The organism is Nocardia sp. NPDC051981 (assembly GCF_040680715.1).
Lineage (GTDB): Bacteria > Actinomycetota > Actinomycetes > Mycobacteriales > Mycobacteriaceae > Nocardia.
Window position 1 is genome coordinate 1 of sequence record NZ_JBFAXK010000003.1, and the last position, 57,671, is coordinate 57,671.

Consider the following 57,671-nt stretch of genomic DNA (forward strand, 5'->3'; position numbering starts at 1 on the left):
GTGCTCGGCGGGATCCTCGGCGCGGGTGCCGCCTCGGCCACGATCGTCGGCCTGTTCGGTCCGTTCATCCCCGCCGCCGCCATCGGCTGCATCGGCGGTATGGCCGCGGTTGGCTTCCTGGGCACCCTGGCCGGTCAGCTGTTCGTGACCGCCCCGGTCGCCATCGCCGCCGCGATCCAGTACTTCTCCACCATCAACCAGCCGCACATCGCTCCCGCTCCGGCCAAGTAATACAGCCCGCAGCACGACGAAACCCCCGCCCGGATCATGATCCGGGCGGGGGTTTCGCTGTACCGGAACCGATGTGGGGCCCGAGACCGGTGCCCCGAGCCCCACATCATCCAATCAGGCTGTGCGCCCGCCGGTCACGCCGTGCGGGCGACCTGCCCGGCCTCGACGCGGTCGCGGACGAAGCGGGCCACGCTTGCCAGGGCGGCCCGGCTCTCCGGCATGGCGGGGAAGATGGCCATGAAGGCGTGCACCTGGCCGCGCCAGATCTCGAGCGTGGCGGGCACGCCGGACTGGGCCAGGCGCTGGGCCATGATCTCGCTGTCGCGGCGCAGCACCTCGTCCTCGGCGACGATGAGCAGCGCGGGCGGCAGGCCGGCCAGCACATTGTTGACCGGCGACAGCCGCGGATCCAGGCGGCCGTTCACCTCGGCGCCCAGCTTGATCACGGACTCCAGCGCGGACAGCGGGATCAGCGCGTCGCGGCGGTAGTTGGGGTGGGCGCGCTTCTCGGTGCAGTCCAGGTCCAGTGCGGGGCACAGCCCGACCAGTCCGGCGGGGACGGGCAGTCCGGCGTCGCGGGCGCGCAGAGCGGTGGCGAAGGTCATGTAGCCGCCTGCGGAGTCACCGGCGAACACCACCTTCGAGGCCGGGACGCCGTGCGCCAGCAACCATTTGTAGGCGGTCAGGCAGTCGGTGACGGATCCGGCGATATCGGTCTCGGGCAGCTGCCGGTACTCCACGCTCACCACCGGCAGCCCGGTGCGCCGGGCGATGGCCGCGACCACGGGGCGGTGGGTATCGAGCCCGCACAGGAAGAAGCCACCGCCGTGCATGTAGAGGACCGCGCCGTCGCGCAACGCCTTTCGGGCCCCGGCGGGCCGCACGATCTCCATGCGGAAGCCATTGAGCCGTACCTGTTCCCGCTCCACTCCCCGCGGAGCCGGGCGCAGCTTGGCCAGGCTGTTGATCATGGTGCTGGCCACCGGCATGGAGGCGATGGTGACGGGCACCAGCTCGCCGGCCGGGCGGATCATGGTGCGAGCCACCACCGTCAGCGCACGGGCGGCGGCACTGGTCCGGTTCGGGTTCTGGACGGGGACGTCCTCGTGGGCCGTTTCGTGGCCAGGCCGGTCGTGAGCCATCGCGCACCTACCTCGTTGTTGGCGCGCCGAGCCGTTCGTCCGGAGCGACCGAAACGTTGGCTCGGCACCCGGCGCGGGAGAGTCGGCGCTGACATCTCACATAGCGTTATTTCAGAACACCATGAGAACGTGACCTACGCAACAGATATCGCCGTATCCGCGCGTACGTAAACTGCCGTGATCGATTCGAAGTCCAGTCGGAACCTGACCGCCGCGCTCCGCCATCGAGCTGGCAGACTGTCGTGACATGCGCGGAATCATCCTGGCCGGGGGCACCGGATCGCGGTTGCACCCGATCACGCGCGGGGTGAGCAAACAGCTGGTCCCGGTGTACGACAAACCGATGGTGTACTACCCCCTGTCCACCCTCATGCTGGCGGGGATCCGGGACATCCTGGTGATCACCACTCCCGAGGACGCCGACGCCTTCGCCCGGCTGCTCGGCGACGGCAGCCGGTTCGGCGTGTCCATCTCCTATGTAGTGCAGCCGAAACCGGACGGGCTGGCCCGCGCCTTCGTGCTGGGCGCCGACCACATCGGCACCGAGAACGCCGCGCTGGTGCTGGGCGACAACATCTTCCACGGCCCGGGCCTGGGCACCCAGCTGCAGACCTTCCACCACCTGGACGGCGGCGCGGTCTTCGCCTACCGCGTCTCCGACCCCACCGCCTACGGCGTGGTCGAATTCGCCGAGGGCCGGGCCATTTCCATCGAGGAGAAGCCCAAGGCGCCGCGCTCCAACTACGCGATTCCGGGGCTGTACTTCTACGACAACGACGTGCTCGCCATCGCGCGCGATCTGAAGCCGTCGGAGCGCGGCGAATACGAGATCACCGATATCAACCGCACCTATCTGGAGCAGGGCCGGCTGCACGTGCAGGTGCTGGCCCGCGGCACCGCCTGGCTCGACACCGGTACCTTCGACTCCCTGCTGGACGCCGCCAATTACGTGCGCACCATCGAGGAGCGGCAGGGCCTCAAGATCGGCGTGCCGGAGGAGGTCGCCTGGCGGCTCGGCTTCATCGGCGACGACGAACTCACCCGGCTGGCCGAACCCCTGGTGCGCTCGGGCTATGGAAAGTACCTGCTGGGCCTGCTGGACCACGGGCGAAGCTGGGAGTAGGCATGCGGATTCGGGAACTGTCGGTGCCCGGCGCGTGGGAGTTCACGCCCCGGCTGCACGGAGACGAGCGCGGCGTCTTCTACGAGTCGTTCAAGGCCTCGGAGTTCGAGAAGGCGGTCGGACGGCCCTTCGACCTGCTGCAGGTCAATATCTCCACCTCCGCGGCGGGTGTGCTGCGCGGCATCCACTACACCGAGAATCCGCCCGGGCAGGCCAAGTACGTGACCTGCGTGCGCGGGGCGTTCCTGGACGTGGTGGTGGACCTGCGCCGCGACTCCCCGACCTTCGGCCGCTGGGACGCGGTCGTCATCGACGATGTGGAGCGCAAGTCGGTGTTCCTGGCCGAGGGCCTGGGGCACGCGCTGCTGTCGCTGGAGGACGACTCCACCGTCAACTACCTGTGCTCGCTGGAGTACTCCCCCGAATTCGACCGGGACCTGGACGCTTTCGACCCGGACCTGGCCATCGAGTGGCCGGCCGTCGGCCGCAACGGCGAACCGCTCACCTTCGTCCGCTCGGACAAGGACGCCGCGGCCCCGCGACTCGCGGAGCTCCGTCGCCTCCCCGCCACTTCAGCGGACGGCTGAGAGCCGTTACCCGTCTGTCCCGCCTCCCCGGAACTTCAGCGGACGGCTGAGAGCCGTCGCCCATCCCACATCCGTGCCGGCGGTCGGGTGCCGACCCGACTCTGGACGTCCCCGGCGAGTTACCCGGATCCTGACGAAATCACTTGTTACGCCACCGGGGCGCACCGCGTAATGCGGTGCGCCCCGGTCATTTTCGGAGGCGACGCCCGTGTGAGCTGCGAGCGGAGCCATCGGGTGTCAGCCGACCAGTTCGACCTCCAGGTCACGGGCCTCCTGGCGGCGGGCGCGCAGCCTCGGGAGGAAGACCGTGAGGGCGACCAGGGCGCCGACGATGGAGACGCCGGCGGCGAATTCCAGGCCGGGACGGTAGGTGTCGAGCATGGCCGCGGGGGTCGGGCTGCTCGGCACGCTCGAGGTGACGATGGCGGTGGTCACCGCGAGCACGATGGCCGCGCCGACCTGCATGGCGGTCTGCAGCACACCGGCCGCCAGGCCCTGCTCGTCATCGTCGATGCCGCTGGTGGCCTGGATATTGATGGCCGGGAACCCGACCCAGCCGATGCCGACCAGCAGCACCGCGGGCAGCAGCACGGTCAGGTAGGACGGTGCGGTGTCGATGCGCAGGTACAGCAGGTAGCCGATGGCCATGATCACCATGGTGATCGCGATGATCGGGCCGGTGCCGAAGCGGTCGACCAGCTTGTCGGAGACGAAGGCCGAGGCGACCACCAGCAGGCCGACCGGCAGCAGTGCCATCGAGAGCTTCAGCGGCGACCAGCCCAGGGTGTCCTGCAGGTACAGCGTGGTGATGAACTGCCAGCTGAAGTACGAACCGGCGACCGCGATGATGGCCAGGCTGGCCCGGACCAGGGTGGGCTTGCGCAGGATGCCGAGGCGCACCAGGGGGTAACGCACCTTGCTCTCGGCGTAGACGAACGCCGCACCCAGCACGGCCACCGCGACGAACGATCCGATGGTGCGGGCCGAGCCCCAGCCCGCCTGCGGCGCCGAGACCACGGTGTAGACGAGCAGCAGCATGGTGGTGGTGGACAGCAGCGCGCCGATCAGGTCGTGTCCGCCCTCCTCGGCGGGCTTGTCCTTGGGAACCAGGAAATACGCGGAGGCCAGCGCGGCGAGGGCCACCGGAACCGGGAGCAGGAAGGTCCAGCGCCAGCCGAGACCGGTCATCAGGCCGCCGAACAGCAGGCCCATGGAGTAGCCGCCGGCGCCGAAGACGGTGTAGATGGACAGCGCCTTGTTACGGGCCGGTCCCTCTTGGAAATTCGTGGTGATGATGGACAGACCGGTCGGCGCGGTGAACGCGGCGGCCAGGCCCTTCACGAAGCGGGTCAGGATGAGCAGCGCCGGCGAGCTCACCAGCGCGCCCGCGAGCGAGGCCAGCGCGAAGACGGCCAGGGCGATCAGGAAGACCTTGCGGCGGCCCACCAGGTCGGCGGTGCGCCCGCCCAGCAGCAGCAGACCGCCATAGCCCAGCACGTAACCGCTGACCAGCCACTGCAGGGTGGAGGTCTGAATGTCGAGTTCGGTGCCGATCGACGGCAGCGCGACGCCGATCATCGACACGTCGAGGCCGTCCAGGAACAGCACGATGCACAGGGTGATGAGCATGCCCCAGAGCCGGGCGGTCCACTGCGTGGTATCGGCCGCGGTGCTCACTGCGGGGCGGGTCTCGGTGGAAGTCACGAGAAGCGACAGTACATGCGCGCGCATCAAATGCAAAAGCATTTAATGCAGTTGCATGCTTTCGGTGGACAGACTAAGATGACCGCATGCCGAAGCCGACAGCAAGCGCCGAGAGGGGGAGCGCTGTCGACCGGCCCGTCATCACGCCGGTGGAGGCGTCAGGGCTGGTGGGCGAGTGGCGCGATCTGCTGGCCCGGCACGCGACGACCTCGTGCGCTCTGGAAAAGGAACTGCAAGGCCGCCACCACATCGGGCTCAGCGAATTCGAAACCCTGGACCGCCTCGTCGAATCCGGCAGCGACAGCTGCAAGATGAGCGATCTGGCCAACGACATCTATCTCAGTCAGAGCGCGCTCTCCCGCACGGTGGCGAGACTCGAGCGCGACGGACTGGTCGACCGCACGCTGTGTACCGAGGATCGCCGCGCGATCTTCGTCTGCGTCACGGAAAAAGGGCGCGAACTGCATCGGCAGGCCGCGCCCACGCACCGTGAGGTGCTGGCCCAGAATCTGGGCTAGACCGCCGCGCGCAGCGTCTCGATGATCGGAAGCGCGTCCACCGCAATAGAACTCACCGCCGCGAAGGCCTCGCGGTAGCGCTCGACCTCATGCTCCTTGTCCAGATACGAGGAGCCGGTGAGGGCTTCCACGTACACCACCGGCGGCTCGGTGGGTTCGCCTGCGGCGGTGGGGAATTCGAGCAGCACGAAGCGGCCGGCGTCCATGCCGTGGTGATAACCGCACTCGGCGGGCAGCAGCCGCAGCCGGACATTGGGCAGTTCGGCGAGTTTGCGCAGCCGGTCCAGCTGGCCGCGGGTCACGTCGTCGCCACCGATACGATGCCAGAGCACCGCCTCGGCGATCACCACATCCAGTTGCAGCGGCGATTCCGCGCGGGTGAGCAGCGACTGGCGCGCGGTGCGCACCCGGACCCGGCGGTCCAGCTGTTCGGCGGAGATGCCCGGGAAGGCTCCGGCCAGCACCGCCCGGTAGTACTGCTCGGTCTGCAAAAGCCCTGGCACCAGCTCGTTCTCATAGCTGGTGAGCCGGCTCGTCGCTTCCTCCAGCCCGATGTAGACCTCGTAGCCCTCGTCGATCACGTCACCGAACTCGGTCCACCAGCCGCGAGCCTTGGTCTCCCGGGCCAGCGTGGTGAGCGGTTCGATGGCGTCCTCCGGAGCGCCGTAGATGCGGCACATGGCCTCGACATCCAGACTGCGCAAAGACGTCTGTCCAGTTTCGATTCGCCAGATCTTGGCCTCGGACCATTCCAAGCGCTGTGCGGCCACCCGGGTCGTCATGCGCGCGCGATTGCGCAGGTCGCGCAGGTGCCGGCCGAGCTGGCGGCGCGGCACGGTCGATCCGGTAATCCCCTGCGGTAGAGCCATTCGTCCCCCTAAACCAGTGTTGCGATCGCATTGTTGCACAGGAAAACTCAGCGATCCATGGACGCGGGACGCGGCCTGGGGGCAGATTTCGCACCGCCCCGTGGCCAGGATAGCGGCCGCCGGCCGGCCTACTTCCGGGACGAGCGCCGACGGAAGCGCCAGAACTGGACTGCCTGAACATCTTTGGACAGCTGATTGACCGGTTCGGCCACATCCGAGAGGGCCTGGAACAGATCGTCGGCCATATCGGAGATGTGGGCGACCCGGGCCGCCAGCCGGGAGGCATTGAGCACGAACTCCAGCAGCAGGCGTACCACCGCGGCGATCACCAGGCCCAGCGGGACCGCGAACACCACCGCGAACACGATGCCCAGCCAGGCCGAGATTCGCCACAACCCTATGGTTCCCACGAGCGGGATGGCGACGGCGCTCGCCAGGCCGAGCAGATACGCCAGGGGCAGCAGCGTGCGGGTGGCGGCGCGCTGGAACTGCAGGTCCAGCAGGGCGCGGGCGGCGTCCACGCTCCAGGAGCCGAAAGCGCCTGGGCTGGCGAAGGGTTCGACCGGCTCCTCGGCCTCCTCGTCCGCGGCCAGCCGCCGGGACATGCGCCGGGTGGCGGACTCCTTGAAGGCGGCCCAGCGCCCCTCGGTGATGATCTCGTCGAACTCGTCGTATTCGTCGAGTTCGTCTGTTTTCCCGCCCGATTGATCGGCCATGCCGACGATCTCCTCTCCCGCAGACCTTTTCGGCCGACTCAGTGTCTCCGGTAACGCCGGAGTGCCGCAGGACGAGCCAGTGTGGTGTAGAACACGTCACGCCCTCGGGCAGGCGCTGGGCTCCGGATCCGACGACAGCTCCCTCGACGGTGTTGTCGCAGGCAGGGCCGCTACCTCGAGGTCGTGTCGCAGCTGGGCCGTGGTCACCATCGGGTCGGAACGAACCGGACGAATGCCCCTCTGGGACACAACCGGAACCGAGTTGAAAAAGAATGTGTAACACCACGAACCCCCCGCTCCGATACGAGGCACAGAGCAGGAATCAGAACTACCGGGGAATGGAGAAACCAGTGCGTACGACGTTTTCGTCAGCCGTTGCGGAATCCGCGCAGGACTACATCCGGCGCGGCTGGACGGTCGCCGAAACCGCCAATGGCGTGTGCCTGGTCACCGACGAGAACATCGCGGGCATCGAGGTCACCGGCGACACCGCCGCCTTCGTGCGCCGCTACCTACGGGCCAATGACCTGACCGGCCCGGTCATCGAGATCCCGGGCGCCGAGCGCCGCGAGATCCATCTCGTCACCGGCCTGCGCAAGGCCGAGCGCGCCATCGAGGCCCTGCGCGAGTCCGGCGTGACCGTCTACGCCGACGGCGCGGGCATCCCGTTGCCGCCGACCAAGCTGTCCGCCGGCGCGGCCTGCTGGGGCGTCGCCCCGCACGAGGCCCGCTGGATCCCGCCGGTGGTCGCCATCGCCGCCGGTGTCCGTGCCGCCGCCAAGGGAGCGCCGCAGGCGGCCCGTATCGCCTCCTGACGCCGCCGGCTCTCACAACTACACGAAACCCGCGAGTGCACCCCGGCGCTCGCGGGTTTTGCCGTGTCCATATCCGAACGTTGCAAATTGAGCGACAACGGACATAATCCGAGGCTCCGGCATCGGCGGCCGCCGCGAGCCCGCGTCCGGCATTCCCGGCGGCCAGAGGTGTTCCGCCCGGTACGTTTCCGGGCGATCATGAGGTATGACCTACGTCACGGACAGCCCCCGGACATTGCTGCGCACCTGCCCGCTCTGTGAAGCGGTGTGCGGCCTCGAGCTCACCCTGGACAGCACCGATCACATCGTCTCGGTGCGCGGCGACCACGCCGATCCCTTCAGCCGGGGCTTCATCTGCCCCAAGGGCGCCACCCTCGGACATCTCGACGCCGATCCGGATCGGCTGACCGCGCCCATGATTCGCGACCGCGCCACCGGCACCTGGCGGGAGGCGAGCTGGGACGAGGCATTCGGGGTGATCCGGGAGCGCCTGCCGCAGGTGACGGCCGCGCACGGCAATCAGGCGGTGGGGCTGTACCTGGGCAATCCCAATGCCCACACCGTGGCCGGGGCGCTGTACGCGCCGCTGCTGATCCGGGCGCTGGGCACCCGGAACCTGTTCTCCGCCAGCACCGCCGACCAGATGCCCAAGCAGGTGTCGAGCGGGCTCATGTTCGGTGATCCGCTCACCGTCGCGGTGCCGGACCTGGACCGCACCGGCTATTTGCTGATGCTGGGCGCGAATCCGCTGGAGTCCAATGGATCGCTGTGCACCGCACCGGATTTCCCGGGCCGGCTGAAGGCGCTGCGGCAGCGCGGCGGGCGGCTGGTGGTGGTGGATCCACGGCGCACGCGCACCGCCAAGCTGGCCGACGAGCACGTGTTCGTGCGGCCGGGCAGTGACGCCTACCTGCTGTTCGGGATCGTCCACACGTTGTTCGCGGAGGGTCTGACCGACGTCCGGGTCGAGGTGAACGGATTGGACGAGGTGCGGGCCGCGGCAGCCGAATTCACGCCGGAGCTGGTGTCCGGGCGCACCGGGGTGCCCGCCGAGACCATCGTACGGATCGCGCGCGAGCTGGCCGCCGCGCCGACGGCCGCCGTCTATGCCCGGATCGGCACCTGCACCGCCGAATTCGGCACACTCACGCAGTGGCTGGTGGATGTCGTCAATGTGCTCACCGGCAATCTCGACTCGCCCGGCGGGGCCATGTTCGCGACGGGGGCGGCGCTGGGCATCGTGCGGTCGCGGCCGTTCCGCCTGGCGCGGTGGGCCAGCCGGGTGCGCGAATTGCCCGAGGCCATGGGTGAACTGCCGGTGGCCACGCTGGCGGACGAGATCCGCACGCCCGGCGACGGGCAGATCCGGGCCATGGTGACGGTGGCGGGCAATCCGGTGCTGTCAGCACCCAGCGGCGCGCGCCTCGACACCGCCTTCGCCGGACTGGAATTCATGGTGAGTGTGGACCGCTACCTCAACGAGACCACCCGCCACGCGGATGTCATCCTGCCGCCCCCGCGCATCCTGCAGTCGCCGCACTACGATTTCGCGCTGCTCAATTTCGCGGTCCACAACTACGCCCGCTATTCGCGGCCGCTGGTGCCGCTCGGCGCGAACGAGCTGTCCGAGGCCGAGGTGCTGGCGCGGCTGGCCCTGGCCGTCTCGGGCCAGGAGACCCAGCCCGGGCTGGATCCGCTCGATGCGGTCGACGAGATCGTCATCGCCGGGACCCTGCACAGGGCCGGCCTGGCCGACCGCCGCGGCGAACTGCTCGGCGCCGACACCACCGAACAGCGGCTGGACCTGATGCTGCGCCTGGGCCCCTTCGGCGAATGGTCCACCACGCCGGACGACGAGAACGAATGGCGTGGCAAGCTGAATCTGCAAGTGCTGCTGGACAATCCGCACGGCATCGACCTGGGTCCGCTGGAGCCCCGGCTACCGGGTGTGCTGCGGACGGCCTCTCGCCGGGTCGAGCTGGCGCCGGCCGAACTGCTGGCCGACCTGGACCGGCTGCGGGCCCGGCTGGGGGTCGAGCGGCCGGAGATGGTGCTGGTGGGGCGGCGGCAGCTGCGATCCAACAACAGCTGGCTGCACAATGTGCCGCCACTGGTGGGCGGGTCGAATCGGTGCACGCTGCACATTCATCCGGAGGACGCGGCGCGGCTGGGGTTGAACGGGCAGGCCGTGGTGAAGTCGGCGGCGGGCACGCTGACCGTGGACGTCGAGCCGACCGAGGACATCATGCCCGGTGTGGTCAGCCTGCCACACGGCTGGGGACACGGGGACAGCACGCAGACCGTCGCGCGTGAGCACGCCGGGGTGAATGCCAATGTGCTGACCGATGATTCGCTGGTGGACGCCCCGTCCGGGAACGCCGTGTTCAATGGCGTGCCGGTGACACTGACCCGGGTGTGAGGCGGAGCCGGACCACATAGCGCGTTGCGACCGGAGCCGGTGTGCCCTGAAAGACCTCTCGGTATTTGTCTTTCGGGCACCGAAGATCGGCGCCACCTAGGGGGATGACGGCCGCGCGACACCCCGGAAGCTCTGCGAAATGGACAAATCAGGAATGCGAAATCCCCTCACCCCCTGGGGATCTCGCATCCCTGCGGTCCGGAACGACGAGCAGCATCTCCGCAGCTATGAGCCGAAGTCTCTTGTGGGTCCTTTCATCCGGGAGGATCCTCCCCCGGGAAGGTTTGTCTGGCAACAGTCGAGGAAGCCCCACCACGGCAGTTACGCCGGTTCACGCATTTGCCACACGAAAATAGTTAAACCGTATAGGATTTCGGATGGCCGAAGTTCGTGGCCGAGCCTCTTCCATCCGGTATTCAGCTACCAAAGGGGGCGCACGATGCCCGGTATCAGAAACGGCAGCGACGGCGAACGGGAACTGCAGGAGCGATACGGTACCGAGGAACGGGCGCAACGCTTCTACTCCGATCAGGTGCGAGATCGGCTCAATACCCACATGATCGATTTCATCCGGCGCATGGACATGGCCTTCATCGCCACCTCCGACAAGCACGGTGAATGCGATGCCAGCTTCCGCGCCGGCAAAGCGGGCTTCCTGCACGTGATCGACGAGCGCACCGTCGCCTATCCCGAATACCGCGGCAACGGCGTCATGGCCAGCCTCGGCAATATTCTCGAGAACCCCCACGTCGGCATTCTCATGATCGATTTCGTGCACGACCTGATCGGCCTGCACCTCAATGGCACCGCCCGCATCGTGGACGACGCGCTCATGCGCCGCTGCGTCCCCGACCTGCCGGCCGATACCCGGGGCCGCATTCCGGAGCGCTGGGTGGTGGTGGATGTGGAGGAGGCCTACATCCACTGCCGCAAGCACATTCCGCACCTGGTCCCGGCCCAGCGTGAGCAGCGCCAGTGGGGTACCGACAATGTGCGCGCCAAGGGCGGCGACTACTTCCGGGCGAAGGAGGAGACCAACGCCCTGGTCGAGTCTTGACGCCGGCGCCGCCTAGTCGATCTTGAAGATCACCGCGCGCTGGACAATGAAGTTGATCACGGTGGCGGTGCCCTGCGCGACGCAGAAGGCGAGCCAGATCCGCCACCACGCATCGGGCAGCGCGTAATAGCAGAGCTGGTTGATGCCGACCTGCAGCGCGAAGGTCACCGCGTACAGCAGCACCACCGCGATGAAGCGCTTGCGGCTCGGCTCGGCCTGGAAGGTCCAGCGCCGGTTGATCAGGTAGGCCGTGGTCGTGCCCGCGATGAAGCTGATCGACTTGGCCACCGGCAACGGCAGTCCGACCAGCTTGAACAGCAGCGTGTACAGGCCGAAGTCGACGATGGCGGACAGACCGCCGGTGACCGCGAATCGGATGATCTGCGTCTTGAGATCAACCTCCGTACCACCCGGTTCATCGACGAGGGGCAGCTCGGGCGGCAGGGGCAGATGGGGTTCCGCGGTCACAACGCAGAAGAGTAATGCCCGGGACAAAGGACACAAGCCTCGAGACGGTTATGCCTGTAGCCTCTATGCCGATGTCCACGAAAGCTCAGACCACCACCGCGGCCGCCACCGAGCCCAGCTCGGCAGGCGAGGGCCCCGTCGTAGGCAAAGACACAGCGGGCACGGCGTCATCGGGTTCGTTCGACCTGCCGACGCAGACCCGGCGCCTGACCGGGTGGGGTCGCACCGCAGCCACCACCTCGGAAGTGCTCTCCACCGATGACCCGGAGCTGATCGCCAAGGCGGTCGCCATGGTCGCGGAGGACAACGACTCCAAGCCCGCGCACCTGCGTCGCGGCGTCATCGCCCGCGGCCTCGGCCGTTCGTACGGTGATCACGCCCAGAACGCGGGTGGCCTGGTCGTCGACATGACCGCACTCAACCGCATCCACCGCATCGATCGGGACTCCCGGCTGGTGGACGTGGACGCGGGCGTCAGTCTCGACCAGCTGATGAAGGCGGCGCTGCCGTTCGGCCTGTGGGTTCCGGTGCTGCCGGGCACCCGGCAGGTGACCGTGGGCGGGGCCATCGGCTCGGACATCCACGGCAAGAACCACCACAGCGCGGGCAGCTTCGGCAATCACGTGCGGTCCATCGATCTGCTCACCGCCGACGGCAAGGTGCAGACCATCGGGCCGAAGAAGAACGCCAAGCTGTTCTGGGCCACCGTCGGCGGCAATGGCCTGACCGGCATCGTGCTGCGCGCCACCATCGAGATGACGCCGACCGAGACGGCCTATTTCATCTCCGACGGCATCAAGACCGTCGACTTGGACGAGACGATCGCGGTCCACAAGGACGGGTCCGAGGCCAACTACACCTACTCCTCCACCTGGTTCGATGTGATCTCCGGGCCGCCGAAACTGGGACGCGCCAATGTGTCTCGCGGACGGCTGGCGAAGCTCGACGAGCTGCCGAAGAAGCTGCGCAAGAACCCGCTGAAGTTCGATGCGCCGAATCTGCTGACAGTGCCGGATATCTTCCCGAGTTTCGCGGTGAACAAGTTCACGCTGGGCATGGTCGGCGAGGCGTATTACGCGCTCGGCGGCAACTACACCGGCAAGCTGATGAACTTGACGCAGTTCTACCACATGCTGGATGTGATCTCGGAGTGGAATCGGGCCTACGGCTCGAAGGGATTCCTGCAGTACCAGTTCGTGGTGCCGCCCGAGGCCCTCGACGAATTCACCAAGATCATCATCGATATCCAGGCGTCCGGCCATCATTCCGCGCTCAATGTGCTGAAGTTCTTCGGCCCCGGGAACCAGGCTCCGCTCAGCTTTCCGATGGAGGGCTGGAACACCTGCTTCGACTTCCCGATTCGGCCGGGCCTCAATGAGCTGGTGCGGGAACTCGACCGCCGTGTCCTCGAGTTCGGTGGCCGTATCTACACTGCCAAGGATTCGCGGACCGACGCGGAGACCTTCCACAAGATGTACCCGCGGATCGACGAGTGGATCAAGATCCGCCGAAGCGTGGATCCCACAGGCGTTTTCATGTCCGATATGGCGAGAAGGCTGGAGCTTCAGTGATCAATGCGGTAGGGAACCCGCAATCCATTCTGCTGCTGGGCGGCACCTCGGAGATCGGCTTGGCGATCTGCGCCGAGTACCTGAAGAAGGGTCCCGCGCGCATCGTCCTGGCTGCCCTGCCCGGTGACCCGCTGCGCGAGGACGCCGTATCGCAGATGAAGGCCGCCGGCGCCTCCGAGGTGCAGGTCATCGACTTCGACGCGCTCGACACCGACAGCCACCCGGCCGTGATCGACGCGGCGTGGGCGGACGGTGACGTCGACGTGGCCATCGTCGCGTTCGGCATCGACGGTGATGGCGAGATCTTCTGGCAGGACCAGCGCAAGGCCGTCATGATGGCCGAGATCAACTACACCGCGGCGGTTTCCGTCGGCGTGCTGCTCGGCGAGAAGATGAAGGCGCAGGGCTTCGGCCGCATCCTGGCCATGTCCTCGGTCGCCGGTGAGCGCGTGCGCCGGTTCAACTTCGTCTACGGCTCCACCAAGGCCGGCCTGGACGGCTTCTACCTGGGTCTCGGCGAAGCGGTCGCGAAGTTCGGTCCGCGCGTCACGGTCATCCGCCCCGGCATGGTGCGCACCCGGCTCTCCGCGCACGCCAAGGAGAACGGGCTCACCGTGAACAAGGAGGACGTCGCCCTCCTCGCGGTCGCCGCCTCCGAGAAGGGCAAGGAAATCGTCTGGGCCCCCGGCGTTTTCCGCTACGTCATGATGATCCTGCGCCACGTGCCGCGCCCGATCTTCCGCCGCCTCCCCATCTAGGCGACACGTTCTGGCACCGATACGCATGCCGCGTCCGTCACCCGGGCGCGGCATGCGCCGTTCCGGCCCGAAGACCCCCGGACATCGGTGGTTGGGCCCGGCGGTCGGGTTCGCGTGCACCGCACTGGCTAGGCTGGCGCGCGGTCCATGGACACGAATGCGGAGGCAGGGTGCGGATGAGCGAGCGGGCGAGCGGACGGATGGGGGTGCTGGCGCGCCAGGCCGGTGGGGCTGTCGGGGAGGCGGTGCTCGCCGCGGTGGTGGCGAGCGTGGTGGCGGCGGTCGGGCTCGAGGCGTTCGCGACCGTGCACTGGCCGGCCTTCAACTCCTCCAATGTGACTCGCGCACTCACCACCGTGGGGCAGGTGGCCGCCCTCGCCGTGCTGGTGGTCGCAGTGGTGCTGCTGCGGTTGCACAGGTGGCTCCGGCTGGCGAAAGTGCTGTCCTGGGCGGGGCTTTCGGCCTTCGTGACCGTGACGCTGGGCATGCCGCTGGCTGCGACGAAGCTGTACCTGTTCGGGATGTCCGTGGACCAGGAGTTCCGGACGCAGTATCTGACGCGGCTGACCGACAGTGCGGCGCTGCACGACATGAACTACATCGACCTGCCGCCGTTCTACCCCGCGGGCTGGTTCTGGATCGGGGGCCGGTTCGCCAGTCTGACCGGGATGGCCGGGTGGGAGGCATTCAAGCCCTTCGCGATCATCGGCCTGGCAGTGGCGGCGGTTGTCGCTCTTGTGCTGTGGTCCAACCTGATCCGGGCGGACTGGGCGGTGGCTGTCGCCGCCGCGACCACGGCGGTGACCCTCGCCTCCGGCTCTCCCGAGGCGTACAGCGCGGTGCTCACCCTGCTGCTCGGACCCGCGCTGGTGCTGGCCTGGGGTGCGCTGCACCGGCCCGCAGAGGTCGCCGGCGATGGGGCGGAACCGACCGCGGGCGGGTGGGGCGCGGTGCTGGGTACCGGCCTGTTCCTCGGGCTCACCGCCACCTTCTACAGCCTGTACTTCGGTGTCGCGGTATTCGCGATGTGCCTCATGGCGGTGATCGCCGCAGGACTCTCGATCCGGGCACGGCACACCTGGCGGGCGATCTTGCCGATCCTGGTGCGGCTCATCGGAATCGGTGCGGTTGCGGGCCTGCTGGCGCTCACCGTGTGGACGCCGTTCCTGCTGAAGTTCCTGTCCGGCAAAGCATCTCTCGGCTCGGGCTCCGCCTTCCACTACTTGCCCGAGACCGGCTCACGACTGCCGCTGCCGATGACCGAATTCACTCTGCTCGGCGTCTTCTGTCTGGCCGGGACCATCTGGCTGGTGCTGCGGGCGGCGAGTTCGCGGCGTGCGCAGGCGCTCGGCATCGGCGTCGTCGCCATCTATCTGTGGTGTCTGCTTTCGATGGCCGCCACGGCGGCCGGGACCACGCTGCTGTCGTTCCGGCTCGAATCCCCGCTCCTGGCACTGCTGTCGGCCGCCGGCGTGTTCGCTTTCGCCGAGGGCGCGCGGGCGATCTACCAGGCGCTGAACGAGCCCGGGCGGTTCCGGATCGCCGCGGCGGCGGTCGCGGTGGCCGGTGCGATCGGGTTCAGCCAGGGCATTCCGACGGTGCTGGCGACGGAGATCACCACGGCCTACACCGATACCGACGGCAATGGGTTCCGCGCTGATAAGCGGCCGCCGTCGGCGGTGTCGAACTACCGCGAGGTCGACGCGACACTGCTGGAGCAGACCGGCCGGCCGCGTGACGCCAGCGTGGTGCTCACCGCGGACACCAGCTTCCTGGCCATCTACCCGTACTACGGATTCCAGGCGCTCACTTCGCATTACGCGAACCCACTGGCCGACTTCGCGGCGCGCACCGCCGAAATCCAGCGCTGGAGCACGCTGAAGACGCCGCAGGAGCTGACCGACGCGCTGAACCACTGCCGCTGGCGTGCGCCGGATGCCTTCCTGTTCCGGCGTTCGGGTGACGACTACACGCTGCGGCTCTCGCAGGACGTGTACCCGAATGACCCGAATGTGAAGCGTTTCACAGTGTCCTTCCCCAAGTCGCTGTTCGACGACGCGCACTATCGGATCACCAATATCGGACCGTTCACCCTGGTTGTGCGTGTCTGAACACCTGTGCGAGACCAGGATCACTTATCCCCAGAAATCCTCCGGTTTCTGTGGATAAACGCCAGTTTCTGTGGATAACTGCATGACTTGCCAGTGCAATCTCGGTCGAACCCGGTAGCGTGGGCCGCTGATTGCAAGGCACCCAAGAGTTTTGCGTTGCAAGGCACCGAGGAGTTTGCGCGTGACACAGGGGTGGGCATCCAGCCCGGGGGACGACGGCGGTTCGGCGGTAGCGGTTCTCGACCGCGCCGCCCCGGAAACGGCTCGCCCCAAGCTTTCTCGGCCACAGCGCGTCGCCCGCCGCATCCGGCTGGCCCGCGCCGACCTGATCGTCGGCGCGGCCTATCTGTCGCTGGCGGTGCTGGTGCTGTCGGGTCAGTGGCTGCACACCGACCGCGGCTACCTGATCAAGAGCGGCCAGGATCAGACCATGTGGGAGTGGTTCTTCGCCGTCACCGCCCACAATGTCGCGCATCTGGAGAACCCGCTGGGCTCCCTGCTGCAGAACTATCCCGACGGCGTGAACATGATGGCCAATACCGCCATGTTCGGCGTCGGCGTGCCGCTCACCCCGGTCACCCTGATGTTCGGGCCGACCGTCACCTTCGTGCTGGTGCTCACCGTGGGCCTGTTCGGGACCGCGTTCGCCTGGTACTGGCTGTTCTCACGGGAACTGGTGCCGTCGAAATTCGCGGCGGCCGTGGGCGGCCTGTTCTGCGGCTTCGCCCCGGCCATGATCTCGCACGCCAACGCGCACCCGAATTTCGTGGTGCTGGCGCTGCTTCCGCTCATCGTGCTGCAGCTGATCCGGATGGCCCGGCGTCTGGATGGTTCGCGGCGCAAGCGCGGGGAGGCGGAGCGCTCGTTCTGGACTGCGGCTGGAATAGACCTCCGCCTTGGAGCGGGGGAGCGAAGCGGAGGAGCGGAGGAGGGAAGAACGAGACCTTCAGCGCCGCGAACCCGCCCGGAGCGAAGCGGAGGGCAAATTAAACACAGCTTCGTGCTGGGCCTGCTGGTGGCCCTGCAGATCGCGCTCGGCGAGGAGCCGCTGCTCATCTTCGCGCTGTCCTTCGGCGTCTTCGCGCTCGTCTACCACCTGCACACCCCGCGCACCGGGTGGCGTGCGCTGCGCGCCATCACCCCGACGGTGCTGCTGGCCGCGCTGATCACGGTGGCGCTCACCGAGATTCCGCTGTGTTGGCAGTTCTTCGGCCCGCAGTCCTACCGGTCCATCGAGCACGGGCCGATGAACAACGACCTCGAGGCGCTGTTCCAGTTCCCGTCCGAGTCGCTGGGCGGGATGTTCTCGCACGGGCAGAACCTGGCCATCAATCCGACCGAGGAGAATTCGTACTTCGGCTGGCCGCTGTGGATCGTGGTCACGGTGGCCGTGGCGCTCATGTGGCGGGAGCGGGCGGTGCGCGCGGCCGCCGCGGTGATCGTGGCGTTCACCGTGCTGTCGCTGGGCGCGACCCTGATGATCGGCCACCTCAACACCGGTATCACCCTGCCGTGGCAGCGGCTCGAGGATGTGCCGCTGCTGAATTCGGTGCTGGAGTCGCGTTTCACCATGGCCGCGATTCCGGCCATCGCCCTGATCCTGGCGCTGGCCACCCAGCATGCCCTGGACTACTGGAAGGTCTCGGCGACCGACTGGCGGCCGCTGGCCCTGTTCGGCGCGCTGGCCTTCGCCCTGCTGCCGCTCACCCCGACGGTCCTGCCCGCGGTGCAGCGCCCGCCCACCCCGGACTTCTTCGCGGACGGCACGGTGCGCCAATACGTTTCGCACGGCTCGGTGGTGGTCGCGCCGCCGCCGACCCCGCCGGACGCCCGCGCGCTGCACTGGCAGGCCGACTCCGGTTTCGAATTCCCGCTCGCGGGAGGCTATTTCGTCGGCCCGACCGGCACCTCCAAGAAGGGCCGCTACGGCCCGGACGACCGGCCGACCGCGAGCCTGCTGATGAAGGCGCAGCGGTCCAACACCATTCCGGTGGTGGACGATGCCACCCGGGCGCAGGCGCTGGCCGATCTGCGCTACTGGCGGGCCGACGTGGTGGTGCTGCCGCCGACCGACAACAGCGACACCCTGCGCCTGACCGTCGACCAGCTGATCGGCTTCCCCGCCCGATACGTCGACGGCGTCTGGCTCTGGGACGTGCGCGACCTGGTGGGCGCGAGCGCTCCGGCGTAGTCAGCCGACGCGGGTGTAGGTGACGTAGCCGCTGGTCGAGAGCGCGCGCGTGATCCTGCCATTGCTCAGCAGCAATTCGTGGGTGCCCTGCGGGTTGCAGCCGGAGCCGCCGGAGACGAGGGTGCCGGCGCCGACCGTGATGTCGCCGGCGCCGGGAACGCCCAGCAGGCGATAGTCGAAGACGCAGATCGGCTGATTGTCGCGCAGCACCGTGGAGGTCACCACATCGTCGTTCAGGTTGCCCTGCCGGATGACCAGGCGGTAGTCGTCGGCATTGGCGTCGCTGGTGCCCGCCCACTGACCGATGAAGTCGCCCGGCACCCGGCCAGCGAGAGTCGAGGGCGGCACGGCGGCGATCGGGGTCTGCCCGCCGGTGGACACCGCGGTCGCCATGGTCGGCACCGACGCGGACACCGGTGCGCCACGTGTTCTTCCGTGGCTCTCCAGATCCACCGTCACCAGGATGGCGCCACCGGCGATCACGGTCGCGGCCAGCACCGCCAGCAGCCCGGTGAGCACGCCGCGGCCCACCCCGGACCCGGCCCGCACCGGTTGCGGGACCCGATGCCGGTGCGGCGCAGCGTCTTCGAACGATCTGCTGCTCGCACCGTAGGCCACGCCGTACGCGGGTGCGCCGGGCTCGGTGTAGTAGCGCCCGGGACCGAGCACGGTCGGATCGGTGCGGGGTGAGCGCAGCAGGGCCGGATCGGTGTGCGGGGAACGCAGCACCGTCGGATCCGTGCGGGGCGAACGCAGCGCGGCCGGATCGGTGACGAAGCGGATCGGCGGCGTGGTCAGCACGGTCGGCGGCGTGGTCAGCACGGTCGGTGTGGTCGCCGCTCGCCACGCCGCCCAGGCGGCCTCGGCGAAATCCGTACAGCTGGCGAACCTTTCGTCCGGATGCTTGGCCAGCGCACGGTCGAAGACGGCGTCGAAGCCCGCGGACAGATCGGGGCGCACCTGCGTGACGTGCAGGGGCGGCGTGCTGGTGTGCGCGTAGATCAGCCCCGCCAGATCGGTGGCCAGGAACGGCCGGGATCCGGTGAGCAGCACGAAAAGCGTACAGGCCAGCGAATATTGATCGGTGCGCGGATCCAGGAAGCGGCCCGACACCTGCTCCGGCGAGGCGAAGGCGAAGGTCGCGGAGATATCCCCGGTCTTGGTGACGTGAGTGGTCTCGTCACGCAGCCGGGCAATGCCGAAGTCGGTCAGCAGAGCGCGTTCCGGGCGGCCGTCCTCGGCCGGGGAGAGCATGATGTTCGACGGCTTCACATCCCGGTGCAGCACGCCCTTGCCGTGCGCGTAGTCCAGGGCGGAGGCGATGCCGCCGCCGACGCGCAGCGCCCGCTCGGGGGCCAGGCCCGAAAGACTGTCCGCGTCAGGGCCTTCCACGAACTGCATGGCGATCCACAGGCGCCCGTCGTCGAGGCCGCGGTCGTACACCGACACGATGTTCGGATGGTCGAAGCGGGCGGTGATGTCGGCCTCCCGCTCGAAGCGCCGCCAGCCCTCGGCGTCGGCGGTCACCTCGTCCCGGTTGAAGACCTTGAGGGCGGCCAGGCGCGGTAGCCGGGGATGCCGCGCGGCATAGACGGTGCCCGAACCCCCGGCCCCGATCCAGCGTTCGATGACGTATCCGGCGATCTCCTCGCCCGGCTTCAGATCGGCCATGGTCGCGCACCTACCTACTTCAGGGGAGCCCTTTCGAGCCAGTCGGTCAGGAGGCTGTTCACCGTGTGCCCGGGCCAGCGCAGCACCATGACGAAGCGCGATCTCGGATCACCGTCGGGAAAGGAGACGGCGGCCAGCGCGCGATGGGCGTCGGTGTCCTGGGTGGCGGCCGGATCCACGCCGGCGGCCGTGGTGACGGTCAAGGCGCCCGCCACGTCCTCGTGGGTGCGGGTGGTGACACGGGCGTTGTTGCCGAAGAAGATCGCGGCGACGGAACTTCCCGGCCGGGTGTCGAAGTCGAAGACGTCGAAGTGCACCTGGCCGGTGCCGTCGTCGCCATTGCACAGCACGCGATGCGCACCCTGGGCCGCCTCGCCCGGACCCGGATCCCGGGGCCGGCAGGACCCGCCCTGCCAGCCCACCGCGGTGCCGGTGGAGGCGAGCTGCCCGACCAGGCTGGGGAAGGCGCGGGCGATGGCGACGTCGTCGCGCCCCCAGGACGAGACCAGCGCATTCGCACTGCTGTACGTGATCAGCCCGCTCACATCGGTTTTGCGGCTGATCCGCCCGTCGGGCAGCAGGGTGAGGGTGGTGGGACCATTGGCGCGGCAGGCATTGGCCGGCTCCCGGACCACGATCTCGGAGGTGCCGATGATGAGGCGGTCGCCCTCGTGGGGCACCCGGTCCAGCGGCGCGGAGAATTCGCAATGGAACGGTGCACCGTCGGGCAGCACACCGTCGACGCGATTGGACAGCACCGGATCGCCGATCTTGGCCTGCTGCACGGTCAGCCGGTAGTTGGTCTGCCCCTCGGTGGCCAGCCAGGTGCCCACGAAGGTGTCCGGCACCAGGCCCGGACCGGATCGGGCCGGTGGCGAATCGCCCTGGTGCAGCTCAAAACCCACGCCCGCGGCCGTCACCGCGGCCACCGCCACCGGGACCAGGACGCGCCGGTGTAAGACGCGCTGCCACAGCGGTTTCCGGCCCCAGTTCCGGAGGTGCCGGGGCGGCGGATGCGGCAGCAGACCGGCCGCGGCAGTCACCGCCAGGGCCGGATCGGAGTAGTACGCCTGGGTGGCGGCGTAGGCGAAATCCGCACAGCTGTCGAAGCGGTCGTCCGGATCCTTGGCCAGGGCCCGGTCGAAGACCTCGTCCAGGGCCGCCGGTAGTTCGGGATTCACCTCGCTCGGGCGCAGCGGCCGCTCCCGGGTGTGGGCGTGCACCCAGCCCAGCGGATTGTCGGCGTGGAAGGGCCGGCGGTCGGTGAGCAGCACGAAAAGCGTGCAGGCCAGTGAGTATTGGTCCGAGCGCGGGCCCACCGGCAGACCGCTCACCTGCTCCGGTGATGCGAAAGCGAAAGTGGCGGAGATATTTCCGGTATGGGTGTGCTTGGTGGTCTCGTCGCGCAGCCGGGCGATGCCGAAGTCGGTGAGCAGGGCGCGCTCGGGGCGGCCGCTGTCGGGATCGGCGATGAGGATGTTGGAGGGCTTCACATCCCGGTGCAGGACGCCCTTGCCGTGCGCGTAATCCAGTGCGGCCGCGATCTCGGCGCCGATACGCAGGCCCCGGTCGGGCGAAACACGGTGCAGTTCAGCGGCATCCACGCCGTCGATGTACTGCATGGAGATCCAGAACTGGTTCTCGGCGACGCCGCGGTCGTAGACCTGCACGATATTGGGATGGTCGAAGTGGGCGGCGATATCGGCCTCGCGCTCGAAACGCCGCCAGACCTCGTCGTCCTCGGCGACGTCGTCGCGTTTCAAGATCTTGAGGGCCGTCAGCCGGGGTAACCGCGGATGCCGCGCCGCGTAGACGACGCCCGAACCCCCGGCCCCGATTCGCCGCGCGATCACATACCCGGCGATGATTTCGCCAGGTCGCAGCTCGGTCATGCTTCCTCTTCGTCTTCCGGCCCGGCCCCACGCCCAGTTCGGATAACAACCATCCTGACGGACATCCGCCGATTCGGCTACAGGTCAGCCGGTTCGAGGCGGCCGGAACGCCGGGAGATGTGCAGACGCCGTGCACGCGATGGTTAGAGTCGGTGCTCGTGCGCGCAGACTCCCGAGCGTTCCACCGCCTCCGCATCCTCGCCCTGGTGTCCGGGTTACTCGGATTCCTGCTGGCGGTGATCACGCCGATCCTGCCGGTGAACCAGGACCGGCCGACACTGCGTTGGCCGCAAGGGGATACGGCCGACGTCGCGGCGCCGCTGGTGTCGTACGTGCCATTGAGCCTGGATGTGAGCCTGCCGTGCCAGGTGCTGCGGGAACTGCCGACCGGCACGCTGTTCTCGACCGTGCCCGCGGCCTCGGGGCAGGCCGAGTCGAAGGGCCTGGTCGTCAAGGTCACCGACGAGCCGGGCAAGGGACGCACGGTATCGGTGCTGGTGCGGCTGATTCCGCTGCTCAGTGCGCCGGCCGCGGAGATCCAGGACTGCACGGCGATCACCGTGCACTCGGACGCCGCCGAAACCCGGGTCGAATTCGCCGGCGTGCACCGCCAGGACGGCACACCCTTCGCCGGCCGGGTCGGCGGGGACACCCGGCCGCAGGTGGTGGGCCTGTTCACCGATCTGAAGCGGGATCAGCTCGGGAACGCCTCCGCCACCGTGGATATCGACGCGCGCTTCACCTCCAGCCCGACCTGGCTCAAGCGCGTCGCGATGCTCGGGGCGGTGCTGTTCACCCTGCTCGCCCTCTACGCGCTGCACCTGCTGGATACCTCCGACGGCCGTAAGCCGCGCCGATTCCTGCCCACGCACTGGTGGCGGGTGCGGCTCGCCGACGTCGCGGTGCTGGGCACGCTGGTGGTGTGGCACATCATCGGCGCCAACACCTCCGATGACGGCTATATCCTGAATATGGCTCGGGCCTCGAAGGTTTCGGGCTACATGGCCAACTACTACCGCTGGTTCGGGGTGGCCGAGGCGCCCTTCGGCTGGCCGTACGAGGTGCTGGCCTGGATGACCCGGATCAGCGATTCCAGCCCCTGGATGCGCCTGCCCGCACTGCTGGCCGGCATCGTGTGCTGGCTGGTCATCAGCCGGGAAGTGCTGCCGCGCCTGGGCTCGCGGGTGCGACGCGACAACATCGCCATCTGGACCGCGGGACTGGTGTTCCTGGCCGCCTGGATGCCCTACGACAACGGCCTGCGCCCGGAGCCGCTCATCGCCGCGGGCGCGCTGCTGACCTGGTGCTCCATCGAAAGGGCAGTTGCCACCGGGCGTTTGCTGCCCGCCGCCGTGGGCGTGCTGATCGCGGCCTTCTCACTGGCCGCCGGGCCGACCGGGCTCATCTGCATCGCGGCGCTCATCGCGGGCGCGCGGCCGGTGCTCATGGTCGTCATCAAGCGCGCCAAGGGCCAGGGGTCGTGGCTGCTGCGTTACGGCGCGCTGCTGGCGCCCGGCGTGGCCGCCGGAACCCTGGTGCTGGTGGTGGTTTTCGGCGATCAGACCCTCGCCTCGGTCATGGAGGCGACCCGGGTACGCAAACTCATCGGCCCCAATGTGGCCTGGTTCGACGAGCGCACCCGGTGGGACGCGCTGCTCATGCTCTCCCCCGACGGCTCACTGGCCCGCCGCTTCGGCATCCTGGCCATGCTGCTGTGCCTGGGCGTATGCGTGATGGTGATGCTGCGCAAGAACGGCCGCATCCCCGGGACCTCGCGCGGGCCGTCGGCGCGGATCCTGGGCATCATCTTCATGTCGCTGTTCCTGATGATGTTCACGCCCACCAAGTGGACCCACCACTTCGGCGTGTATGCCGGACTGGCCGGATCGGTGGCGGCGCTGGCCGCGGTCGCGGTGGGGCTCAACGGAATTCGCTCCCCGCGCAACCGGACGCTGTTCACCGCCGCGGTGTTCTTCCTGCTGGCCATGACCTTCACCGGCCCCAACGGCTGGTGGTACGTGTCCAGCTACGGCGTGCCATGGTTCGACAAGGCGCCGCTCATCGCCGGCAAGGGCTTCTCCACGCTGTTCCTGGGCCTGGCGGTGCTGTGCCTGCTCATCGCCGCCTACCAGCACTTCCGCGCGCCGTACACGCAGCCGAAACCGGCGCGCGGCTTCGACAAGTTCGCCAGCATGCCGCTCACCATCGCGGCGGCCTTGTTGGTGCTGTTCGAGGTGCTGTCGCTGGCCAAGGCGGCCGTCGGCCAGTACCCGGCCTACTCCATCGCGGCGTCGAATCTGCGTGCGCTGCAGGGTGATTCGTGCGCCCTGGCCAACGAGGTGCTGGTGGAGACCGATACCGCCGATTCGCTGCTGCACCCGTGGACCGGATCCGACGCCGACGGCCTGTCCGCCGAGAGCACCGGATTCACGCCCAATGGCGTCGCCTCCGACCTCACCGCGGACGCGGAGGAGACCGTCACCGGCGGGGCCAACTCGGTGAACGAGAAGTCCGGCAACAAGACGTCCAAGACCACCGGCGCGGGCACCGGCGGCGGCAAGAGCGAAGAGACCGGCATCAACGGCAGCTCCGTCGCCCTGCCCTTCGGCCTGGACCCGGCCAAAACCCCGGTCGAGGGCAGTTACACCGATGGCGAGCAGCAGGTTTCGAAGCTCACCACCCAGTGGTACAGCGCGGAGAAGCTGAGCACTCTCCGCAATGACCCCGCCTACAAGGTGCTGGTCGTGACGGCCGCGGGGCGCATCCGGTCCTTCAACAAGGACGGTGTGGAGACCTACGGGCAGGACCTGTTCGTCGAGTACGGCACCCGCGACGCCCAGGGCACTGTCACGAACACCGGGCGGATCCGGCCGATCGATATCGGCCCGAGCCCGTCCTGGCGCAACCTGCGCGTCCCGCTGGACCAGATTCCCGCGGGCGCCAATGCGATTCGCCTGGTGCTCAATGACGCCGACATCACCCCGCGCCAATGGCTGGCCATCACCCCGCCCCGGCTGCCCCGGCTGCAGACCCTGAATTCCCTTGTCGGCGACAGCGCTCCGGTGCTGGAGGACTGGCATGTCGGCCTCGCCTTCCCGTGCCAGCGCCCCTTCGATCACCACGACGGCGTGGCCGAGGTGCCCGAATGGCGCATTCTGCCGGACCGCGTCGGCCAGGACGCCTCCAATGCCTGGCAGGACGACATCGGCGGCGGCCCGCTGGGCTGGACCGGATTGCTGCTCAAGTCCGAGACCCGGCCGTCGTACCTGAACCACGACTGGAGCCGGGACTGGGGCTCGCTCGAGAAGTTCACCCCCTATGTCCCGGATGCGAACTTCGCGCCGACCCTGGACGTCACCGTCCGGTCCCGCTCCGGCCTGGCCAAGGATTCGCCCATCAAGACGAAATGAAAGGTGACCACTGATTTCGTGAGGTGAGGGTAACTCGTCGGGTACGGCCAAAATCGGGTTGGCACCCAACCGCCGGCACGCGTGCGAAACTGGCAACGGCTCCCAAGCCGTGCGCCAAGTCTCGGGGCGGCGGGGAGGCTACCATCAGCAACCGTGCCAGACGCCTCCGCTGTACTGACAAAGCCGAATCCCCCGGCGACCACCCCCGCGACACCGCGCGACTATCGATTCGCGAAGCTCATAGCGATCGTCGCGGGCGTGCTCGGGGCGCTGTTCGCGCTGGCGACGCCGTTCCTGCCGGTACAGCAGACCCAGGCGGAGGTCAGCTGGCCACAGGGCGGCTCGCTCGATCCGGTGCAGGCGGCACTGATGTCGCAGGTGCCCATCGACGCGAAGGCCACCATCCCGTGTTCCGCGGTCCAGCAACTGGATCCGCGCGGCGGCATCCTACTGGCAACGGCGCCGCCGCAGGGCAAGGGCGCGGACCTGGAGGCCCTGTTCGTCCGCGTCTCCGGCGAGAGCGTGGACGTACTGGACCGGAATGCCGTGGTGGCCAGCGCCACCCGCGCCGAGATGAGCCAGTGCTCGCAACTGGTCATCACCTCCGACAGCACCCAGACCTACGCCAGTTTCGAGGGCGTCACCCGCACCGTCGAGAAGCCCACCGCCGACGGCGGACGGGAGACGGTCACCGTGCCCGTGGACGGCCGCCTGCTCGGCGATCTGCGCCCCCAGGTGGTGGGCGTGTTCACCGATATGAAAGGCGGCGTGCCGGCGGGCCTTTCGTTCCACATGACCGTGGACTCCCGGTTCTCCTCCTCGCCGACGGTCATCAAGCTGGTGGCCATCATCGCCGCGGTCCTGCTCACCCTGCTGGCCATGGGCGCGCTGGCGGTCCTGGACACCAGTGACGGCCGTGGGCACCGGCGCATCCTGCCGGCGCACTGGCTGAAGCCGACCTGGGCGGACGGCGGCATCATCGGCACCCTGCTGCTGTGGCACTTCGTGGGCGCCAACACCTCCGACGACGGCTACATCCTGACCATGGTGCGGGCGGCCCCGCACGCGGGCTACCTGGCCAACTACTTCCGCTGGTTCGGCGTGCCCGAGGCGCCGTTCGGCTGGTACTACTACGTCATCCAGGCCTTCGCCGAGGTCTCCACCGCCAGCCCGTGGGTGCGAATTCCCGCGCTGCTCTGCGGAATCCTGTGCTGGCTGGTGATCAGCCGCGAGGTGGTGCCGCGACTGGGCAATGCGGTGGCGAAGTCCCAGGTCGCGCTGTGGACCGGCGGCCTGGTGTTCCTGGCCTTCTGGCTGCCCTACGACAACGGCCTGCGCTCGGAGCCGATCGTGGCCCTCGGCGCGCTGCTGACCTGGGTGTCCATCGAGCGGGCCATCGCCACCTCGCGCCTGCTGCCCGCCGCGGTCGCGGTGCTGGTGGCGGCGTTCACACTGGCGGCGGCGCCGACCGGTCTGATGTGTGTGGCGGCGCTGCTCGCGGGCATCCGGCCGCTGGTGCGGATCGTGGTGCGGCGGCGCAAGCAGTTCGGCGATCTGGCCCTGCTCGCCCCCATCGCGGCGGCCGGATTCCTGGTGCTGGTGGCGGTTTTCGCCGACCAGACCTTCGCCGGAATCATGGAGGCGAACCGGGTACGGCAGGTGACCGGGCCGAATCTGGCCTGGTACGAGGACTATCTGCGCTACTACTACCTGTTCGTCGAGACCGTGGACGGCTCGCTGGCGCGCCGCTTCGCGTTCCTGCTCATGATCCTGTGCCTGATCACCACCATGCTGGTGCTGCTGCGCCGGCGACAGGTGCCGGGCATCGCGAGCGCGCCGACCTGGCGGCTCATGGGCGTGGTCTTCGGAACCATCTTCTTCATGATGTTCAACCCGACCAAGTGGACCCACCACTTCGGTTCGTACGCGGGCATCGCGGGTTCGCTGGCGGCGGTGACGGCGGTCGCCGTGTCCGCCACCGCACTTCGCTCCCGGAAGAACCGGTCGGTGTTCCTGGCCGGACTGCTGTTCACCCTCGCCGTCGCCTTCTCCGGCATCAACGGCTACTGGTACGTGTCCAGCTATGGCGTGCCGTGGTTCGACAAGACCGTCTCCCTGCACGGCTTCCAGTCCAACACCTTGATGCTGGTGCTGTTCGGGCTGGCGCTGGCCGTGGTGGCCTGGCAGTCGCTGCGCGAGGGCTACGCCAAGCCGATGGCGAACGGGAAGACCGAGCGCGGCCGGCGGATCCGCAGGTTCGCCGCCATCCCGCTCACCGTGGTCGCCGCGCTCATGGTGCTGTTCGAGGTGGCGTCGCTGCTCAAGGGCGCGGTGCAGCAGTATCCGGCGTATTCGCTGGCGCGCTCGAACATCGACGCGGTCACCGGCAACACCTGCGGGCTCGCCAATGACGTGCTGGTCGAGGGAAATGTCAACAGCGGCAACCTGACCCCCATCATCGATCCGGCTCACCCGCCGCAGAACGGCGATCCGCTGGCCGGTGAGAGCCCGGTCGGCTTCTCCCCCAACGGCGTCGCCGACAAGCTGGACGCCGACGGCGTCGAGGTGAAGCCGGGCACCGGCAACACCTCCACCCAGACCGTCGGCCCGGCCTTCGAGAAGGGCCAGAACGCGGGCACCGGGGGCGGCAAGGGCGCGCAGGGCGTGAACGGGTCCACCGTGGCCCTGCCCTTCGGCCTGGACCCGGCCACCACCCCGGTCATGGGCAGCTACCAGGACGGCGTGCAGCAGCCCGCCGAGCTCACCTCCAGCTGGTACCAGCTGCCGCCGCGCTCGGACGACTCACCGCTGATCGTGATTTCGGCGGCCGGGCGGGTGATGTCGTTCGACGACACCGGCAATATGACCTACGGCCAGGACGTCTTCCTGGAGTACGGCCACCACAACCCGGACGGCACCGTCACCTTCCTCGACAAGTACCGCCCGCTCGACGTCGGCCCGGCCCCGTCCTGGCGCAACCTGCGCATTCCGCGCTCGGCGCTGCCCGACAATGCCGACGCGGTCCGCATCTACGCCCGCGACCCGATCCTGATCGGCGATCAGTGGCTGGCCTTCACCCCGCCGCGGGTGCCGAAGCTGGTGTCGCTCAACAGCTATCTGGGCTCCACCCAGCCCATCCTGCTGGACTGGGCCGTGGGCCTGCAGTTCCCGTGCCAGCACCCGTTCGATCACCGCAACGGCGTGGTGGACGCGGCGCCCAAGTACCGCATCCTGCCCGACCGGCCGCTGGCCATCAGCTCCACCAATACCTGGCAGGCCGAGGAATTCGGCGGTCCGCTGGGCTGGGCGGAGATGCTGTCGGCCTCCAAGACGGTGCCGACCTATCTGAAGGACAACTACGCCCGCGACTGGGGCTCCCTGGAGCAGTACGAGCCGTTCTATCCTGATCCGTCCGACCCGGCCAAGGCCAAGTTCCCCAAGCCCGCGCAGGTCGACACCCACGTGGTTACCCGCTCCGGGTTCTGGTCACCGGGGAAGATGCGCGTCTTCTGACCCGGGACACGTGATGATCGGTGGCCGCCCGCGACGTCGCGGGCGGCCACCGCTCTTTCGGGTCCTATCGAATTCCGGTTGCTACTTCTTGACGTCCACGTGTGCCACCCACTCGTAAACGGGCAGATTCCCCTCCGGAGTGTCCTGCCAGCGTGACGTCACTTTGTAGCGCTCGTACCCGTCCCCGAACGCCACACGCAGCTCGACGCCCGGTGGCGTGATCGGGACGATCCGCGTTTCGAGGCCATCCGGCCCGCCTTCGAGTAGCGCCAAAGGTGAGGTACTCATAGCTGAAGGCTCTCACATCTGTACGGGTCACCCGATGGATTCAGCGCAATCGGCGAGCCGCCTGAACAAGCCGCCCGTGAGCGGGACGAAGCCGGTTTCGGACGGAGCGAATCGGTGTCAGGCGAGGCCGAACTGGCTCAGCAGGCTGCTCAGCAGGCCGCCGATGATCGGAATCTTCGAGGCGCTGCCGGTGCCCATGCCGCCCACCGGAACCGCGGTGACGCTGATTCCCATGGTCTGGGCGTTGCTGCTGGTGCTGCTGCCGTCGTCACTCGCGATGAGCGTGTACGAACCCACGGTGGTCGGGGTCCACTGGTAAGTCGCGTGCCCGGTGGAATCCACCGGAGAGGCGCCCATGTACACGGCTGCGCCGCCGGACGGGTTCGCGATCCAGAAGCCCACCTGGGTGCCCGCGTTCGAGCCGCCGACGGAGGCGGTGAGGGTGTAGGTCGTATTGATGTGCGCCAGCCCGGTCCCGGCCCACAGCCCGGTGACCTGAGCGGAGGCGGCCGGTGCGGCGGACAGGACGGCCAGGGCGGTCGCGGCGGTGGCCGCGCCGCCGATGATCGTGTGCCGAATTCGAAGGGTAGCCATTACTGCTTCGCTCCCAAGCTCTCATTTTCGAAATTGAAATGAGATGTTTTCACACTTGAGGTCACGTCGCAATGGCCGGCGCCGAATCCCGCAATGGCGCGCGCCGAACCCGCCGAAACAGGCGCGGCTACAACGGCAGCAGATGGTGTTTGCGGGGATTGTCCGGAGTCTTCTTGTCGCGCAACAGGTGCAGGGCGCGCCGAATTTCCAGGCGGGTGGTGGCGGGCTCGATGACCGCGTCGATATAGCCGCGTTCGGCCGCCACCCACGGCGTCGCGACGGTGGCGTTGTAGAACTCGATCATCTGCTTGCGCATGGCCGCGCGCTCCGGCTCCGGGGCCGCCGCCAGGGTCTTGGCGCCGATGAGCGACACCGCGCTCTCCGCGCCCATGACCGCGATCCGGGCGGTGGGCCAGGCCAGATTCACATCCGCGCCCAGCTGTTTGGACCCCATGACGGCATAGCCGCCGCCGTAGGACTTGCGGATGACCACGGTGACCTTCGGGACGGTGGCCTCCACGAAGGAGAAGATGAACCGGCCGCCGCGCTTGATGACGCCGATCTTCTCCTGCTCCACCCCGGGCAGGAAGCCCGGGGTGTCGACGACGAAGACCAGCGGGATTTCGAAGGCGTCGCAGAGCCGGACGAAATGGGCGGCCTTGTCCGAGGCGCGGGCATCGAGCGCACCGGCGTAGACCAGGGGCTGATTGGCCACCACGCCGACCGTGCGGCCGTCCACGCGGCTGAAGCCACAGATGACGTTCGCGCCCGCGGCCTCACCGAATTCGTGGAACGCGCCGTCGTCGAAGATCCGGAGCAGGATCTCGTGCATGTCGTAGCCGGCATTGTCGGCGTCGGGCACGATGCCGTTGAGTTCCAGGTCGGTGTCGGTGATCTCCGGTTCCAGCCCGGGATTCACCACCGGCGGCAGCTCCGTGCAGCTCGACGGCAGATAGCCGAGGTACTCGCGCACCCACTCGAAGGCGGCGGCCTCGTCCGGGGCCACGTGGTGGATATTGCCGTACTGGGCTTGGGATTTCGCGCCGCCGAGCTCCTCGAGGCTGACGTCCTCACCGGTGACCTCGCGAATCACCTTGGGCCCGGTGACGAACATGTAGGCCGCTTCGGTGGCCACCACCACGTCGGTATTGATGGGCGCGTAGACCGCGCCGCCCGCGCAGCTGCCCAGGATCATGGAGATCTGAGGCACCAAGCCGGACAACGGTTCCTGACGCCGGCCCAGCTCGGCGTACCAGGCCAGGGAGGTCACCGCTTCCTGCACGCGGGCGCCGCCGGAATCGTTGATGCCGACCACCGGGCAGCCCATCTTGGCCGCGAATTCCAGGATGCCCGCGACCTTGCGGCCGAACATCTCGCCGACCGAACCGCCGTAGACGGTCTGGTCGTGCGAGAAGACGGCCACCGGGCGGCCCTCCACCAGGCCGTGGCCGGTGACCACGCCATCCCCGAAGAGGGCGGCCTTGTCGCCCGGATTGCGCACCAGCGCACCGACTTCCACGAAAGTGCCGGGATCCAGCAGCATCTCGATGCGGTCGCGGGCCGAGGGAATTCCCTTCCTGGCCCGCTTGGCGATTCCCGCATCTCCCGCCGGTTCCCTCGCGATGTCGAGCTTGTGTCGAAGGTCGGCGAGTTTGTCGGCGGTGGTGCGCACTGGACACTCCTCTCGGCAAAAACCTACTTTCGCAGAACTCGTGTCGCCGTGGTGCTATTTCGTCGTGCTGTCGATCTCCGACAATTTCTTGGTGAGATCGGCGCCGATGGTGGCGATCCGCGGCTCATCGATGATCTGGATGTGATCGCCCGGAATGTGGATGATCTCCAGATTCGGAATGTGTTCCTGCCAGCCGCCGTTCGGCCGCCGGTCCGCGAAACGCGGTTCCAGCTCGATCATTCCGTCGTGGTAACGATCGGCGAGGTAGAGGGCGACGGCGCCGTCGTACTTCGACGGCTCGATCTTCTGCAGCTCCTTGCTGTCGATCCACGAGGTGCGCTGATGCTCGATCACGCCGCCCGGGATGTCGACCCCGGCGAACTTCAGCAGCTCCATGATGATGTCGATCTGCTCCGCGTCGGACGCAGCGGCCAGCTCCTCGAGCTGCTCCTGATCGAGTTCGCCATTGAAGCCGTAGGTCTTCTGCGCGAACGACTGGTAGCGGCGGATCCGCTCCACCCGCTCCTCGGGCGCATCACTGAAGGGCTCGACCGGAATGGCCAGGTCGATCAGGCCGACGTGCCGGACGTCCGCGCCCTCGGCGCGCATGATCTCGCCGACCTTCAACGCGAACACCGCGCCCAGCGACCAGCCGTAGAAAATGTACGGGCCCTCCGGCTGCCGCTTGCGGATCTCCGAAATGTACTGGTGCGCACGCTCTTCGATGGTGCCCTCGACCCGCTCCAGGCCGTACATCGGAGTCCCGGCCGGGAGTCGGTTCAGCAGTGGCTCGTACACCAGGGTGTTGCCGCCCGAAGCGTGGAACACGAAGACCGGCACCGCATTCGAACCGGCCTCCTTCGCGCGCAGCGTGCGCACGAAGCCCTCCAGATCGGAGCTCTTGCCCTGATAGCGGACAACGACCTCGGACAGCTGCTCGATGGTCTTGCAGGCCCGCACCTCGGCCGGATCGACCTCGGCCTTGACCCGCTCCGACAGCCGGGCCACCAGCTTCTCCAGCGTGGTGTCGTCGATCTCGGGCAGCGGGTTGAAGATGCCGCCCGCCGTCTTGCCGGTCACCAGCGCCCAGGTGGCGAAGGCGAGTCGCTCCTCGCCATTGCGCGGGGGCACATTGTCGGCGTCGGTCTCGGCGATCGGCGCGGCGGATTCGTGCTCCGCGACGATCTCCTCGGCCTCGGCCACCACATCGGTGGTCTCGACCTTGGGCAGCAGCGCGGCCGGATCCTCGCCCGCGGCCATGGCGGCCCGCGCGGCGGAGATGAAGTTGGCGTCGACGGCGATGTCCTCACCGGCGGCCTGCCGCGCGGCGATGTCGTCGAGCTGATCACGGTGCTCGATCGCGTAGCGCAGCACCTTGCCGACCTCGAGCAGGCTGGCATCGCGCACGGCCTGGATCTGCAGCTGCGGAATGTCGAACTCGTATTCCACGCGGTTCTTGATGCGCATCGCCATCAGCGAATCCAGACCCAGCTCCATCAGCGGGATCTCCATCGGGAGGTCCTCGACCGCGTAGCCCATGGACTCGGCCACGATGATGGCCAGGCGCTGCTCGATGGTCTGCGTGCCCTTGGGATCCCAGCGCTCGCCGGGGGCCGCCTCGACCACCTCGGCAGCCGGCGCCGCCTGGACGGGCGCGACCGGCTGTGCCACAGCCGATTCCGGCAGCGGTGCGGCCAGGGGTCCGTCGGTGGGGAGAGACGCAGTGACGACGGCGTCGAAGAGCGGGCGGAAGGTATTGCCCTCCTTGGCGTGCACCGACACCGACGCGCCGCCCGGGTGGGGGGTGAGCGTGGTGGTCAGGGTGCCCGTGGCAGGGACCGCGCCGTGTGCGATGGAGGCGCCGACTGTGACATCCGAGAGCACCTGCGCGGCAGCGGCATTCACCAGTGCGGCCAGGTCGGTGACGGCCGGGGCCTGCACCTCCCAGACGTGGCGGCCGTCCGGCAGGGCGACGTGCGCACCCGGGACACGGGCATTGCCCGCGCCGCCGCCGAAGCCGCCGGTCACCTTGGGCCAGTACTGCTTGCGCAGGAACGCGGTGCGTGGCGCGGCGGCGTAGTCACCCGCGGGCAGCAGCGAGGGCAGGTCCACCTTGTGGCCGTGCACGTACAGCTGCGCCAGCGCGGAGATGACACCCGCGGCCTCGTCCTCCTTGCGCTTGAGGGTCGGGATGAGTGCCGCATCGTGCACGCCCGCCGCGAAGGTGGTGCCCAGGACCTGCATGAGCGCAACGGAATTCGGCGCCAGTTCCAGGAAGGTGGTGATACCGGTGTCGACGGCCTGCCGGATGGCGTTGGTGAAGTACACCGAGCCGCGCATGTTCATGACCCAGTAGTCCACGTCCTGCACGGGCGCGTGCCCGGCGCGGTAGACGGTGTCCTTGTGGACGGTCGAGTAGAGGTCGCGCTTGAGCCTGGTGGGCTCGATGCCGGCCAGCTCGGCGGCGAGTTCACCCAGCAGCATGTCCATCTGCGAGGTGTGGCCCGCGCCGCGGGTCTGCAGCACACGGGCGAACTTGCCCTCGGCCTCGGCGCGCGCCACGATCGCGTGCACCTGGTCCGGCATACCGCCGATCACCGTGTTGTTGGGCGCGGCGTACACCGCGACCTCGATCTCGGGGAACTCGGTCTCGACGAGCTTGGCGATCTCCTCGGCGGAGTACTCCAGCAGCGCCATATTGCGCACCTGGTCGTCGGTGAGCATGGCCTCGCCCTCGGCCATCAGCCGCGAGCGCGCGCAGATCACCCGGACCGCGTCCTCGAGCGGCAGACCGCCCGAAATGTACGCTCCCGCAACCTCACCCTGCGAGTGGCCGACCACGCCCTCGGGCTCGGCGCCGTGCGCGCGCAGGATCGAGGCCAGACCCACCTGGATGGTGAAGGTACCGACCTGGCCGGTACCGATGTCCCAGTCCATGGAGTCGTCGAGGATCATCTCCTTGACCGAGTACCCCGCCTCGTCGATGACCAGCTCGTCGACCTGATCGACGGCCTTACGGAAGATCGAGTTCTCGGTGTAGAGCTGCTTGCCCATCTTGCGGTGCTGCGCACCGAAACCGGCCATCACCCACAGCGCGCCCTTGGCAGCCGGGGAATCGGCGGTCCAGACGCCATTGCCCGGCTTGCCCTCGGCGATGGCCCGCAGGCCCGCGATGGCCTCGTCATGGGTCTTGGCCACGACCACGCCACGCGAGCGGCCGTGGTTGCGCTTGGCCAGCGTCCGGGCCACATCCGCCAGCGGAGTCGCCTGTCCCGCTTCGGATTCCAGCCAGTCGGCCAGATTCTTGGCGGCGCGCTTGCGCCGCGACGGCAGGTAACCCGACACCGGGAGGATCAGCGGCATCGGCTCTTCGCGATTGCCCCACTCCGGTTCCGGCGCAACGGTTTCGGTGATGGCCTCGGCCTCGGCGACCACGTCGGTGGTCTCGTTGTCGAGGCCGGTGGTCTCGGAAACCTCCGCTGCGGCGAGGGCCGGCACGTACTCCTGGATGACCACGTGCGCATTGGTGCCACCGAAGCCGAAGCCGGAGACGCCGATGGTGGCCTTGCCGCTGTAGCGCGGGAATTCGGTGGGCTGGTCGGTGACCTTCAGGTGCGCCTGGTCGAACGGGATGAAGGGGCTGGGACCCGCGTAGTTGAGGTGCGGCGGAATGACGTTGTGCTGCAACGCCATGATGACCTTCGCGAGCGCCGCGGCGCCGGCCGCGGCCTCCAGGTGACCGAAATTGGTCTTGGCCGAACCCAGCAGGGCGGGCTTGTCGGCCTCACGGCCCCGGCCGATGACACGGCCGAGCGCATCCGCCTCGATCGGGTCGCCGATGGGGGTGCCGGTGCCGTGTGCCTCGATGTAGTCGACCTGGGACGGCGGGATTCCGGCATCCCGGTAGGCGCTGCGCAGCACATCGGCCTGCGCGTCCGGGTTCGGGGCCAGCAGGCCGTTGGACCGGCCGTCGCTGTTGACCGCGGAGCCCTTGACGACCGCGTAGATGGTGTCGCCGTCGCGCTCGGCGTCGGCCAGCCGCTTGAGCACGACCAGACCGCCGCCCTCCGAGCGGACCATGCCGTCGGCGTCCGACGAGAACGCCTTGATGTGACCGTCCTTCGACACACCGCCATTGGCGTCGAAGGCCAGCGTGGCGGCCGGGGACAGCAGCACGTTCGTGCCACCGGCCAGTGCCAGATCGGCCTCACCGTTGCGCAGCGCCCGAACGGCCTGGTGCACCGCTACCAGCGAGGACGAGCACGCGGTGTCGACGGCCACCGACGGGCCGCGGAAGTCGTAGAAGTACGAGACCCGGTTGGGAATGATGGCCGAAACGCTGCCCATGATGCCGTAGCCCTCGGCCGAGAGCGGCGTGCCGGGATCGGTGTTCCCGACCGCCATGCCCGCGATGAGCATGAACTCGGTGCTGGTCGAACCGATGAAGACGCCGACCTGCTCACCCTTGAGGGTGTTGGCGGGAATCCTGGCGTGCTCCAGCGCTTCCCAGGTCAGCTCGAGCGCCATCCGCTGCTGCGGGTCCATGCGCTCCACCTCGACCGGCGAGATGGCGAAGAACTCGGCGTCGAAGCTCTTGAGGACGTCCTGGTCGAGGTAGCCGCCCTTGGTGTTGGACTTGGCGATCTGCTCCACGAGGCGCGGATCGTCGAGGAACTCCGCCCACCGGCCCTCGGGTAGGTCGCGAATCGCGTCACCGCGGTTGATCAGGAAGTCCCAGGTGGATTCGGGCGTATCGCCCGCACCCGGCAGCCGGGTGGACAGACCGACGATGGCGACATCGTGCGCCTCGCCCGGCTGGAAACCCCGGGTGTAGAACGAGTCGTCGGCCGCCTCGGCCGGGAGGTCGGGCTCCCCATTGATGATTCGCTCGGCCAGCGAGGCGATGGTCGGGTGCTGGTAGACGATGGTCGCGTTCAGCAGGACCCCCGTCAGCTCCTCGATATCGCCACCGAGTGCGAGGGCATCGCGCGAGGCCAGGCCGAACTCCTCCATCGGCCGGTCCACGGTGATGTTCTCGATCGGCTGCCCGGTCGCGTCGGCGACCCAGCGGCGCAGCCATTCCCGCAGGTCGGCCACCGACATGTCGGCCGCGGCAGGTTTCTGCGTGGCCGCGCCTTCGGCTGCCGGTGCGTTCTCGGTCGTCTGGGTGGGGTCCGTGCCCTCGTTCTCAGCCATCAGTTCCTCAAGCTACCTGTCTGCTCACGGTGCGCGGCGTTGTTATCGAGACTCTCGCCGTTCCCTGCCCGAACGGCTCTGTCTTCGCGTGCCGGAACGGCACTGCCTTTCATGCATGAATGGCGCGAACCGAACGGGCTCGCGCCATCCAACTTGGAGACGGTCGTCTCACTCCTCGTCTGGTGCATCGGGGAAGGCCTGCTGCGTGTAACCACCACGCAGCGTGCCGCCGATGTACTCCGCCTTGCAGGCACGACGGGCGATCTTGCCGCTGGAGGTACGCGGGATCGAACCGGCCGGAACGAGGAGGATGTCACGCGCGGTGACACCGTGCCGGGACGAAATGGCCGCGCGGACCGCATCCGCGATGGGCCCCGGGTCGGCCTTACCCGCGCCCGGTCCGCGCTCGGCCACGATGACCAGCTGCTCGCTGGCGTCGTCGGCGTCGTACTTCAGGCCCGAATGGCTGTCCTGCGCAAAGACTTCGGCGGGCAGCTGGTTGGCGGGCACCGCGAAGGCGGCGACGAAACCGGGGCGCAGCATGGTCGAGGCCTCCTGGGCGGAGTACTCGAGATCCTGCGGGTAGTGGTTGCGGCCGTCCACGATGACCAGGTCCTTGACGCGGCCGGTGATGTAGAGCTCGCCGTCCACGTAGACGCCGTAGTCACCGGTGCGCAGCCAGATGCCGTCGGCCGGCACGCCCTCCGCGTGGCTGCCCTCGGACAGTCGATGCGCGAGCTGGTTGCGGAAGGTCTTCTGGGTCTCCTCGGCGCGGCCCCAGTAGCCGATGCCGATGTTGTTGCCGTGCAGCCAGATCTCGCCGACCTGCCCGTCGGGCAGCTCACGCGCGCCCTCGGGCGATTCGATGGAGTCGCCGTCCACGATGGTCGCCCACTGCGACAGCGCGATGTAACCGCAGGACACCTGGGCGATGGAGTTCTCCGCGCCCTGCTCGACCTTCTTCACGCGACCGGCATTGAGCTCGAGCCGGTCCACGTAGATGACCTTGGCCTCGTCCTCGTGCCGGGTGGCCGACACGAACAGGGTGGCCTCGGCCATGCCGTAGCACGGCTTGATGGCGGTCTTGGGCAGGCCGTACGGGGCGAACGCCTCGTTGAACTTCTTCATCGAGGTGGTGGTCACCGGCTCGGAGCCGTTGATCAGGCCGAGCACGTTCGACAGGTCCAGCGACTCGCCCGGCTTGGGCAGGCCGCGCACGGCGGCGTGCTCGAAGGCGAAGTTCGGTGCGGCGGCGAAGGTTCCGGCGCCGTCGGACACCGCGGCCAGTTCGTTGATCCAGCGCGAGGGCCGGCGCACGAACGAGGCCGGGGACATGATGGTGATGTACTTGCCGCCCACGGCGGGCAGGATCACCGTCAGCAGACCCATGTCGTGGTACAGCGGCAGCCAGGTCACGCCGCGCGAATTCTCGTTCAGATCAAGCGCGTTCACCATCTGCAGCACATTGGTGCCGACACCGCGGTGGGTGATCTCGACACCGGCGGGCACCCGGGTGGAGCCGGAGGTGTACTGCAGGTAGGCGATGTCGTCGACCACGATGTCGGGGCGGATCCAGGACTCCCCGACGCTGTCGGGAATCGCGTCGACGGCGATGATGCGCGGGCGCTGGGCCGCGGGCAGCGACCGGAAGAACTGGCGGACACCGGCGGCGGAGGAGCTCGCCGTCAGGATCGCAGAGGGCGTGCAGTCACCGAGGACCGCGTGCAGGCGATCGGTGTGGCCCGGCTCGTCCGGATCGAACAGCGGCACGGAGATGGTGCCCGCGTAGATGGCGGCGAAGAAGGAGATGACGTAATCCAGGCCCTGCGGAGCCAGGATCGCGACCCGATCGCCCCGCTTGGTCACCTGCTGCAGTCGGGCGGCCACCGCGCGCAGCCGCGTACCGAACTGACTCCAAGTGAGGTCCTGGTACTCACCGTCGCGCTCGCGTGAGTAGTCGATGTAGCGGTAGGCCAAGTCATTGGCGTCGTTACCGTGAGTGTGCTTCTCGACGTAGTCGACGAGGGTGCGTCCCTCGGGAATCGTGATGTTCCCCGTTTCGTCGAGGTAATCGTCGAAAGTCTCGTCCATTCCTTCTTCTCCTCCGAGGCACACGCGGCATGAGACGGCATGCATTGCCGCTGTTACCTGTGAGGCCCCGACTCTTTTCGCCCGCGGGAGCTCCATGCGAGAGCCAACCTGCAGAATTGTGTTGCGGTCTGCGCGGTGACCGTCTAATGGCTAGATGTTCTCAAACCAGGGACATGTTACAGAGGAGCCGCCCGGCCATGCTTCGGAGCGGCCGAACATCTCCCAGCTCACACCTCTGGACTAGTGCTTCACCGGCGCGAATGCCTCCAAATGGGTGGGGAGCGCCCCACATAGGACACAACTAGGACTGGATGTGAGTTGCCGCACGCACCGGGTCTCGGCAGTGTCGCAACCCGGAGCACTTTACCGGGTGACCCCGAAACTGGGGGGGCTGTGTCTATTTGCCCTCCGCTGCGCTCCGGGCGGGCTCGCGGCCAAAGGCGCAGGTCTATGGAGCCGGTACCTCGGTCTTCCCTCCTCCGCTCCTCCGCTTCGCTCCCCCGCTCGGTCAGTCCAGACCGAGGCGGGCCACGAACAGCCTGGTGATCCGGGAAACCGGGGGGGACGGAAGCCGCGTTGTGAGCTCTACTCCGACTGGCATGGCTCGGAACCGGTCACTTGTAAGGGTGGCCGCCTTCACATAGGGAAGGCCGAGGGAACGCTTACGTATGTGCAGGGTGCGGAGCGTTTTCGATGAGGCCCGACGCCCAGTTCACCGTCCACTCGGTGGCGGTGGTGCCGTTGTCGTCCACCTGGTAGCCGTTGTAGAGGCTGTGCACCGGATTGCCCGCGGCGCGGACCAGGATGTTCAGGCTGCCGAGGATATTGTTCGGGCTCAGCGCCTGACGAGGGGAATCACAGATCAAATCGCCTGCGGCACAGATGGTGAAGGTGCGGCCGGTGAGCTTGCCGTAGCCGCCGCGCGGTCCGGTCATCGTGATACCGGGGACGTTCAGGCCCTTGAGCGCCACCTCCGCGCCCACTCCGGGCGGGGTCGGGCCGATCTCGATGGCCTCGCTCGGATCGCCGACATCGCGGCGGCCGTCGGCGATGGTGGTCACGCCCAGCACCAGGTCCTCGGCCACCGGGCCCTTGCCCGCGCCGATCTGCGCGGCGATGTCACCGACGATCACCGCGCCCTGCGAGAAACCCGCCAGAACGTAAGTGGTGAGCGGACATTGGGCGGCGGTCTGCGCGAGCTTGTCGGTGGCCCGCTTGGCGCCCTCGGAACGGCTGTTGTTGTAGGAGGACTGCCCGTCCGGCGGAATGGCGACCGGATTGGAGAACTGCGCGACGTACGGGACGGTGTAGACCTCGACCCGCTCATCGGGGAACTTGGCCCGGATCGGGTTGGAGATGTTCAGCATCAGCGACGCCGGGTTCGCGGCCGGGCTGTAGGGGTCGTCGTGACTGTTCGACTCCCAGGTGCCCGGCACGGACAGCATGAGCACGTCCGGGCAGGTGGCCGGCTGCGAACTCGGACGGGGCGGGGCCGGCGGCTTGGGACCGGGCAGCCGCAACCGCCCGGCCAGCAGGTACCACAGCACCAGCGCCACCACGACCACGATCACGATCGCGGCGATGGCGAGCAGCAGGCAACCCACCGGTCGCGACGGGGTTTGTCCGATTCGGCGTCGCATCGTCACTTGTTGCAGTAGCTCTTCGAGGCGACGTCGTAGTAGATCTTGCCCGCCTGCTCGACCGTCATCTTGGACGGATCGAAGGACGGATCGGAACCGGCGATCGCGGTCACGTAGGTGATGATCTGATCCTGCGGGGCGTTCTCCGACTTACCCTGGCACACCAGATTGGCCGCGGTGACGGCGATGTCCGGGGAACCCGGGGTGATACCGGCCTTCTTCAGGTCGTCGAGGAAGCTCTTCTCCTTGTCCGACAGCGCCGGGGAGCCGTTCGGGGTGGTGATGAACTGGCTCGGCACCGGCGCCGGGCGCTCGGCCGTGGAGCTGGGGGTCCCGGCATCAGGCGCGGCCTGCGGAGCCTGCTGATCCGTGGACGGCGCGGCGTCGCCCGGGGTGGCGGGCGCGGCGGCCGTGGTCTTGGTCGTGGTGAGCGTGGGCGTGCTCTTGGCGGTCGAGTCGTTGCTACCGCAGGCGGCGAGCAGTCCAGCGGCGGCGATGGCGGCCACCACGCCGAATACCTTTCCACGGGTACCGTGCATCAATTTGCTTCCTATATCTGTCCAGGGGCAAGAGGTCGCCCCCAGGCTAGCCGCAACCCGGGACGGAGTCCCGGGCCACAACGGAACCACATCCACTTCTTAGGGCCGATTAGGGCTGTTCGGCCGGAAAATCTCAGTTGGGACGGACCTCCGGACCCAGCGCCGGGATGGGCGCGGGCTGCGCGGGATCGGCAGGTGGGGGCTCGGGCGCCGGGGCCGGGGCCGGGGCGGGCACCGGGGCTGGAGCCGCGGCAGGTGCGGGTGCTGGAGCAGGCGCGGGGGTCGCGGGCGGAGCCGGCGCGGCAGGGACGGCCGGGGCAGCGGGGGCGGCGGCCGGGGTCGCCGGCACGGGGACCGGAGCCTCGGGAGCGCGGGCCGGCGGCACGAGCTGCGGCAGGGCCGGCAGCGGGAGTGCGGGCTGCGGGGCGGCGGCTGGCTGCTGGGCGGCCGGGACCGGCTTGGGCTGCTCGGCGCCGGGGATGACGATCGGGCGGCCGTCGAGGGTGGCGGCGGCGGCCCGGCCGTCGCGGATGGTGATGGTGCCGCCCTGGAAGGTCTGCTGGGTGCCGCCCGGGGCCGGGCTCTCGTCGGAGATCGGGTAGCCGAGCGGTCCGTTCTCGAATCCGGTTGCGCCCCAGGCGTCCATGATCGGACCGGTCCGCACACCCCAGGCGCCCGAGAGCGGGCTCCAGTAGATATTGCCGCCCTCGAAGCCGGACCAGCGGCCGAAGTCGCGCACCGGCTGCTCACCCGAGGTCGGGAATCCGTAAGGGCTGTTCTCGAATCCGAGCTGCGCGTACTTGCCCAGGATCAGGCCCTGCACCAGGTGCGCGCCGGTCCTGGCGCTGAAGTACATGGGCCCGTTCTCGAAACCCTGTACCGCGCCGTCCTTCTGGGGCGTCCGGGCCTCCTGGCCGGTGGGGTACCCGGCCGGGCCGCGCTCGTAGCCCTGCCTGGCCCATTCGTCGAGGATGGCCCCGCGCACCGCCTGCGCACCGGTCTGCGGGGTCCAGTAGATCGATCCGTGCTGGAACGGCTGCAGTCGGCCGCGGCCGTCGGGCAGGCCGCCCTCGCCCGCGATCGGGAAGCCCAGAGCGCTTGCCGCCGTGCCCAGTCCGCCGTAGCTGCCGCCGATCGCACCCGCGACCGGCTGGGCGCCGGTGGCCGGCGAGAAGAACACCTTGCCGCCGCGGAAGTCCTGGGCCACGCCGCCGGGCAGCGGGTACTCCGCGGTGAGGCAGTCACCGAGCCAGGAGTTGCCCTGTGCCACCGGCGCGATCGCGCCACCGGTCCTGCAGTCGACGGGGGTCGCGTCCACGCCCAGCGCGGTGGCCGCCTGCGGCCAGGCCTGGCGCATCTCGAAATCCCAGTACGGCCAGGTGTGGGTGCCGGACTGGCGGTAGTTCACCGAGACGGGGATGTTCAGCTTGTTGAGCTTGGCCACGAAGTTCTGGGTGCTCAGCCGGGACAGCACCTCGAGGCCCAGGCCCGCGTAATTGCTTGTGATGCCCGGAATGTCGGAGAGCGGGTCGCTCGTGCCCGCGACGCCGTTGCCGCTGGAGACGTAGAGGGCCACGCCCCTGAGCTTGTCGGCCAGCTCGTAGGGGTCGTGTTCCTTCCAGGCCGGGCTGCCCGGCGGGCCGAACATCTTCGCCGAGTCGAAGCCGCCCGCGTCGTGCATGGCGAAATCGACCGCCTGCGGCATGCCGAGCGAGGTCAGGGTGAGGAAGCCGGAGTAGGAGGCGGCCGAGCGCACCCAGCCGGGATTGCGGGCGGCCAGCATCATGGCCGCGGTGCCGCCCATCGAGAGTCCCTCCACCGCACGCGCATCGGTAGCGCGGAACTGGCTCTCCAGCAACGGCGGGAGCTCCTTCACCAGGAAGGTCTCCCACTGATAGTTGTGGCCGTTGTCGGGGGCCAGCCAGTCGGCGTAGAAGCTGGACTGCCCGCCGACCGGCAGCACCACCAGGGCATTCTTGTCGGCGTAGAAGCCGGCCGCGCCCGCGTCCTTGGTCCAGCCGTTCTCGTCGTCGGTGGCCCGCAGACCGTCGAGCATGTAGACGACGGGGAACCTGGCGTCCGGCTTGGCGTTCCAGTCACGCGGCAGCAGCAACTGGACTTCGACGGGTGCGCCGGTGGCCGGCGAATTCACCCACAGGGCGACCCGGCGGTCGTCGAGCCACGACGTCTTCTGGATGAACGCCGCGGGAGCCGCGGGCGCATCCGGTGCGGCGCTCGCCGGTCCGCACTGCGCGAAAGTGCCCGCGGCCAGCGGAAACAGCGCCGCTCCGGCGCATGCCATCCAGCGCACGCGCCGCCTGCTTTTGATCCCACGGACAACTCTAGCCACACAAGTGTTGTACCTCCGCAAGCCCGCCAGTCCCGGCAGGACACACGGAAACGGACCTTTCCACAGCAAACGTCCAGTTGCGACCCGCCTCCCCGCATCTTCAGCGCACAGCCGAGAGCCGTCGACGTTCCGCACGCGTGCCGGCAGTCGCGTGGCAAACCGATTTCGGGCGTACCCCCGGAGTTACTCCGACCGCCACGAAATCAGCTGCCGCGTTGGCATACGTCCGGAATCAGACCCCCAGTGCGGCGAGGATGTCGGGGCGGGCGGTGGCCAGCTGGTCCTGCCAGTAGGGCCATGAGTGGGTGCCCGCGACCTGGAGGTTGTAGTGGGCGCCGATACCGAGCTGGGTCATCCGGCCCACGAACGAGAGGGTGTTCACCATCGACAGGGCCTCCAGCGCTACGGCATTCGCGGTGTTGAAGATGCCGACGGGGGAGTCCGGGTGGTCGTGCGGGCCGAGCACGCCCCAGGACGCGGAGATGAACATGGGCAGGTTGCGGAGCTGCGGTGCGAAGACGAACGGGTCCATGCGCAGCCACTGCGGGCTCCACGGCCAGGCCATCGAATCCACATTGAAACGGCCGGCGTCGAGCATGGCGATGCGGATGGCCTCGCGCATGCCGGGCGCGGAGATGTTCAGGTAGCCCGAGAACGAGGAGGCGTGCTTGAACTGGTCGCGGTGATATGCGGCCAGCGCCAGTGCCGCCGACCCGCCCATGGACAGTCCGGCCACCGCATTGTTGGTCCGGGAGACGCCGTAGCCCTCGAGGAAGGCGGGCAGCTCGTCGGTCAGGAAGGTCTCCCACCGGTAGGTGAACTTCTGCCCGTTGGTGTTCGAGGGCGATCGCCAGTCGGTATAGAAGCTGGACTGCCCGCCGACCGGCATCACCAGGGTGACATTGTCATTGGCGAATTGCTGCAGGGCATTGGTCTCGAAGCTCCAGGCATTGGAGTCGTCGCGGGCGCGCAGGCCGTCGAGCAGGTACAGCGCCGCGTCGCCGCCGTGCGCGGCCCACTGCACCTGCACCTTGATCGGGCCCATGCTGGAGGGCACCATCAGCTCCTCGAAGCCGCCCTCGCGGGCGCGGTGCTGTGGATGCGCGGGCATGGCGAGGGCGGGCGCCGCCAGCGCCGGGAGCGCCAGCACGGCCGCGACGACCGCGAGGGCGCGCCGCCAGCCGCGTCTGACGCGGGCGCGTGCGGACATCCGAATCGAACCGTGCTGCGGGCATGACGAAGCGCCCTGTACTGCCATAGAGATCGATCTCCTGAACCGCAGGGGGAACCACACCGACGTGACGGGAGTCACGGACAACGGTGCACTCTACCGCCGACCCGGAGGTATTCGGAGGGTATCCGGTTCAGCTGGCGTGTATCTCGGCCCGGCCGTCGTGGAAAACGATGGTGCCGTGCTGGAAAGCCTGCTGCGCTCCGCCCGGTATGGGCGTTTCATCGGAGGTGGGAAAGCCGAGTGCGCCAGCGGGTCCCGCCGCGCCCGCGTACGCGCCGCCGATCATGCCGCCCACCGGATGCGCACCGGTGGCCGCCGACCACACCACCCGCCCGCCCCGGAAGTCCTGCGCCGCACCACCGGCCACCGGATACTCCGCGGTCAGGCAGTCGCCCAGCCACGACTTCGCCAGCGCCACAGGCGCAATCGCGCCCGCGGCGGCGCAGTCCGGCTTGGTCGCCTCCACGCCCAGCGCGGCCGCCGCCTGCGGCCAGGACTGCCGCATCTCGAAATCCCAGTACGGCCAGGAATGCGTGCCGGAGGGCCGGTAGTTCACCTGCACCGGAATGCTGAGCTTGTCCAGCTTGGCCACGAACTGCTGAGAAGAGAAGCGCGACAACACTTCCAGCGCCATGCCGACCCAGTTGGTGCTCACGCCCGGAACCCCGGCCGGAATGTCGTGGATGCCCGCCAGGCCGCTGCCGCTGGACACATACAGGCTGAGGCCCTTCAATTTTTCCGCGAGCGCGTAGGGATCGTGCGATTCCCATTCCGCGTCGGTGGCCGGGCCGTACATGGCGTCGGCGTTGTAGCCGCCCGCGTCGCGCATGGCGTACGCGATCGCCTGCGGCATACCGAGACTCGTCAGCGTGAGGAAGCCGGAGAAGGAGGCGGCGTAGCGCACGAATCCGGGATTGCGGGACGCCAGCGCCATGGACGCGGTGCCGCCCATGGAGAGCCCGGTCAGGCCGCGCACATTCGTGGTGCGCCAGTCGCGGTCCAGCAGCGGCGGCAGCTCCCTGGTGAGGAAGGATTCCCACTTGTAGGTCTTGCCGTTGTCGGGCTGCTTCCAATCGGAATAGAAGCTGGCCGCGCCGCCGACGGGTAGCACAACGGTGATGTTCTTGTCGGCGTAGAAACCTTCCGCCCCAGCATCTTTGGTCCACCCACTCTGATCGTCGCCCGCTCGCAGACCGTCGAGCAGGTAGAGCACGGGAAATTTGCTGTCCGGCTTGGCTTTCCAGTCTCTGGCCAGAAGCAGTTGCACCTGGATCTGGGTGCCCATGGCTGGGGAATCCACCCACAGGGCGACGCGTCTGTCGCTCAGCCACACCACATTTCGAATATCGGGCTTGGTGGGTTTCGCGGGTTCACCCGCGGGTGGAGCGCCCCCAGGTTCCGCGAATGCCGTTGCGCCCCAACCGGCAACCCCACCCGTCAGCAAGGCTGTCGTGGCTACCGCGAGCGCGACCAGCCCTCTGCGGCCGCCGCTCCCCCATCTACCAATTGCCACAGCTGTCACAGTAGGTTTCTACCGCGTCGCGGCGAATGATGGGGAGGCATAAAAGAACCGGCCACCCTGTCGGATGGCCGGTTCATTCGTTCACGCTATCGCCCGGGGCGAGCAGCGGTCGTTCCTACTAGGCGAGACCCAGCGCGCTCAGCATCTGCGGGCGGGCCTTCACCAGCTCGTCGTGCCAGTAGCGCCACTTGTGGGTACCGGTCGCGGTGAAGTCGAACTGGGCCGGAATGTTGATCTGCCCCAGCCGCGCCTGGAAGGCACGGGTGTTCACGCTCGCCAGCGCCTCCAGCGCGATGGCGTTACCGGTGTTGAAAACGTCTGCGGCGGAACCGACGCCGTCGTACGGGCCGGGGATGCCGTTACCGGACGAGATGTACATCGGCAGACCCTTGAGCTGCGGCGCGAACACGAACGGGTCCATGCGCAGCCAGGCCGGGCTCCACGGCGCGGCCATCGAGTCGACATTGAAGCGGCCGGCGTCCAGCATGGCCAGGCGGATGGCCTCGCGCATGCCCGGCGCGGACAGGTTCAGGTAGCCCGACATCGAGGTGGCCTGCTTGAACATGTCGCGGTGGTAGGCGGCCATCATGAGGGCGGCCGAACCACCCATGGACAGCCCCGCGATGGCGGTGTTGTTGCGCGAAACACCGTAGCCGGAAAGGAAATCGGGGAGCTCCCTGGTCAGGAAGGTCTCCCACTTGTAGGTGTACTTCTGACCGTTGGTGTTGGACGGCGACACCCAGTCGGCGTAGAAGCTGGACTGACCGCCGACCGGCATGATGACGTTCACGTCGTCGTTCGCGAAGATGCCGGGCGCGTCGCCCTCATCGGCATTGGCCCACGCATTGCGATCATCGCGGGCGCGCATGCCGTCGAGCATGTAGACCGCGGAGCTGCCACCGTTCTTGGCCCACTGCACCTGGACCTTGATCGGGCCCATGCTGGACGGCACCATCAGCTCTTCGAAGCTGCCCGGAATACCGCGGTGCATCGGGCCGAACGCCGGGGCGGCCGAGGCGATGGACGGGACGGCCAGGGAGGCGGTCGGGACCGCGAGTGCCGCCGCGGTGACGGTGGCCGCGACAAGCCGTGTGCGCCAAGCACTCTGCGCACGGCGTCGCGACGAAACTCCTCCCGGCACGGCAGACCTGCCGAAACGCATGGATATTGCTCCTTCTCTACCGCAGCACTGCGCTGCTGCGGTGTCTTAAGTTGTCAATCGCGTACCCCCGGCATGACAAAGCCATGCGCGGACATGCGCAATCACCGCTCACAGCGAATCCCGACACTTCCCTGTGAGTGAAGCGCTACCACGGGTTGGTCACACTTGCTCGCTGGAGGGTATTCGACGCTCCGAGCGGTTGGCAAGGCCACGCTAATGAGTGGCTGGTTCAGTGAATCAACTCAGTCACTGTCGCATACGACCGTAATGGTGCGGTGACCATATCGCGAATCCCTCGTGATGTCGCGGCAACGTGCAAATCCCTTACGCCGCAAGGAAGCTTGGGGGTTTCACTCAGCCGAGGTTGGCGCTCAGGTCCGGCAGCATCTTGTAGACCTGATCCGACCAGTAGGGCCACGCGTGCACACCCTCGGCGGTGTAGTCGAACACCGCATTGCTGGGGCCCAGGGAGTCCATGCGCGCCTGGAACGCGCGAGTATTCGTAAGCGCTATGGATTCCAGACCCATCCCAACCGTCACGTTGTACGCGTCCAGCGGGGTTTGCACGACATCCCGCGGACCCGGAACACCGCTGCCGCTGGAGATCCACATCCTGGTGCCGTTGTCCCGCAACATCGGCGCGATTTCGAAAGGATCGTTGCGTAGCCACAATTCGCTCCAGGGCGGCCCCCACATGTCGTCGATGTTGAAGCCGCCCGCGTCCAGCAGCGCCGCCCGCAGCGCCTCCCGCATCCCCGGGCCCGAAATGTTCAAATAGCCGGAATACGATCCGGCATAACGGAACTGATCCGGATGGTAGGCCGCCAGCACCAGCGCCGCACTGCCGCCCATGGACAACCCGAACACCCCGTTCCCACGCGGATTGAAGCCCAGCCGGGCGGCCAGCGCTCGGCGCAGGTCCCGGGTCAGGAAGGTCTCCCAGGCATACGGCACGGTCTGGCCATTGGTATCGGACGGGGCCACCCAATCCGAATAGAAGCTGGACTGGCCGCCCACCGGCATCACCACATTGATGTTCCACGCGGTGAGCGCCCGCTCGATATCGGTGTTGATCTCCCAGCCGGAAAGGTCGTTGCGGGCGCGCAATCCGTCCAGCGCGTACACCACGCGGCGGGTATTGCCGTCATGGGCGCGGAAGATGCGTGACTTGATCGGCCCCATGTCGGAATCGACCCAGAAGTCGTAACCGCCCGGATCGAATGACGCATGCGCAGGCGCCATCCCCCCGATTGTCCCAGCCAGCGGGACCGTCACCGCCACAGCCAAAACCACCAAAACCGCCCGGACCGAACCGGCCATTGACCGCTGCACCCACTCGCGTACCCGAACAGACCGCATCGACTCGCCTTTCACGAGCGTGGTCTCCGATGACCACATCCGAAATGCAGAAGCTGTTGTCGCAGGATCTTTCTTAGGCGCATAGTCGGAGCCGCCAGGCGGCGAAACACCGCTCGCGACCAAACCGTGATGGATCACCGGCTCGGTGCGAAACACACGACGGCCGCCGTCCGCGAGGACGGCGGCCGCTTCCGGGAGTCGGGTCTATCCGATGTGCGCGGACATATCCGGGATCATTCGATAGGCGTCGTCCTGCCAATTCGTCCAGGCGTGCAGCCCGGTGGCCGGAAAGTCCCAGACAATGTTCTGCGCGCCCAGGGAGAGCATGCGGACCTGGAAGGCGCGAGTATTGGCCAGCGCCAAGGTTTCCAGCGGCGCGCCGCGGATCAGCCGGTCGGCCGCCACGCCGAGCGGGATGTTCAGATCGTCGGGCCTGGGCGTGCCACTGCCGGCGGAGATCCACAGCCGGGTGTTGTTGGCGATCAGGGTGGGCGCGAAGACGAACGGGTCCATGCGCAGCCACTGCGGCCCCCACGGCGGGGCCATGGAGTCCACGTTATAGCCGCCCGCGTCGAGCATGGCGGACCGGATCGCCTCGCGCATACCGGGTGCCGAGATGTTCAGGTAGCCGGAGTACGAACCGGCGTAGCTGAAGAAGTCGGGGTGGTACGCGGCCAGGGTGAGTGCGGCGCTGCCGCCCATGGACAACCCGAACACGCCGTTGCGATACGGGTTGAAGCCCAGGCGGTTCTGCAGCTCCCAGCGCAGGTGGTTGGTGAGGAAGTCCTCCCAGGCGTAGCGGTAGCTCTTGCCCGGGCCGCCGCCCATGGACTCGGTGACGCCCGACCCGGTGCCGTAAGCCGCGGATCCGGTGCCCGGCGTGGCGCCGAAGAACGAGCTCGGCGCATCCCAGTCGGCGTAGAAGCTGGACTCGCCGCCGACCGGCATCACCACATTGATGTTCTGGTCCGCCATCACCTCGGCGATATTGGTGTTGATCTCCCAGCCGCTCAGATCCTGCTGGGCACGCATCCCGTCCAGGACGTAGGCGACGCGCTGGGTATTGCCGTCGCGAGCGCGCAGGACGCGGGTCTTGATCGGGCCCATGACCGGGGAATCGACCCAGAAATCGAAGATGGCCGGGTCGAAAGCCGCGGTGGCCGGTGGCGATTCGGTCACCGCCATCAGGGGAACCAGCAGGGCGGCAGCGGCGACGCCCAATACCTTCCGTGTGAAGCCTCGAACCCGCATCGACCCAGCCCTTCTCGATTTGAGCAGAACATTGATCACGCAGAACAGATCTTCGGTACAACCTGAGTATCGGATGCCCGACTGGGCGTGTCCCGTGCGGTCGCTGCGGCGAGTCGCGAATCGATCATCAACGATTCGGTACCGCGCGCTCAACGATCCAGAGCCATGCGCAGGCCTCCCAGCCATTTCCGCTGCGTATCCCTGGCGATCCAGGAGAGGGTGTCGAGACATGCGAAAAGCCCCCGCCCGAGAGCAGGGCGGGGGCTTTCTGCGGCGTGGAGGGCTTGTCAGCCGATATTGGCCGAGAGATCCGGCAGCATCCGGTAGACCTCGGCGTTCCAGTTGTTCCAGTTGTGGACACCGGTCGACGGGAAGTCGTAGGTGACGTTGCCGGCGCCCAGGGACGCCATCCGAGCCTGGAAGGCACGGGTATTCGCCAGCGCCAGAGCCTCGAGCGGCATGCCCTGGATCACCGACATCACGCCCGAGACATCACCCGCGCCGGGAATCGCGCTCGCGGCCGAGATCCACAGGCGAGTGTTGTTGTCCTTCAGGCGCGGCGCGAAGACGAACGGGTCCATGTGCAGCCACTGCGGGCCCCACGGCGGAGCCATGGAGTCGACGTTGTAGCCGCCGGCGTCGATCATGGCCAGGCGGATGGCCTCACGCATGCCGGGCGCGGAGATGTTCAGGTAGCCGGAGTACGAGCCCGCGAAGCTGAACTGATCCGGGTGGTAGGCGGCCAGGGTCAGCGCGCCGGAACCACCCATGGAGAGACCGAAGACGCCATTGCGGGTGCGGCTGAAGCCGAGCCGGCTCTGCAGCGCGCTGGGCAGGTCCTGGGACAGGAAGGTCTCCCAGGTGTAGCGGTAGCTCTTGCCGGGGCCGCCGCCCAGGATCTGGAAGGCGCCCGAGCCCGACGACGAGCCCGAGGCCGAGCCGGAGCCCAGTTTGGAGGAGCCGGAGGACGAGCCGGCGCCGTCACCCACGCCGAGCACGCTGCTGGGCGCGTTCCAGTCGGCGTAGAAGCTGGACTGGCCGCCGATCGGCATCACGACATTGATGTTCGCCGCGGTCAGCGCGTGCGCGATGTCGGTGTTGATCTCCCAGCCGCTCAGGTCCTGCTGGGCGCGCATGCCGTCGAGGGCATAGACGACGCGGGAGGTATTGCCGTCGGCCGCGCGGAAGACGCGCGACTTGACCGGGCCCATGGACGCCGAGTCGACGTAGAAGTCGAAACCGTCGGGGTCCAGTGCCGCGTTCGCTGTGCCGACGCCGACCGCCGACACCCCGAACGGCAGTGCAATCGCCAGCGCCAATCCGACCACGGAATTCTTGAGCCAACCGCGGGATCTGTGACGTCTATCGCCTCGCATTTATTTGTCCGGCCTTTCCGGTCGTTCGGTCTCACCGTGTGCTCGTAACCACGTTTGAGGTCTCGGCGACCCTATCGCGCCGGGGCCGTCGAGACGTTATCGGATCGTGACAAAAGTGACGAGCGCCACTGTCAGTGAGGAATGTGGCGCACATCAGCGCCAGCGTGCGACTCGAGAGTCGAATTCCGCCCCCACAGACTCATGCGCATCAACTATCACTCCAAATTGCGCGAACCACATTGCGAGACTTCAGCATCCCCGATAACGCAAGGTGAATATCGAAGGCGCGCTGCGACTCTCGAAACTCTCGGAGAATTCACCGCCCATCAGCCCGGCTCACCCGATGTTCGCGGACAGGTCCGGGAGCATCCGATTCAGCTCGGCTTCCCAGTTGTGCCAGTTGTGCACGCCGACGGCCGGGAAGTCGTACACGACATTGCCGCCACCCAGTGCCGCCCAGCGGGCCTGGAAGGCCTTGGTGCCAACCAGTGATACCGCCTCGATGCCCATGGCCTGGATGACCGTGGCATTGATGTCGGAGGCCGAGCCCGGCAGGCCGCTGCCCGCCGAGAGGAACAGGTGGGTGCCGTTGGCCTTCAGCTTGGGCGCGAACTGGAAGGGATCCAGGTGCTGCCACTTGGGGTCCTTGGACCCCGCCAGCGCGTCGACGTTGTAGCCGCCCGCCTCGATCATGGCCACCCGGACGGCGTCGCGCATGCCCGGCAGCGACAGGTCCAGCGCGCCGGACATCGAACCGGCGTAGGAGAATTGGTTCGGGTGGAAGGCCGCCATCATCAGCGCGGAACCGCCACTCATGGACAGGCCGAAGATGCCGTTGCGAGTCGCGCTGAAGCCCAGGCGATCCCGCAGCGCGTTGGGCAGATCGGTGGTGAGGAAGGTTTCCCACCTGTAGGTGTAGGACTTGCCGGGACCGCCGGAAAGTGCCTCGGTGGCACCGGATCCGGATTGCACGGAGGCGGTGCCCGCCGGCACGCCGAGGAAGGTGCTCGGCGAGTTCCAATCGGCATACCAGCTGGATTGGCCGCCGACCGGCATGACGACATTGATATTGGCGGCCGTCAGCGCGTGGGCGACATCGGTATTGATCTCCCAGCCGTTGTCGTCCTCGCGCGCGCGTTCACCGTCCAGCGCGTAGACCACCCGGTTGGTATTGCCGTCTGCCGCACGGAATACGCGTGACTTGATCGGGCCCATGCTGGAGTCGACGTAGAAGTCCATCCCGTCCGGACTGAACGCTGCCCGCGCGGCGGGCGCGCTCAGGACCGACACCCCCATCGGCACCATGGTCGCCAATGCCAAGGCCAGCACCGACTTCCGCAACCAGCTCCGCGCCCCACCCTGAACCGTCACGCCCCGCATATTCGGCCTTCCGTCCGTGCGCCCCGGGCCTCACTGTCCACCCGCCCGAGTTCGTATTGCGACAACCATTGCCGCACAGCGGGTTTCTGCTCGGCGCCGGGAGTACTCGCGGAGCTTATCGCGAAACCCGCGCCGGGGAATTACCAAATCGAGATAGCTAACCACAACTCACGCCCCGAACGTGATGTTTCGGTCAAACCCCCTCACGGACAAGCGAAGACCCCGCATCCGGACAGGATGCGGGGCCTTTTCACACGTGCAGCGCGCGGATCACCTCGGCGGCGCGGGTGGCGCCGGCTGGGTCGGATCCTCCAGATGGCAGCGCTGGATCTCGTACTTCGGCACCCGGTCGATGCGGTACTTGGCGAAGTCGAACGCCTGCATCAGGTTGTGCCGCCAGCGGTCGAAGGTCAGCGGCGCCCGCGAGGAGGCCAGCATCGCCTGAGTATCCGGGCAGGACAGCGCCGTTCGGGCCTGGTCGCTCCACTTCTCGTCCAGGAACCACGGCATCCACGGGTGCCGGTCCACCATGCCGGTGTCCACGACCACCCAGTCGGGGTAGAGGTTCTTGTCGTGCCCGATGCGGCCGTCGGTGAGCCGATCGGTATGCGAGGCAAGCGGATACGCCAGACCCATCTGGTCGATGACACGCACGTCCAGTGGGACGTTCATGCTGGTCATACCCAGATTCAAGAAGAAGACCACGTGCTCGCCATTGCCCTCCGGCACCGGCGCGGGCACCAGGTACCAGTTCATGAACGAGGGCGAGTTGAGCAGCAGCGCACCGTCCGGCGAGTTGGCGATGTCCCGGACCATGGCGCGCATGCGCGGATAGTCCAGGTAGTCCTCGGCGCGGATCGGGTGGTCGTGCCCGGTATTGAGCACGTAGTAGATGCGCTCGTCCACAATGCCGTTGGCGCGGATCTTGGTCCCGGTGGTGATGGCGGTGGTGTTCGCCGCGAACAGCGCCCAGCCCGCCGTGCCCACGAAGGCCGCCGCCACCAGTACGAAAGCCCATTCCAGGCCGCGCATTCCGGACTCACCCCGGCCGAAGCCCCACGCGGGCCGCAGCGGCAGCACCGACACCGGCAGGAGCAGCAGGAACAGCTGCGGCAGCAGCATGCGGCCGTGCATGAAGTCGCCGCCGACGCGAACCTCGTAGACGGTGAGCAGTACACCGCTGCCGACCATGAGCGTCACGATCGCGGCGGGGGTGCGCAGCCACGCGCTGAAACGGTGAATCCGCGCGCGCCAGTTCTTGTCTCCGGCGCCGGCGGTCGCGTCCGCGGCGGCCGGATGCTCGGCCCGGTGCTGCCGGACCAGCACGATCGCGGCGATCGCCAGCACCAGCAGCGGCAGCCACAACCAGTAGGGACCCACCAGGTCCCACATGTATATGACGCCCTGGTGCCACTTCGCGCCACCGGCGTCCTTGGCCACGGCGGTATTCGGATAGGGCAGGCCGTAGTAGCCCATCCGCCAGATCTGGTATCCCAGCGGCACCAGGCCGGCCACCGCCACCACCAGGCAGCGGAAAACCCAGGGCCGCAGCCGGGTTTGCGGCACCGGCGCGCAGAACAGGATCAGCAGCGCCAGGCCGCCGACCACCGTCATCTCCGGCCGCACCAGCGGCGCCAGCCCGGCGAAGAACACCAGGCCGAAAAAGCCTGCGGGACGCACCCGTTCGGCTCGAGTCCAGCGAATCAGCCCCCACCACAGCACCGCCAGCCAGAAGATGACCAGGCAGTTCTCCAGTCCGGAGGTCGCGTAGTCACGGGCCGGGGGCAGCGCGATGTAGACCAGCGCGCCCGCGGGCACCAGCAGCGCGGACCGGGTGCCGCCCCACAGCCGGGCCGCGCCCAGCATGGCGAACACCATGGCCAGCACCGAGAGTGTGAGCGTGATGCCGAGCACCACGTACTCCAGCCGCATGTGCGTGAGCCAGCTGAAGAACCAGACGACGTAGGTCCAGGCCGCGCTGGTATTGGTCTCGACGCGTTCGCCCGCATTGAAGACCGGACCGTTGCCCGCCATCAGGTTTCGCACCGTGCGCAGGACGATCAGGCCGTCGTCGGCGATCCAGCGCCGCTGCCACGCGCCGGCCGCGAACAGGGTCGCGGTCAGCACGATCCCACCGATGAACGTGGCGCGGGATAGTCGCGAGAAGCGTGCGGAGGCATCCGCACGCCGACGGGCGCGACCGACCGGCAATTGTGCCGTCGGCGCGCCCGTCTCTCGCTCTTCTCCCTCTACCACGTCAGGTGAGATAGACAGCGACACCCAGGGCTCCGATCAAGGCGACTGCGAGGAACTGGAGGACACGGTCCCCCAGGGCGATCTCTTCCGGCTCACCCGCTTCGCCGCCGTCGACGTCCACCGCGTACCGCATGATGGCGATGACGAACGGAATCATGGAGATGGCGAACCAGATGGTGTCCTTGGCACGATCCTGCTCGAACGCCCACAGACCGTAGAACACGACGACCGCGGTGGCCGACAGGGTCCAGACGAAACGCAGGTAAGTCGGCGTGTAGTACTCCAGCGACTTCCGGATCTTGGCGCCGGTGTCGAGCGCGATCTTCAGCTCGGCGTAGCGCTTTCCGGCCGCCATGAACAGCGAGCCGAACGCCATGATCAGCAGGAACCACTGGGACAGATGGATATCCGAGGAGACGCCACCGGCGACCGCGCGCAGCAGGAAGCCCGAGGACACGATGCAGATGTCCAGCACCGCCTGGTGCTTGAGACCGAAGCAGTAGGCCAGCTGGATGCCGATGTACACCGCCATCACCACGGCCAGATGCCAGTTCGCGGTGAAGGACAACAGGATCGAGCCGAGCAGCAGCACCGCCGACAGCCCGTAGGCCAGGTTCACCGGCACCACGCCGGCCGCGATGGGCCGGAAACGCTTGGTCGGGTGCGCCCGGTCGGCCTCCACGTCGAGCGCGTCGTTGACCAGGTAGATGCCCGAGGCGGCCATGCAGAACACCACGAAGGCGATGGCGACGTGCCCGAGCACCGACAGGTCGGTGATCACGAGGGTGCCGCCGGCGGTCTTCCCGGCGGCCAGCGGCGCGGCGAGCACCAGCACGTTCTTGATCCACTGCCGGGGGCGCATGGCCTTGATCAAGCCGCCGCCCAACGTCTTCGGCGGTCCCTTGATGACCGCCTCTGCCAGGTCGGTGGTGGTCGGCTCTTCGCTCATGTCAACGGTGGCTCTTTCCTGGGCTGTCACTTGGCGAGTCTCTTTTCGGCGGCGAGCACGGCTGCGGCTGATGCTGCGCCCAGCGCGGAACCCGCGAGCACGTCGGAGGGGTAATGCACGCCGAGGACGACCCGGGAGAGCAGCATCGGCGGGACGAGCACCGCAGGCAAGGGTAGCCCGGTGAGCCTGCCCAGCAACACAGCCGCCGCCGTGGTGGAGGTGGCGTGCGAGGACGGGAAGCTGAGCTTCGACGGCGTCGACACGTTGACCTGCACGGACGGATCGTGCGGGCGGGGCCGGCGGACGATGCGCTTGATGACCACCGAGGCCGCGTGCGCGCCGAACGCGCCGACGGCCACGCCCGCCCACTGGCGGCGGCGCGGCTTGTCCAGCAGCGCTCCGGCGGCGGCGATGCCCAGCCAGCCCAGCGAGTGCTCACCGAAATGCGACATACCGCGCGCGGCCTTGACGACCGCCGGGTTCTGCCCGATGGTGCCCTGCACCAGGTTGATGATCTTGACCTCGGCCGGGGACGCGACCGGGGCCGCCGGCGCGTCCGGGACCACGTGCAGGCCACGGTCCGGGCCGGAAGCAGTGTGAGCAGCGGTCATTTGGGTTCGTTTCCTGATTCAGTATCGATACCGAAGACGTTCTCCCACGCGGCCTTGCTGGTGAGCTGCGCGTGCGCGCGACGGTACTGCTCGCGCACCTCCGGGAAGCGCTCGGCCAGCTCCTTGCGCAGGCGCATCGCTTCCTTGAACAGCTCCATGGCCTTTCGCGGATCCCGCTTACGGTAGACGACGCCGCGGCCGTCGGCGGTGGTAACGGTGACACCGTCCACCTGAGAGAGCAGGAACCAGCGCGCGTCCAGCGTCGGCACGTTCAGCTGCGGGGTCTCATGGTGCTTCGGGTTGGCCTTGCGGAAGTTGTGCAGCACGCCCTTGCCGAGCCGGGCCACCTTGGCGATCGGATTGCCCGGCTCGCCGACCGCGCCCACCTCGGCGTGCGAGGCCAGCGGCAGTTCGGTGGAGGACGGCACGATCACCGCGTCCGGGTACTCCTTGCGCATGGCGTGCACCTTGCCCAGCGCGGTCGGCAGCAGCTCGAACAGCTTGTCCGGTCCGGCCAGGTAGTCGCGGATCGCCTCGTTCTGGATGGCGACCGTCGAATACTCCAGGCACAGCAGGTGTTTCAGCGTGGCCTTGACGGTGTTGACCACCATCGGCCGGCCGTCGTTGGGCAGGTGCAGCGACGCCACCACCAGGCGGTTGCGCAGGTGGAAGTAGGCCTGCCAGTCGATGGCGTCGTCCTTGTCGGACCAGGCCATGTGCCACACCGCCGCACCCGGCAGGGTGACGGTCGGGTAGCCGTGTTCGCGTGCGCGCAAACCGTATTCGACGTCGTCCCACTTGAGGAACAGCGGCAGCGGCTGTCCGATCTCCTCGGCCACCTGCCGCGGGATGACGCAGGTCCACCAGCCGTTGAAGTCGACGTCGATGCGCCGGTGCAGCAGCTTGGAGTTGTCGCGGTCGCGCAGCGGGTGCTTGGAGAAGTCGTGGTCGTATTCGACGGTCGCGGGCGCGGTCCACATGAAGATGGAGCGGTCCACGATCTCACCCATGGTGTGCAGGTGCGAACGCTCCTGCAGGTTGAGCATCTGGCCACCGGTCAGGATGGGCGACTTGGCGAATCGCGAGAAGGCCAGCGCGCGCAGGATGCAGTCCGGCTCGATCTCGATGTCGTCGTCCATGTAGACGATGTATTCGGCGTCGGTGGTCTCGAGCGCCTCGTACATGACCCGGCTGTATCCGCCGGAACCGCCCAGGTTGGGCTGGTCGTGGATGGCTAGCCGGCCGGCCAGGCGGGCCGCGGCCTCGGTGAAGCCGGGCTCGTCGACCACCTTGCGAGTGCCCTGGTCGGGAATGATGACGGCCTTGATCTTCTCCAGCACCAGCGGGTCGGAGCCGAGGGCGGTCAGGGTTTTCACCGCGTCGGTGGGGCGGTTGAAGGTCGGCATGCCGACGGCGATGCTGCCCTCACCCGGCG

36 protein-coding genes and 3 pseudogenes (1 of these 39 running past the window's edge) are annotated in these 57,671 nt (G+C 68.0%); 13 read left to right on the top strand and 26 right to left on the bottom strand.

Annotated features, from left to right (window positions below; translation table 11 throughout):
- Positions 1-231: pseudogene (locus tag AB0L60_RS07135) on the top strand (hypothetical protein); the annotation flags it as partial.
- 134 nt (positions 232-365) lie between these two features.
- On the opposite strand, the gene AB0L60_RS07140 reads toward AB0L60_RS07135, so the two are convergent.
- Positions 366-1,373, bottom strand: coding sequence for an alpha/beta hydrolase (locus AB0L60_RS07140; RefSeq protein ID WP_364608632.1), 1,008 nt, complete (start codon positions 1,371-1,373; stop codon positions 366-368).
- A gap of 247 nt (positions 1,374-1,620) precedes the next feature.
- On the opposite strand from AB0L60_RS07140, the gene rfbA reads away from it, so the two are divergent.
- On the top strand, positions 1,621-2,496 hold the full coding sequence (rfbA, locus tag AB0L60_RS07145) for a glucose-1-phosphate thymidylyltransferase RfbA (RefSeq protein ID WP_364608635.1): 876 nt from the start codon (positions 1,621-1,623) through the stop codon (positions 2,494-2,496).
- Between the two features lie 2 nt (positions 2,497-2,498).
- Positions 2,499-3,083: a dTDP-4-dehydrorhamnose 3,5-epimerase gene (gene rfbC, locus AB0L60_RS07150; RefSeq protein WP_364608638.1), complete on the top strand. Its 585-nt coding sequence runs from the start codon at positions 2,499-2,501 to the stop codon at positions 3,081-3,083.
- Positions 3,084-3,320: 237 nt separating this feature from the next.
- Here the strand turns inward: rfbC and AB0L60_RS07155 are convergent, their stop codons facing one another.
- Entirely contained in the window at positions 3,321-4,787 is a 1,467-nt protein-coding gene (locus tag AB0L60_RS07155; protein ID WP_364608642.1) for an MFS transporter, read from the bottom strand.
- An 86-nt stretch (positions 4,788-4,873) separates the two neighbouring features.
- Between AB0L60_RS07155 and AB0L60_RS07160 the strand changes: the two genes are divergently transcribed.
- Positions 4,874-5,305, top strand: a complete 432-nt coding sequence (locus tag AB0L60_RS07160; protein WP_364608645.1) for a MarR family transcriptional regulator — start codon at positions 4,874-4,876, stop codon at positions 5,303-5,305.
- On the opposite strand, the gene AB0L60_RS07165 is transcribed toward AB0L60_RS07160, so the two are convergent.
- Positions 5,302-6,174, bottom strand: a complete 873-nt coding sequence (locus AB0L60_RS07165; RefSeq protein ID WP_364608648.1) for a helix-turn-helix transcriptional regulator — start codon at positions 6,172-6,174, stop codon at positions 5,302-5,304. The genes AB0L60_RS07160 and AB0L60_RS07165 overlap by 4 nt on opposite strands.
- Positions 6,175-6,302: 128 nt before the next feature.
- Positions 6,303-6,890: a DUF4282 domain-containing protein gene (locus AB0L60_RS07170; protein WP_364608651.1), complete on the bottom strand. Its 588-nt coding sequence runs from the start codon at positions 6,888-6,890 to the stop codon at positions 6,303-6,305.
- Between the two features lie 350 nt (positions 6,891-7,240).
- Here AB0L60_RS07170 and AB0L60_RS07175 point away from each other — a divergent pair, with 350 nt between their 5' ends.
- From AB0L60_RS07175 to AB0L60_RS07185, 3 genes are all read left to right on the top strand, one after another.
- Positions 7,241-7,705, top strand: coding sequence for a hypothetical protein (locus tag AB0L60_RS07175; protein WP_364608654.1), 465 nt, complete (start codon positions 7,241-7,243; stop codon positions 7,703-7,705).
- Positions 7,706-7,910: 205 nt separating this feature from the next.
- Positions 7,911-10,124 (top strand): molybdopterin-dependent oxidoreductase, encoded by a 2,214-nt coding sequence (locus tag AB0L60_RS07180; RefSeq protein ID WP_364608657.1) that lies wholly within the window; start codon positions 7,911-7,913, stop codon positions 10,122-10,124.
- Positions 10,125-10,563: 439 nt separating this feature from the next.
- On the top strand, positions 10,564-11,181 hold the full coding sequence (locus tag AB0L60_RS07185) for a pyridoxamine 5'-phosphate oxidase family protein (protein ID WP_364608660.1): 618 nt from the start codon (positions 10,564-10,566) through the stop codon (positions 11,179-11,181).
- A gap of 12 nt (positions 11,182-11,193) precedes the next feature.
- Here AB0L60_RS07185 and AB0L60_RS07190 read toward each other — a convergent pair whose 3' ends face one another.
- Positions 11,194-11,649 carry a GtrA family protein gene (locus AB0L60_RS07190; RefSeq protein ID WP_354838570.1) on the bottom strand — a complete coding sequence of 152 codons (456 nt, stop codon included), beginning with the start codon at positions 11,647-11,649 and terminating at the stop codon, positions 11,194-11,196.
- Positions 11,650-11,714: 65 nt separating this feature from the next.
- Between AB0L60_RS07190 and AB0L60_RS07195 the strand changes: the two genes are divergently transcribed.
- From AB0L60_RS07195 to AB0L60_RS07210, 4 genes are all read left to right on the top strand, one after another.
- Positions 11,715-13,220: an FAD-binding oxidoreductase gene (locus AB0L60_RS07195; protein ID WP_364608663.1), complete on the top strand. Its 1,506-nt coding sequence runs from the start codon at positions 11,715-11,717 to the stop codon at positions 13,218-13,220.
- Complete coding sequence (locus AB0L60_RS07200) at positions 13,217-13,978, top strand: decaprenylphospho-beta-D-erythro-pentofuranosid-2-ulose 2-reductase (RefSeq protein WP_364608666.1); 762 nt, start codon at positions 13,217-13,219, stop codon at positions 13,976-13,978. Before AB0L60_RS07195 ends, AB0L60_RS07200 begins: the two co-directional genes overlap by 4 nt.
- A gap of 200 nt (positions 13,979-14,178) precedes the next feature.
- Positions 14,179-16,089 carry a galactan 5-O-arabinofuranosyltransferase gene (locus AB0L60_RS07205; RefSeq protein WP_364609675.1) on the top strand — a complete coding sequence of 637 codons (1,911 nt, stop codon included), beginning with the start codon at positions 14,179-14,181 and terminating at the stop codon, positions 16,087-16,089.
- A 304-nt stretch (positions 16,090-16,393) separates the two neighbouring features.
- Positions 16,394-18,280 carry a glycosyl transferase gene (locus AB0L60_RS07210; protein ID WP_364609678.1) on the top strand — a complete coding sequence of 629 codons (1,887 nt, stop codon included), beginning with the start codon at positions 16,394-16,396 and terminating at the stop codon, positions 18,278-18,280.
- On the opposite strand, the gene AB0L60_RS07215 is transcribed toward AB0L60_RS07210, so the two are convergent.
- Together AB0L60_RS07215 and AB0L60_RS07220 are read right to left on the bottom strand one after the other, a co-directional pair.
- The gene (locus AB0L60_RS07215) at positions 18,281-19,951 is read right to left on the bottom strand and encodes a serine/threonine-protein kinase (RefSeq protein ID WP_364608670.1); all 1,671 of its coding nucleotides are present in this window, start codon (positions 19,949-19,951) and stop codon (positions 18,281-18,283) included.
- Positions 19,952-19,965: 14 nt separating this feature from the next.
- Positions 19,966-21,843 (bottom strand): serine/threonine-protein kinase, encoded by a 1,878-nt coding sequence (locus tag AB0L60_RS07220; protein ID WP_364608674.1) that lies wholly within the window; start codon positions 21,841-21,843, stop codon positions 19,966-19,968.
- A 158-nt stretch (positions 21,844-22,001) separates the two neighbouring features.
- On the opposite strand from AB0L60_RS07220, the gene AB0L60_RS07225 reads away from it, so the two are divergent.
- Both AB0L60_RS07225 and AB0L60_RS07230 read left to right on the top strand, forming a co-directional pair.
- Positions 22,002-25,253 (top strand): arabinosyltransferase domain-containing protein, encoded by a 3,252-nt coding sequence (locus tag AB0L60_RS07225; protein WP_364608677.1) that lies wholly within the window; start codon positions 22,002-22,004, stop codon positions 25,251-25,253.
- Between the two features lie 174 nt (positions 25,254-25,427).
- Complete coding sequence (locus AB0L60_RS07230; RefSeq protein ID WP_364609681.1) at positions 25,428-28,766, top strand: arabinosyltransferase domain-containing protein; 3,339 nt, start codon at positions 25,428-25,430, stop codon at positions 28,764-28,766.
- 81 nt (positions 28,767-28,847) lie between these two features.
- Here the strand turns inward: AB0L60_RS07230 and AB0L60_RS07235 are convergent, their stop codons facing one another.
- From AB0L60_RS07235 to AB0L60_RS07325, 19 genes and pseudogenes are all read right to left on the bottom strand, one after another.
- Positions 28,848-29,054 (bottom strand): DUF5988 family protein, encoded by a 207-nt coding sequence (locus AB0L60_RS07235; RefSeq protein ID WP_364608680.1) that lies wholly within the window; start codon positions 29,052-29,054, stop codon positions 28,848-28,850.
- A gap of 117 nt (positions 29,055-29,171) precedes the next feature.
- Positions 29,172-29,648, bottom strand: a complete 477-nt coding sequence (locus AB0L60_RS07240) for a hypothetical protein (RefSeq protein ID WP_364608683.1) — start codon at positions 29,646-29,648, stop codon at positions 29,172-29,174.
- Between the two features lie 127 nt (positions 29,649-29,775).
- On the bottom strand, positions 29,776-31,320 hold the full coding sequence (locus AB0L60_RS07245) for an acyl-CoA carboxylase subunit beta (protein ID WP_364608686.1): 1,545 nt from the start codon (positions 31,318-31,320) through the stop codon (positions 29,776-29,778).
- Between the two features lie 54 nt (positions 31,321-31,374).
- Positions 31,375-36,516, bottom strand: a complete 5,142-nt coding sequence (gene pks13, locus AB0L60_RS07250) for a polyketide synthase Pks13 (RefSeq protein ID WP_364608689.1) — start codon at positions 36,514-36,516, stop codon at positions 31,375-31,377.
- 168 nt (positions 36,517-36,684) lie between these two features.
- Positions 36,685-38,607 carry a long-chain-fatty-acid--AMP ligase FadD32 gene (fadD32, locus tag AB0L60_RS07255; RefSeq protein ID WP_364608692.1) on the bottom strand — a complete coding sequence of 641 codons (1,923 nt, stop codon included), beginning with the start codon at positions 38,605-38,607 and terminating at the stop codon, positions 36,685-36,687.
- Between the two features lie 662 nt (positions 38,608-39,269).
- Positions 39,270-40,247, bottom strand: a complete 978-nt coding sequence (locus AB0L60_RS07260; RefSeq protein WP_364608695.1) for a cutinase family protein — start codon at positions 40,245-40,247, stop codon at positions 39,270-39,272.
- Positions 40,248-40,249: 2 nt separating this feature from the next.
- The gene (locus AB0L60_RS07265; RefSeq protein ID WP_364608698.1) at positions 40,250-40,786 is read right to left on the bottom strand and encodes a DUF732 domain-containing protein; all 537 of its coding nucleotides are present in this window, start codon (positions 40,784-40,786) and stop codon (positions 40,250-40,252) included.
- A gap of 514 nt (positions 40,787-41,300) precedes the next feature.
- Positions 41,301-43,088 (bottom strand): annotated as a pseudogene (locus AB0L60_RS07270) (alpha/beta hydrolase-fold protein); the annotation flags it as partial.
- 280 nt (positions 43,089-43,368) lie between these two features.
- On the bottom strand, positions 43,369-44,346 hold the full coding sequence (locus tag AB0L60_RS07275) for an alpha/beta hydrolase family protein (protein ID WP_364608701.1): 978 nt from the start codon (positions 44,344-44,346) through the stop codon (positions 43,369-43,371).
- Between the two features lie 193 nt (positions 44,347-44,539).
- Positions 44,540-45,892, bottom strand: a pseudogene (locus tag AB0L60_RS07280) (alpha/beta hydrolase-fold protein); the annotation flags it as partial.
- Positions 45,893-46,010: 118 nt separating this feature from the next.
- Positions 46,011-47,054, bottom strand: coding sequence for an alpha/beta hydrolase family protein (locus AB0L60_RS07285; protein ID WP_354851060.1), 1,044 nt, complete (start codon positions 47,052-47,054; stop codon positions 46,011-46,013).
- 354 nt (positions 47,055-47,408) lie between these two features.
- Positions 47,409-48,374: an alpha/beta hydrolase family protein gene (locus AB0L60_RS07290; protein WP_364609684.1), complete on the bottom strand. Its 966-nt coding sequence runs from the start codon at positions 48,372-48,374 to the stop codon at positions 47,409-47,411.
- Between the two features lie 243 nt (positions 48,375-48,617).
- On the bottom strand, positions 48,618-49,598 hold the full coding sequence (locus tag AB0L60_RS07295; protein ID WP_364609687.1) for an alpha/beta hydrolase family protein: 981 nt from the start codon (positions 49,596-49,598) through the stop codon (positions 48,618-48,620).
- A gap of 353 nt (positions 49,599-49,951) precedes the next feature.
- Positions 49,952-51,040: an alpha/beta hydrolase family protein gene (locus AB0L60_RS07300; protein ID WP_364608705.1), complete on the bottom strand. Its 1,089-nt coding sequence runs from the start codon at positions 51,038-51,040 to the stop codon at positions 49,952-49,954.
- 336 nt (positions 51,041-51,376) lie between these two features.
- A complete protein-coding gene (locus AB0L60_RS07305) occupies positions 51,377-52,411 on the bottom strand; it encodes an alpha/beta hydrolase family protein (protein WP_364608708.1) in 1,035 nt (344 codons plus the stop codon).
- Positions 52,412-52,690: 279 nt separating this feature from the next.
- Positions 52,691-54,631 (bottom strand): flagellar motor control protein ZomB, encoded by a 1,941-nt coding sequence (gene zomB, locus AB0L60_RS07310; RefSeq protein WP_364609690.1) that lies wholly within the window; start codon positions 54,629-54,631, stop codon positions 52,691-52,693.
- A 46-nt stretch (positions 54,632-54,677) separates the two neighbouring features.
- Positions 54,678-55,625, bottom strand: coding sequence for a decaprenyl-phosphate phosphoribosyltransferase (locus AB0L60_RS07315; RefSeq protein ID WP_354851072.1), 948 nt, complete (start codon positions 55,623-55,625; stop codon positions 54,678-54,680).
- A gap of 26 nt (positions 55,626-55,651) precedes the next feature.
- Positions 55,652-56,236 (bottom strand): phosphatase PAP2 family protein, encoded by a 585-nt coding sequence (locus tag AB0L60_RS07320; RefSeq protein WP_356996231.1) that lies wholly within the window; start codon positions 56,234-56,236, stop codon positions 55,652-55,654.
- Positions 56,233-57,671: the 3' portion of a glycosyltransferase gene (locus AB0L60_RS07325; protein WP_364608713.1), read on the bottom strand. Its footprint extends 508 nt past the window's final position; only the last 1,439 of its 1,947 coding nucleotides appear in the window; the start codon falls outside the window, past its right edge — the gene reads right to left on this strand; its stop codon occupies positions 56,233-56,235. Before AB0L60_RS07325 ends, AB0L60_RS07320 begins: the two co-directional genes overlap by 4 nt.

Excerpts from the sequence above, each read along its gene's own strand:
- AB0L60_RS07140 (WP_364608632.1), bottom strand. The coding sequence starts at position 1,373 with ATGGCTCACGACCGGCCTGGCCACGAAACGGCCCACGAGGACGTCCCC.
- rfbA (WP_364608635.1), top strand. The coding sequence starts at position 1,621 with ATGCGCGGAATCATCCTGGCCGGGGGCACCGGATCGCGGTTGCACCCG.
- rfbC (WP_364608638.1), top strand. The coding sequence starts at position 2,499 with ATGCGGATTCGGGAACTGTCGGTGCCCGGCGCGTGGGAGTTCACGCCC.
- AB0L60_RS07160 (WP_364608645.1), top strand. The coding sequence starts at position 4,874 with ATGCCGAAGCCGACAGCAAGCGCCGAGAGGGGGAGCGCTGTCGACCGG.
- AB0L60_RS07165 (WP_364608648.1), bottom strand. The coding sequence starts at position 6,174 with ATGGCTCTACCGCAGGGGATTACCGGATCGACCGTGCCGCGCCGCCAG.
- AB0L60_RS07170 (WP_364608651.1), bottom strand. The coding sequence starts at position 6,890 with ATGGCCGATCAATCGGGCGGGAAAACAGACGAACTCGACGAATACGAC.
- AB0L60_RS07180 (WP_364608657.1), top strand. The coding sequence starts at position 7,911 with ATGACCTACGTCACGGACAGCCCCCGGACATTGCTGCGCACCTGCCCG.
- AB0L60_RS07185 (WP_364608660.1), top strand. The coding sequence starts at position 10,564 with ATGCCCGGTATCAGAAACGGCAGCGACGGCGAACGGGAACTGCAGGAG.
- AB0L60_RS07195 (WP_364608663.1), top strand. The coding sequence starts at position 11,715 with ATGCCGATGTCCACGAAAGCTCAGACCACCACCGCGGCCGCCACCGAG.
- AB0L60_RS07205 (WP_364609675.1), top strand. The coding sequence starts at position 14,179 with ATGGGGGTGCTGGCGCGCCAGGCCGGTGGGGCTGTCGGGGAGGCGGTG.
- AB0L60_RS07215 (WP_364608670.1), bottom strand. The coding sequence starts at position 19,951 with ATGGCCGATCTGAAGCCGGGCGAGGAGATCGCCGGATACGTCATCGAA.
- AB0L60_RS07220 (WP_364608674.1), bottom strand. The coding sequence starts at position 21,843 with ATGACCGAGCTGCGACCTGGCGAAATCATCGCCGGGTATGTGATCGCG.
- AB0L60_RS07235 (WP_364608680.1), bottom strand. The coding sequence starts at position 29,054 with ATGAGTACCTCACCTTTGGCGCTACTCGAAGGCGGGCCGGATGGCCTC.
- AB0L60_RS07240 (WP_364608683.1), bottom strand. The coding sequence starts at position 29,648 with ATGGCTACCCTTCGAATTCGGCACACGATCATCGGCGGCGCGGCCACC.
- pks13 (WP_364608689.1), bottom strand. The coding sequence starts at position 36,516 with ATGGCTGAGAACGAGGGCACGGACCCCACCCAGACGACCGAGAACGCA.
- fadD32 (WP_364608692.1), bottom strand. The coding sequence starts at position 38,607 with ATGGACGAGACTTTCGACGATTACCTCGACGAAACGGGGAACATCACG.
- AB0L60_RS07260 (WP_364608695.1), bottom strand. The coding sequence starts at position 40,247 with ATGCGACGCCGAATCGGACAAACCCCGTCGCGACCGGTGGGTTGCCTG.
- AB0L60_RS07265 (WP_364608698.1), bottom strand. The coding sequence starts at position 40,786 with ATGCACGGTACCCGTGGAAAGGTATTCGGCGTGGTGGCCGCCATCGCC.
- AB0L60_RS07275 (WP_364608701.1), bottom strand. The coding sequence starts at position 44,346 with ATGTCCGCACGCGCCCGCGTCAGACGCGGCTGGCGGCGCGCCCTCGCG.
- AB0L60_RS07285 (WP_354851060.1), bottom strand. The coding sequence starts at position 47,054 with ATGCGTTTCGGCAGGTCTGCCGTGCCGGGAGGAGTTTCGTCGCGACGC.
- AB0L60_RS07290 (WP_364609684.1), bottom strand. The coding sequence starts at position 48,374 with ATGGCCGGTTCGGTCCGGGCGGTTTTGGTGGTTTTGGCTGTGGCGGTG.
- AB0L60_RS07295 (WP_364609687.1), bottom strand. The coding sequence starts at position 49,598 with ATGGCGGTGACCGAATCGCCACCGGCCACCGCGGCTTTCGACCCGGCC.
- AB0L60_RS07300 (WP_364608705.1), bottom strand. The coding sequence starts at position 51,040 with ATGCGAGGCGATAGACGTCACAGATCCCGCGGTTGGCTCAAGAATTCC.
- AB0L60_RS07315 (WP_354851072.1), bottom strand. The coding sequence starts at position 55,625 with ATGAGCGAAGAGCCGACCACCACCGACCTGGCAGAGGCGGTCATCAAG.
- AB0L60_RS07320 (WP_356996231.1), bottom strand. The coding sequence starts at position 56,236 with ATGACCGCTGCTCACACTGCTTCCGGCCCGGACCGTGGCCTGCACGTG.